The sequence below is a fragment of the Pseudoalteromonas sp. ASV78 genome, from assembly GCF_047806705.1.
GTDB classification, from domain to species: Bacteria; Pseudomonadota; Gammaproteobacteria; order Enterobacterales; family Alteromonadaceae; genus Pseudoalteromonas; species Pseudoalteromonas prydzensis_A.
The window spans coordinates 230,687-288,357 of sequence record NZ_JBLOPA010000002.1; the positions used below are offsets into that span (position 1 = coordinate 230,687).

Consider the following 57,671-nt stretch of genomic DNA (forward strand, 5'->3'; position numbering starts at 1 on the left):
GGTGTCACGCGCACCGGTTTACTGCTACCATCCAATGACGTGCGGTATAAATAACGCTGACTCGGATCATTGGGCGAGGCGGTAAAATACATCACATTTTTATCTTCATTAAGCGCTAGCATGTCGATAATGTCGTACTCGCCAGGGGTTAAATCAGTAATTGTTTTACCATCACGGGAAACGCGATAAAGATGACGCCAACCGTCACGTTCACTGTGCCAAATAAAAAACGTGCCGTCTTTTGACCAATTGGCTTTATAAAACCACTCAATAAAGGCATCGTCTTTATCTTCTAAAATTTTAGTGAGTTGCTGTTTTTGCCAGTCAAATAACCATAGTTTGTTATGATTTTGTGGGCGATTTAAATCTTGGATCATCAGCGATTCACCCGTACCCGCCCAGCTAATACGCGGAATGTAACGATCACGGTTATCGCCTTCAAGTGCTGCCCAACGGGTTTTCTTATCAGCAAGGCTTACTACACCAACGCGCACGGCTGAGTTAGTTTCACCCGCTTTTGGGTAAGGAAACTCTTTCAGAGTCGGGTACAACTCGTCGGTATTGTTGATCATGGTGAAGTATTTAACATCACGGGTGTCAAGCTGCCAATAGGCAATTGATTGGTTATCTGGGCTCCAACGAAAACCATCTGCAATGCCAAACTCTTCTTCGTAAACCCAATCAAAATTACCATTGACTAAGGTGGTGCTGCCATCGCTAGTTAATGCGCTTACCACATTACTGCCAACCGCTTGCATATAAATATTATTGTCGCGCACATAGGCTATTTTGCTGCTGTCTGGCGAGAACTTCGCAAACATCAGTTTTTTAGGCTCTGGCTGCTCACCACCGAGTTGATAAAGCCGATTGTTGTCTAAATTAAGTAACCAAAAATCACCGCGACTACGTGAGCGCCACACTTGCTCACCATTACTAAACAGCATTAGCCATTTACCATCTTTTGACCACTGATAGCTTTCCACGGTCAGTGGTTCTTTTTGCCCTTCAGGGATCAATTTTTCATAATTTACCAACACTTTTCGGCCAGTGCCATCGGCATTGTAAAACACAATGTCATTGCCTTTTACACCGTGCTCTTCGTCTGCTGTATCTTGGTCTTTATTATTGTTCTTATCGACTTCGCGTTGCTCAAGTACGGTGTAACCTGTGCCATCATCAAGCCACGTAAAATAGCTGCTTCGCTCGGCTTTAAAGTCTTTCTCTTTATAAATTTGCGCAAGACTGAGTGGATTATTAATCGTGCTGCTCCTTGTACTTTGCACTGCATTTTCGCTGCTTGAACATGCTTGTAGGCTCATACCAACAATAGCAGCTAAAGCAAACCCTGATATTTTTATTATATTCATTTTCTATTTCCTAGGAAGGCGATTAACGCATTTAACGCTGTTACTGTAACAAATTAAAACGCTTAATATCAGCACCTTTAACGCAATAAGCAATGCGTTAAACCCAAACTTCATATAGGCCTAAGTCATTTTTAGCGGGTCGTAAATGCCGCGCTCAGGGTGTCAATTAAGGCGCGTACCGTGGCTGATAAGTGTTTACGAGACGGGTAAAGCACATAAATTTTCATCGGGTTCAACGTCCACTCGGGCAATACCTGCTGTAAGCGTCCGTCACTAATAAATGGATCAGCTAAATAGTTTGGTTGCACAGCAATCCCGCCATCATGCACAGCGGCGTACAGTAGGGTGGTGGCCTCGTTAGCGGTGAGCTTGCACTTTACATCAACAGATTGAAACTGCGCCTGCTTACGTAAATGCCACACATGACGGTCAAAATTTTTATAGCCTAAACACTGATGAGTGGTTAATTGTTTTGGCTCAGTGATTGGCGGATAGTCGCTTAAATAACGCGGTGATGCCACCAATATCGAGTCGCAAACAGCAATAGGTTTACCAATTAACGACGGATCAGGATTAGCCGCTATGCGTATCGCAAGATCAATGCGCTGTGCAATAAGATCCGTGGTCGAGTCTTGTAAGTCAATATCAATGTGTACCTTAGGATGGCGCTTCATAAACTCGGTAAACACTTTAACCAACTGCGCATAACCCAGTGACATACTGGTTGCAACCCTAATTTGCCCCGACAGCTCATGTTGATTTTGAGTTTGCAAAACCAAGCTATTCGCTTGCGCTAACCACTGCTCTATTTCTGGCAAACAGGCTGCCCCTGCTGATGTGAGAGTCACTTTGCGGGTAGTACGATGCAGTAATCGGGTATTGAGCCACGCTTCTACTGATTCAATATTGCGCGTAACCATAGGCCGCGACATTTCTAGCCGCTCTGCGGTGGCAGTAAAGCTGCCGGAATAGGCAACATCAACAAATACCCTTGCAGCAGTGAGTTTATCCATAGCATTTGCTCGATTTAAGAAATAATGATGCTAATTATTGGTTGTTTTTCTGAACATATCAAACCTTTATTATGCTCTCATTCACAACCAATCAGAGAAAATAATGAAAACACTTACACTTTTGCTCAGTACACTATTAGCAACTAACATCGCAGTCGCAAAAGATAATCAACTCACCCTTGATGTATACAATGCCGACAGCAACAGCTTTCATGTAAATGCCACGCTTGTTTATGGCGAGCGCGATGCAATATTAGTTGATACTGGTTTTACTAAAGCCGATGCGTTGCGCATTGCCGCTAAAGTAATTGATTCAGGCAAACAGCTAAAAACAATTTTTATTAGCCAAGCTGATCCTGACTACTACTTTGGCGCAGAAGTGCTGCATCAGCTATTTCCTGAAGCAAACATAATTACTACGCCAGCAGTACAAAAAGTCATTGCAGCAAAAAACCAAGATAAAGTGGCATATTGGGCGCCGAAAATGGCGAGTAATGCCCCTCAAACACCGATATTGCCAACCGCCTATAACGGCAACACGTTGCAATTAGAAGGTCATACGATTGAAATTCGCGGCACTAACGGTGAGCAAAGTCACCGTCCTTACTTATGGATACCCGACAACAAGGCTATTTTAGGTAATGTTGCCATTTATGGTGACGTACACTTATGGATGGCAGATGCACAAACAGACGCAGAGCAAACCGCTTGGGCAAAGCAGCTGCAAGAGATGCAGGCGTTGCAACCCGATATAGTGATCCCAGGTCATATGAAGCCAGGCAGCAAACTTGACGCCAGTCATATCAACTTTTCTAGCACTTATTTAAAAGACTTTGCCCAAGCGAAGCAGCAAAGCAATAACAGTAAGATGTTGATAGACAACATGACTCAATCATACCCTGACGCTATATTGCCAATGGCATTATCAATTGGCGCTCAAGTACATACAGGTGAAATGACATGGTAACAATTCATTATTTTTATGATCCCATGTGTGGCTGGTGCTATGGTGCTACACCTTTAATTGCTGCACTCGCTGAGAATAAAGACGTGGCACTGCATTTTCATGCTGGCGGGATGATCGATAATACACTGATAGCAGCTAGTTTTCGTCAGCATATTTTAGCCAGCGATACGCAAATAGCGCAGCTGACAGGTATGCCATTTGCTGCAGCCTATAAGCAACGTATAAAAGCTGAAAAAAACGTTATTTTTGACTCGTACTTGCCAATACAAGCGATTGTTGCGGCAAAAGAGCAAGGCATTACAGAATACACAACACTGAGTGCAATACAGCAATGCCACTATGTAAAAGGTTTGCCGGTTAATGAATTAACAACCCTAGTAACAATAGCTGAGCAGTTGGACGTTGATGTAAAGCAATTTAAAACCGACATATTGGCAAATAAACAACCGACTCTAGCACACATAGCGCATAGTAAAACCATGATGGCGACGTTGGCAGTACAAGGTTTTCCAACACTGTTAATTGAAACAGCAAATGGCTTTGAGCGCTTAGCACATAATGACTTTTATGGTGATGTAAAACAGTGGCAAAGCTATATTAACAGTTACCTTTAATAATATAAAACAACACGCTTAACAGCAAAACTAGGCTAAGCGTGTTTGCTATTATTGCCACAAATACATACTGGCTTGCTTATTAGCAATATTCAATTCAAACACCTCGCTACTTGCTCGCATAGCAGCACCATAACAAACATGCAGCGGTAACAAGTGTTCTTCTCTGGGGTGATTAAAGCGTGCAGCAGGGGCTTGGCTCCACATTAATAGTTGCTGCTCGCGCTGTTGCTCGGTTAATGTTTGATCCGCGACTGTGTTTACCAGCCAATTTTCAAACGCCTGATTTTGCTGATTAACATCGCTTGATTGGGTCGTACCAAAAGCTCGCATATTATGAAATGTAAAGCCTGAGCCAATAATTAAGAGATTATCGTAATCTACACTTTGCAACGCTTTACCCAGTTGAAGATGTAGCAGAGGATCAAGGCTTGGATGCAAGGATATTTGTACACATGGAATATCGGCCTCAGGAAACATGATTTTTAATGGTACAAACATGCCATGATCAAAGCCACGCTGGGTATCAAGGTTTGCAGTAATACCGTTACTTTGTAAGGCCTGCTGCACCTGCTCAGCAAGCTGAGGCTCACCTGCACAAGGGTAAGTTACTTGATACGCCTGCTCAGGAAAGCCGTAGTAATCATAAATCAACTTTGGTGTTGCTGAGGCTGTAATTGTAATAGGGTCTGCTTCAAAGTGAGCGCTGATCATTAAAATAGCACTAGGCTTGCTGATTTTAGCAGCCACAGATTGCAAACAAGTCACCATCTCTTTATGGCTGGGTTCACCTAGCAGCGGTAATGGGCCGCCACCATGAGATAAAAAGAAAACATTTGGTTGTTGCATAATAACCCTTAATTGATCTACGTGGTTATTATAATGCATGCACAAATCGCAATTAACTAGCCACAAAAATGCACAGCTAAAGTGCAAATTCTAAGAAGCGCCAGGACTCATCAACCAAACAGTGATACTTGCAGGGGTAACGCCTTTAATACCTTGGCTTAATTTCTCGCAGCTGAGCATGTTTAATGTGTACTGCTTTGCATAAATACTCTGTACTTCAGCCGCTGGTACACTATAAGGCGTGCCACTGCGCTGCGATTGGTCATACACACAGGTGATCAATAATTGCGGCGCAGCATGACTCAGGGTAATCAAATGTTGGGCGTATTGATTACGAATAGCGAAGGGCTGCGCCACCAATGCGCCGCGATCATAAATTGCATCAATATGATCTAAATGATCCGCTGTTAAAGCAAATACATCCCCTACCCAAATACAGATGCCCTGAGCCTGATACGCGGTAAGTAAACCGTGCTTAGTTATTTTTGGCGTGAGCGCTAATTCAATAAATAATTGCCGAATAGCAAGCTCACTGAGTTCAACACCCACCACGTACATGCCTTTATTAAGCAAATAGTGAATGTCGACTGTTTTGCCACACAAAGGTACAAACACACGGCTATTTATAGGTAAATTTAAGTTAGTAAAATAACGATCTAAGCTTGGGTTTATATTACCGCTATGAAAGCCAATATCGTTACTTTGCCAGCGGTTTAGCCAATATTCTGCATGCATAGCGTCTCCTTAAAACTGTAATAACACAATTGCACTGAGATACAACCCCACGCCAAACACAGCATGAGATAAAATGCTTTTTACGCGTGCAGCCATTGGTGCGGGCGTTTTAGCCGCAGCAATACCAAGCCCAAGGGCAGGCTGCATAACAAAAAAGGGCATAGCAACACTCAGCAGTCCAAACAACAGGGCAGGGGCTAAGCTCGGCGCAGCTAACCAGCTACTTGGCATCAGTAATAAAAATAGCAGGGCAAAAATAACCCCAATTAAATAATGGCTAAACCACCCGATAGCACATTCGTTTTGCTGCGCAGCGGCATTATTAATAGCAAGGTGTTTAAACTGCCCATAGCGCATTAAACTTAACCAGCGACCCACCATACAATAATTTAAAGAACGTATAGCAAATATGCTTAGTAATAATCCCCACACATCAAGTAACGCCGTTGCACCAACTCCCATCACTATCACCGCCCACCAATCAATCGTTGCAAACATCATCTTCTCCTGTGCTGAAAATCTAAGCGCTATGATATAGAATTACAAAAACGTTAAATACAAAGCTTTAATCAAACTTAAATTGCAAAAGTGGAATTATGTTAGATGATATCGTGTTGTTTGTGCACATAGTGCAACAAGGTGGCTTATCTCAAGCGGGGGAATATTTATCTTTGCCTGCGGCAACCGTTACGCGGCGCTTACAGCGTCTGGAGTCACGCCTTGGCGAAAAGTTACTACACCGCTCGGCGCGCCAATGCACACTCACCCAGCAAGGGCAGGTTTACTATCAAAGCTACGCAAGCTTAGTTGAGCAATTTGAACAAACCAGCCATCAACTCAATCAACAAAAAGAGCAACTGAGCGGAAAACTCAAAGTACTTGCGCCACTTAATATTTGTCATGGTTTTTTAAAGCCAATGTGGTTGTCGTTTTGTAAACAATACCCTGATATACAACTGGAGCTGATTTTAAATAACCAGCTTGAAGACATTATTAAAAGCCAAGCCGATTTAGCACTAAGAATAGGCCCACAAGTTGACTCGTTATTACAGCAAAAAAAGCTCGGCCAGGCTGATTCTATTTTAGTAGCAACACCCCATTATTTAGCCAATGCCGCAGCACTCACAGAGCCAAGCGATCTTAAGCAGCATCGTTTAATTGGCACAACACTGAGAAATAAATGGCCATTAAGCAATATAAAAACACGCGCAAGCTATACGCATATGTGCCGCTTTAATAGTATTTATAACGACACAAGCTTTGTAAAATACCAAGTCGCTGATCACCAAGGGGTAGGCTTGTTACCGCGTTTTGAAATTATAAACGAGCTAGATACGGGTGAATTAGTAAGGGTGTTGCCGATGTGGCAAAGCCACAGTCGCGAAATTTATGCTATTTGGCCAAGTGGTCGTTTACTTAGTAAAAAAGCGCTTTGTTTACGCGACTATATGCATGCTTTTATTAAGGAGCAACTACCATACGGTTAAACATTTTTATGCCACTGATATTCCATTTGCTTTGCTGTAAACTCGGCATGTTCAGGGCTTATCAATTCTGCAACTAGCTGCAAACTCATATCAATGCCCGCAGAAATACCGCCAGAGGTAGTAAATTTACCTTGTGACAGCCAACGTTTATTGCCGATCACCGTTAAAGCTGGGAACATATCCGCGAGATCGCTTTGATCTTCCCAGTGTGTCGTCACCGTTAAGCCATCAAGTAAACCCGCTTTGGCCAGTAAAAATGCCCCCGTACACACTGAGGCGACCTTTGTAGCAGATGCTGCTGTTTCTCGTATCCAGTTAATTACATTTGGCTTTTCCAGCTCATGGCTATGCACACCCCCTACAACAATGAGTAAGTCAATCTGAGGATGATCGGCAAAACTGTAATGGGGGTTTACACTAAAGCCGCCACGCGCCATAACCGGCGTATTACTTTCAGCAATCAGGCTCACCTGCCAATCATTATTCGCTAATCGTTTCGCTGTACTAAACACTTCAAAAGGCCCTGAAAAATCCAATACCTCAGCGTCATCATAAATATAAATACCAATGTTCATTCGCTTCCCTCTCAAAAAGTAATTATTTATTTAATATACGTGAGCCAAGATAACAAAGCCAAGTGCAATAAATTAATACAGCAAGCTGTATAAGTTAGCGTATTAATAAGCGAAAGGCTTTTTTACCCCGTTGTATAATCCAGTAGTGATCAAATAAAGCAAAACACTGGCTTAAAGAGTCGCTAGTCACAATATCGCCATTAATTTTAATAGCCCCCTCGGCGAGTAATTGCTTCGCGATGCGTTTTGATTTTGCTAAACCGCAGGTGACCAACAGCGCTGACAACGCCTGCTCATTACCGACCTGATAGCGTTCTAAGCCGTCTAAAGCAAGCTGCTTAATATCGGTAACCGATAATTTTGTAGGCTCACCAGCAAACAATACGTGTGTTATGCGTTGTGCTGTTGCTAATCCTTGTTCACCATGAACAAATTGCGTAACTTGCTCAGCAAGAATTTGCTGTGCTTGCGGTTTGCCAGTTCGAGCGTGATCTTGACGTTCAATATGCGCTATCTGCTCTGTAGATAAAAACGTGTAGTAATTAAGAAAACGATAAACATCTTCATCTGGGGTATTAAGCCAAAACTGATAAAAAGCATAAGGCGACGTTTTAGCGGGATCGAGCCACACTGCACCACCTTCTGTTTTACCAAATTTAGTACCATCGGATTTAGTGATCAATGGCAACGTTAAGCCATACACTGCGCTATGATTAATGCGTCGAGTTAAATCAATGCCACTGACAATATTGCCCCATTGGTCGCTGCCGCCAATTTGTAATTTACACCCAAACTGCTTATTTAACTTAACAAAATCATAAGACTGCAATAAAGCATAGCTAAATTCAGTATAAGAGATCCCTTGCTCGGGACGCTGTAAACGCGACTTGACTGAATCACGATTGAGCATTGCATTAATCGTAAAGTGCTTACCAATATCGCGCAGAAAATCGATAACATTAATGCCTGAAATCCACTCGGTATTATTAACTATTGTCACGTTAGACCCACAATGCGTAGCCAATACACTGTGTATTTGCGTTGCAAGTTGACTCACCCAGTCTGCTACGGTTGCCGAGGTGTTTAAGTGACGCTCTGTTGCTTTAAAGCTAGGATCGCCAATCATGCCCGTCGCACCACCAATTAAGGCGATAATTTGGTGACCCGCATCATTAAAGCGTTTTAGCATCATAAGGGGGACTAAGTGGCCAATGTGCAAACTACCGGCTGTGGGATCAAAACCGCAATATACCGTTTGTGGCTGTTGAAGTAATTCGTTAAGCGCTGAAAAATTTGTGGTTTGTGCAATTAAGCCGCGTTGTTGCAGCTCTGCCATCAGTGTTTTGTTCATAGTAACCTCTACTGTGTGAATAAGTAGAGTAACGAGGCATAGTAACGAAAACGATATCCCTAAAGGGACACATATCAATATTAGTCTGCAACAATTAAGTGACTAAGAAAGAACTGAAATAACTCACTCAATGATGACACATTCAGTTTTTCATAAATTTTTTTACGATGATTTTTTACCGTGCCAATCTCTATCCCCAATTGCCATGAAATCTCTTTAGAATCGAGTCCTTGTACTAATAACGCTGTAATTTGCTGTTCGCGCTTTGTTAGTACCTGGCTGCCAATAGAAGTTAATGCGTGGGCAATTAGTTGACGAACTTCCAGTCGCTCAATAGGAGCATCGGGCAAGCTAAATGGTGCATGTGCCCACTGCTGATGACACAAACTGCTAAGCAACTCAAACCCTGCCGTTAACCCATTAATGTCGTTTGCAGTAAAATGTGGTGTTTGTGTACGGCCAATATAAACCGCCACCCAGCGGCTCTGATCCAGTTTGACAGACAAACACAACTCATCGTGCCACGCCGTGTGTGCGTAAAACTCTCGCTGGTAGCTTTTATAATCAGCTAACGAGCCAGACACCTCTTTAAGAGTATAAACGCCTCCTGCGGATGCCTGCTATATCGCTAGATAAAATGGGTCGTGCAAAAATGCATCGGTTAAGTAACGCTGGAACAGTAGTTCACGTGATTGATTAATCGAATCATAAAGATAAATAGGCCGTTTCGCCTCTTTGTAACCAACGATCACCGCTTCATCAAAAGCCACTATATGTTGTAATAAAGCGCAAAAATGATGGCTAAATATTGCAATGCTGCAACAGCCTTGGCTATCGCTGCATAGTGATTTTGCGTTATGTTTACGCTCATTTTTGATAAAAGCCTGTAAGGTATAGCTAAAAGGCAAAAGCAGGTTTAAACACTGCCAGCAGACTCCACCACTAAAATACGTGCTTCGCCAATAGGGTGGGCGACATGCTCTGTACCGACCGAGGCATAAAATATATCACCGCTTTGCAATAACGCAGAATGGGTAACATCTGCAACTTTGTAAAACATATCAACTTCACCATCGAGTACCACAAACACTTCTTCGCCATCATTGATATGCCATTTATACGGCTGATCAGTCCAGTGTAAGCGGGTAGTAATACCGTTCATCGTTGCGATGTCTTTTGCTCCCCACGCCTTTGCTGCGGTAAATTGTTTAGCACGGATAATCTCCATTTATTTTCCTTATTCATCTAACTCTAATTGTGCCCGCTCTAGGGTTTCTGCGGGTAATTCTTTTTGTACCGACACCCCTAATTCTTTAAACTCAGAGGCTTGTTTAATCAAGTTACCTTTACCTCGATATAACTGCGAAAACGCTTTATCGTAACTTTCTTTGGCTTTATCGAGTTGCTTACCAACGCCTTCCATACTGGTTAAAAAGCCGTTGAGTTTACTGTAAAAGCGCTCGGCACGGCTCGCCAGCTCTTTCGAGTATTTCGTTTGCTCTTCAAAACGCCATAACTGTTTAACAATATTTAAGCTGGTTAATAAGGTAGTGGGAGTGGCCACCAAAATATTTTTTTCGATTGCTTGCTGGTAAATATCGCTTTGGTATTTAAGTGCTTCAACAAAGGCTGATTCTATCGGTACAAACATCACAACCACTTCAGGAGAATTAAGCCCAGGTAAGCGATCGTAAGATTTACTCGCCAGCTCATTAATACGCGCTTTAACCGCCTCAACATGCTCTTTAATTGCCTGTTGTGCTTCGAGCTCGTTGTCGGCATTAACGTAGCGTGTATAAGCGTTTAGCGAGGTTTTCGCATCAATCACTAAGTGCCGACCTTGTGGCAAATACACCACCACATCGGGGCGCAAGCGACCATCTTCGGTATTAAACGACACCTCGCGCTTATAATCAGTACCGGCACGCAATCCTGCGCTGTCTAACACGTTTTCGAGCATTAACTCGCCCCAATTACCTTGGGTTTTCTTTTGTCCTTGCAGTGCGTTACTGAGCTTGTCGGCTTGTTCGGTGATGGCTTGGCTTTTCGCTTGTAAATGCAGCAGCTCGGTTTTTAACGCCGCACGTTGTTTTAAGTCTTCAACATGGATTGATTCCATTTTATCGCGAAAACCTTTTAGCTCGCCCTGTACTGGTTTTAATAACTGTTCAATACTTTCTTGGTTAAGCACTTTAAAACGTTGTGATTTTTCTTCGAGGATTTGATTAGCTAAATTTTCGAACTCTTTTTTAAGCTGTTCTTTGCTTTCTTTAATATGATTAAGCTGTTCTTTAAAATGCAGCTCTTTTTGCTCAAGCGTATTACGTTGGGTGCTAAGCTCTACATCTCGTTGATTTAACTCGTTGCGTAGTTGCGCCAGCTCAGCGTCAGCCTGTTGCCAAAATTGCTTATACTGTTGGCTATGCTTTTCTTGCTCAACAAAACGGGTTTTAAAATGCTGGGTTGCGTCGCGTTGCTCTTGGTAACTTTGCACTAGTAAGTCGTGCTCATCAAGCAGTGAAATATGCTGTTGTTGTTTCTCAGCTAGTTGCGCTTGCAACAGCGTTTGTTGTTGTTCTAGCTCATTTAATTGCCGAGTCAGGCGTGCACGTGTTTGGCTAAAAGCAATTCCTAATAATGTCCCGCCTACTAAAAATCCGATACCAACATTGAGCCAATCGATATTGGTAAGTAACTGTATAGACATAAATAAAACTCAATAACAAAAAGACAACTTATCATAGCGAATATAAAACCCCCTAGATAGCTGTTTTTATTATCACGAATACTAAAAAAATATTACATCGCATTACAAATCACTTGGACAAACTCGTTTTCTAGAAAGTTTTCTTCTACACTGAAATGCAATGATTAAGAATGATTAAAAATAACGACTCCTCAACACAAGGAATGATCACATGAACGATATAAAAACACCCGATATTGAAGTGCAATGCCAAGCTGACAACTACTTTTCAGTTAAAACACTTACCGTTTTGCCGCATACGCATGAAAGCTGGCTGACGTTTTTTAATGGTGAAGCAACACCAACAGACTCACTCAGTGTGTATTTCAACAATGCGAGTGAAAGCCACTCTACAAGTATTGAGAAAAAACAGTTCCTAGAACTTATCATAAATATTGATCCTTCCGTTGCTGCTGACTGGGAGTTTTACGGCAATGGGGTGGAGTATTGCGGTGCCGATAGCAACTGCCAATATAATATCTCAACACTCATCATGGATGACGACACTTTAGTGTTAAGAATAACCCAAGTTGCGCCAACCTATGAATTTTTAGGCGTCGATAAAGATAACCTTGATCAGGTAATTGAGGTAACAGAAGGTCAAGAAACTGAGTATTTACCTATCTCATTTAGGTATACAGCTAAGCATTTACCTTCTGGCAAAATTTATATGTCACAAGATCCTAAAATCGTGGTTCGTAGACCCGGCACCCTTTAATTTAAAACGCTACGGCAGCTAAAAGAAGGGTCATATTGTTGCATTAACGCAATAAACTCTTCTTTTTGGCACCAAGGTGAGAACCAAGGTAATTGAAACCACATTGGGTGGTAGCCTATGGTGAGCGATTTTTCTATATACATTAGTGCTGACTGATACTCACCAATCACACTATAAACAAGTGCCGCGGTAAATACGTACTCGTAATGATCGGCGGCAATGCTTATTGCTTTATTAAGGGCTTGTAGTGCCAGTTTTGCTTGGCCTAACTGGCTATAAGCTTGAGCTGCTTCCAAATGACTACCAAGGGTCTGCTGTGTTTGTGTCAGTTCAACCACTTTTAGATAGTTAATAGGGTAGGATTCACTGAGTCCAAGGGATTTTTCAATATCCGCTAAGTTGAGCCGAAAACTAACATGCTCAGGGTTCATATCAACCGCTTGTTGGGCAACAATTAAAGCTTGCTCGAACTCTCCTTGCAAAGAATAGGCAATACTTAAATTACTTAAATCGATGCTATCAGCTTTAATCTCTATAACTTGCTTATATCGTTTTATTGCAACCGTTAAATCGCCTTCAGTTAGGGCTATATCTGCCAGCAATTGATTCGCCATATAATTTTGCGGACTGACACTAATTACCTCGTTAAGCAATTGCTTGGCTTCAACTATTTTCCCTTGCCACCATAATACTTGCGCTAAATTTTGCTTGATTCTTGGGTTTGCACGTATTTTTAACGCTAACTCAAAAGCCTGTTGTGCCTCTGGTAACTGGTTTTGCTGTAAATATAATAAGCCTTGAAGCTCATAAAGCATTAATGTGTTTGCACCCACAAGCTCTGCTTTAGTTAAATAATGTTTTGCAGACTCCCAATCTTGTTCTGCAACGGCTATAAGCATGGCGCTTTTTACAAATGCAGGAGTATTTTGATAAGCCATAGGTGCATTAAACAATAACTTTCTGGCAATATCTAAATACTCTGATTGCTGTGATTGCTGATACAAACTAAGTGCGACTTCACGTAGTAATTCATAGTTAGTATATAACTGCGGGGTTTGCTCAATAGCTCCACTAATACGACCAAATAATTGCTCAGTATGATTACCGACTTGCTGCACCTTTTGATAAAGCTCAATATGTTCTATTTGTACTTCATCACTCAACTCCGACATTGCAATATATTTACTATCAAAATCAGGGAAAAGTGCAGTTAGCTGCTGACTGCTCGTATGATACATTTGACTATAATTATCAATAATAATAGGCCATTGTTTACGCGCTTTAACCGACCACTTTGGTGCCTCTAAACGTACTAACGTTAAATAGCATTGCGGTTGCATGCAATTAAGCTCTGCTGTTACGACTTCTTGTATACCGGTTGCTTGATTTAACTTAGTTAACTTCTCAATAAATGTGAGCTCGGTGCTGGCTCCTTGCTCTATGATTTCTATTTCATCCTGTGAAATAAGATTTAACCGCTTACTATTGATAATACCTTGCCTGATCGCATCATCAATTGTCGCTTTAAGCATGCCGGTATCTACAGATAAAAGCCCTGCTGATTTAACAACTGGCGGCAAAAACGCCACATAATGCTCATTGGCTTGGTGTACTTTAAATTGATATATTAAACCGCCAGCAACCAATGCAACCCCCGTTAACAGTGCAAAAAATAACGTTTTTTTAGCGCTTCTTTGTGGTTGTACAAGTTGTTCGATTGGCAGCGTTGCTTGTGCCAAAATTTCTTGTTGGGTTATCGCGATTATCACGTTTTGCAGCTTACGCGCAGTCGTGGCAGCATCAACTGGACGACGCTCCTTTTTGCGTTGTAATAACTGATTAAGTAAATCACATAACTCATCAGGTAACTTAGGCGTGATCTCGTATGCATCAATAGCTTTAGTGTTGGTGATGTTATGCGCGATTGCTTGCGCTGAACCATTGCCAAACGGATGACGGCCACTGATAAATTGAAAAGCAAGCATACCAAAAGAGAATAGATCACTGCGAAAGTCTAGTGGCTGTTTATTTAACTGCTCCGGAGACATCGCACTGGCACTGCCAAAGCTAGGTATCTCAACTTGCTCGTTGGAAGGATTATTCTGTAATGTCGCTATGCCAAAGTCAGTAATTTTTAGCTTGTGCTTATCGATTAAGATATTTGCAGGTTTTAGATCGCAATGCATCACCCCCTCTGCATGGGCGTGCACTATGCCATCACATAATTGGGCCAAAAGAGTTAATTTTTCAGATAGGGTGGTAATATGTTGATGCTGAAACTGTTGTAAGGTTTTACCTTTTAAGTATTCCATGACGATACAAATTTGCTTGTCGTACAACAACACATCATGAATTTGCACAATATTAGGGTGATTAAGCCGAGCAAGTAACTGAGCTTCAACTAAAGGATCGCTAAACGGCGCTGCAGACTCAGTTAACTTTAAAAACTTGATAGCCACATAGCGCTTTAAACGAATATCTTCTGCTAAATAAACACATCCCATCCCTCCTTGGCTAAGTAACTTTATTAATTTGTAGTTGGTTGTTACTTTATTAAATTGTAATACTATTTTTTCTTGTTCTAGCGACATCCGAGGTACTCTCTAATTCACACCCTTTATAGATCATAAAGGATGCGCCAGCAAAACGCACTTTTCGCAGTTGCCTTTCAATTATATTTTCAGCGTCATGAACATTAGTCAAAACCTCTGAAAATTGCTTTCTAGCGCGATGGATTTGAATATTTAAATAGCGCATATCAACGCCTAAATCTTTCACTAATTGTTCGGTATTGACCCAACCTTGATTTGCCGGTAGCACGCCTTTTTTAGCATCCGCAGCACGATATCTGGCCAAATTTAAGGTCAGATAATGATGACAGCGAACATGTAAATCAACGTCTTTATTATGATGATGGATTTTTAGTTCTGACGTTTCTTCATCTAAGCTTAAATTAAAAATGAAATCTAACTCATGAATATAAAGCTGCGGCACACTGCTCACCTGGGTGTCTAGTTCCAAATGGCTTGAAATAAAAACCCATTGCTCATTAGCAAAACTAATAACACTGTTATCTTGTAGCATTTCACGCGTGTTAAATTCATCATCATGTAATGATTCAAGATACCATTGGCCGCTGTTTGGCTGATAAATAATGGCCCATTCAGGCTGTTCAGCAGGTAACAAATGATAATTGTTAAGTACGATGGTTTCTGTGGTTTTATTTTGCTGGGCGTCGAGTTTGACCAGTTGATCAACTGGCGCACTTAAGTCCTTAACTACATAAGTAACTTGAGAGTTACCAGCAAAATAAATTTTATCACCAATGTGTAATTCTTCCGCGCTATCTTTTTGTAACCGCTTATGATTTAGCCAGGTACCATTGAGGCTTAAATCCCTGATGTACCATTTACCATTTAACCACTCAATAATGGTGTGGATTTTAGATACACTCAAGTCATTGACTAAAGTATCAACCGAGTATTGAAAACGGCCAAAGCTATGGTGCGCATATAAAAAGCAACATTCATTCGAATCTTTATTTAATAAATAAGCCATTTTAATACCCTGCAATAATTAGGTATGCGTCTAATCGTTGATATTACAATGATTTTATAACAATAGACACAAACAAAAGAAAATAAACACAAAAATTTAACATTTATTTTGTGAAACCACCAAATAGTAAATTATTACTACTGGTAACAGTATTTTAGCGACAATATGATGAAATAAATATTACGTGTGATTACATAAACTGAACTCTGGTTAAGAGATTTACTATCCGGAGTTCAGGTTACAGCAGGCATAAAAAAAGCCAGCTCAAGGTGAGCTGGCTCAATCATTACTAAATATAGTAACCAAATGGGAAATCAACATGATGCCTGTGCAAACTGCAATTTAACAACAAGCATAATAGTAGACGTGGGTAATTAAATTTAGTTCAAAAATAATTTCAAAATTTTGAATTTTCCGCAGCCATAAAAAAAGCCAGCTCAAAATGGGCTGGCTCAATCATTACTAAATATAGTAACCAAATAGGGAAATCAACATGATGCCTGTGCAAACTGCAATTTAACCACAAGCATAATAGTAGACGTGGGCAATTAAATTTAGTTCAAAAATAATTTCAAAAATTTTGACATTTACGCAGCCATAAAAAAAGCCAGCTCAAGGTGAGCTGGCTCAATCATTACTAAATATAGTAACCAAATGGGAAATCAACATGATGCTGTCGTAAACTGCAATTTAACCACAAGCATATTAATAGACTGAGTTAATCAAATTTAGTTCAGAAAAAAAGACACTTTTTTACAGATAATTCTAACTTTTAATTAAAGACAGCATTTGCTCTTCATCAAACTTAGTGAAACTCATTGATTTTTCAGTAAATAATGCATCAACAAGGGCTTGTTTATGTTGCTGCATTTTAAATACTTTTTGCTCGATTGAATTAGCCATAATTAATTTATACACAAAAACAGGGTTGGTTTGGCCAATTCGATAAGCACGATCTGTCGCCTGCTTTTCAACAGCTGGGTTCCACCATGGGTCAAAATGGATCACGGTATCAGCTTGGGTTAGGTTAAGCCCTGTGCCGCCAGCTTTTAAGCTGATCAAAAACACCGAGGTTTGGCCACTGGTAAATTCAGCAATCACTTTATCGCGATGCCTTGTTTGCCCAGTTAACAAGCTGTAATTGATGCCAAGTGCAGTTAATTGTTCAGCAATAATATCAAGGGCAGAGGTAAACTGACTAAAAATAATGATATTACGATCTTCATCTAACATCACCGGCAAATGCGTACTTAACCAATCAAGCTTAGCACTTCTGGCCGCGGTGCTTTCATCAATTAGGCGCGGGTGGCAACATATTTGCCGTAATTTCAGTAGTGCTTCTAAAAACACCAGTTTGCTTTTTTGCGCGCCTTGCGAGGCAAACAGATCAACCATTTTCTCTTCAAGTGAATGAGTAATGCTTTGATAAAGCTCTTTTTGCTCAGCTTCAAATTCAAACTCTTTGATCAACTCTGTTTTGGGCGGCAGCTCCTGGGCAACTTCGGCTTTAGTGCGGCGCAGAATAAAAGGTAGAATTAATGACTTAAGTTCATTGGCACGGTCAACATCAGCATCGCGTTCAATCGGGGTTTGAAAATGTTCTTTAAAATGAGTTTGCGAACCAAGTAACGAGGGCATAGCAAAATCGAGTAATGATTTTAACTCAAACAAGTTATTTTCAATTGGCGTGCCGCTTAAACAAAGGTTAAATTGTGCGTTCAAGCGTTTCACCAAACGGGTTACTTGCGCACTGTCGTTTTTAATATATTGCGCTTCATCAAGAATAATATTTTCAAAATATAACGGCGCATAATAAGCAATATCACGCTTTAATAATGGGTAGGTAGTCAAAATACAATCAGCCTGAGCTAGCTGCTGTAATTGTTCTACACGGGCAGATCCAAAAACAGTGGTCACTTTAATGCTGCTGGCAAATTTACTCATTTCATTTTGCCAATTACTAACAAGACTGGTTGGGCACACAATCAAGGTAGGGCCAGCTTGCACGCGCTGTCGCGCATTTGCTAAAAAAGCAATCACTTGCAGGGTTTTACCTAAGCCCATATCATCGGCCAAAATTCCACCAAGCTGATGGCGCTTTAAAAACTGCAACCACTGCACGCCTTGTTGTTGATATTCACGTAATTGCACATCATCATTTAAGCCATGTAACTGCGTACTCTCAACTCTGGTAGCGTTGTTTAGCTCTGCAAGGTAAGACTCCAAGTTGTCATCCACTAACGTAACTTCTAAGCTGCTGTAAGCAATTAAATGCACTAAAAAGGACAGTGGCATTAATAATTCGTCGCGAGTTTTCACAAGTTCAAAACGTTGCTTAAAATCAGCTAATGCATTAAACGCAGCTTTGCTAATAACAGCAAACTTTTTACCATTAGCATAATAGTAAAAGTGCTCGCTTTGGCGATTTAACGATTCAAATTCAGGGTTATCATTGGCTAGTACAATTGCCGCCTTAACTCCTGGGATCAGTATTTTACTAACAATTTGATGGCCTTTACCGCGCTTAACCTCCAAATTGACATTGCTGATCGCTTTTTTAACCACTAGTTTTTTGTCTGCTATTTTCCAACCACGCTGTTTAAGGCTAGGAATAACTTCATATTTAAACCAATGCTGATGAATAAATGATTGTTTATTAAAAATAAATTCATTTTGTAAAGCCCCTTTACATAGCACAAAGCCTAAATTAGTAAGCTCAGTGATCACCGTATTCTCAAGCGAAGTATTCAGCAAATGTGCGGGAGCGGCATTGGGAGAATAATGCTGCCCTTGATAATTGAATTTAAGTGTCAGTTGTAAATCATTATTACTATTACTTACTTCAGCAACAGCTGATGCATCCGCGACTCGCTTTATTCTTTTTCGCTCTGATTGTTGATAATGAGGGATCACCCCATCGCCAAAATTAGCAGCTAGTTGTTTGTATACACGGTCAAAATTGGCGGTATGAATTGCAGGGATAGCACGTATATGTGCAACTTCTTCACCGCTCAATGGCGTACGTAAACGGCCGATCCGTAATTGTTCAGTATCAAGGTAAGTGGGTGGTGTGGTTTTCAGTAATAACCAAGATTCTCTACTACTTATGCTCACATTTAATTGCGTGAGGTCATTTTTGTGCGACCAAGAAAAACGGAGGTCCTCTGCGCTATCTGCTTTAATCGCCTGACGTGAACGACCAAAGAACAAACGTTGAGAACTAAGCAACTGTTGTAATGCATTAAAACCCCATTGCCCTTTGAGCTCAAGGTTACCCAGCGCATTTTGCGAACGTATCCAACTATATAAACGAAAATCAGATTCGAGCAAATCCGCAGGAGTAACAAAGCTGTTGAGCTGCTGATCCGTTAAATTGCGGCCAAGGGTATAATTATGTTCAGTAGAAAAAGCGGCAATTTTAGGCGTTAAAATAACTCGTGAATTTTCCACATCTAATACAAACAACAAAACATTTTTTGCCGGTTGGGTTTGGGTTTGTTTAAGTGTTGTAAGCTCTTCAAACCAGTCATTCATTATATAATCTTGACCATAATCACCCGAGTGATCTATTTTTAGCTTCAACAACACAGCGGCTAAATGGCGACAATTAGCTTTCGCATCACACGAGCAGTGGCGATCAACTGCAAAACCATTTGCTAATTTTCTAATCTCTATATGCTGCGAAAATGTTGTGCCTTGATTACCGAACATCGATGCATCAATCACTGAAAAATCATCATTATATTCTAACCAATTAATTTGTCCATTTGCGACATACTCTTTTGCTTTACTGAGCACATGCGGTTTAAACAGTTGCTTAATAAACCGTTCAGATAAAGGGAATTGAGTCGCTTGTTCTTGTTTTATCTCTTCAAAAATAGCGAGTAAATCATTCTTAGATAAGTTAGTAGCAGACATATTGCTCAAGGCAGTAAAAATCAAAAATAATTTTACCAGTATATGATTTATCAGCGCTGAGCTAAAGCATTAAAATGCTTAATCGGACTGGTTGGAGCTGCTAAAAAGCCTCACTTACAAGTAACTAAAGGCGCTAGCAACAGATAGTGGAGTTGGTAAAAAATCGGTTTATAGCAAAAAACAGTGCACACTATCATTTAATGAACAGCAAGCACACAAGATATAAACAACTTAATCACAACGAAGGGCCTTTACAGATCATATTTTTACTAAGCAAAATACTATTTGCTAAAAATAGCCAGTGTAATGGGGGTTAAGTTAGTAAAATAATGATCTAAGAGGGGAGAAATACTAAAAATAGTCGAACTTGGATCACGATTTTACTAACTAAAAGTTAAAATAGATCATGATCTTACTAACTTAGAAAGGGTTCAGATCAGATTTTTATCAACTAATTAAAGGCATTTAAAAGCTTAGTTAATTGCTCTAAGCGCTTGTCTGTCATAACTTTATTGTCAATTTTAATGGAAACATCACCACTTTTTAAATTGCGTTGTACACTGATATAGTCATTTTCTAACAAAGCTTCACGGCGTTGTGCTGATTGCGGCTCAGCGGTAAGCAGCTTAGTGATCGCCATTGCACGCTTATCATCACCAGTGATTTCTTGTAAACTTTGCTCATGAGTTAAATGATCAACCAGTTGATTAAAGGCATGTTCATCACGCTCTTTCGCAGCGATCAATTTTTTAGCGACTTCACGGCCAACATGGTTAGCGGTAGGGTATAGCGAAAGCACCGTAGCAGGGAGCTTCTCATAGGCTTTAATTGCATCGGCTATGGCAGTATGAGATACCCCTTCAATCGCAGCGACTTCACGATAAGAGCCTTTTTTACCTTGCTCAACTAACTCATCTTTGGTTTGCTGATAAGCTTGACCAAGTTCCCATAAGCTCGGAGCAATATATTGATCCGATGAAATAGCTAAAATCTTAGCATCTTGTTCAGTAAAATCTGATGAACTTAACACCATGTAATCAGCCTGACCTAAAATACAGGCCATACGACGCCGTGAGCCTGCCAGTACCAGTGTTTCATCACCTTTGTCCCAACACAGGGCTGGGTGTTGGTTGCGCCCGTCCTCGCGGATTGCAGGAAGGATATCGGCGACTGATTTTTCATTCAGCAATATCTGAACACGGCGATTTTTAGCATAAACCTTAGTGCTACTTTCAATCTCTGCATGGGGGATCACTTTACAAACAAGGGTGATCTGACGCTTTGGATCACTCGGTGCAGGCATTTTGATCACATCACCAGCGCTGGCTTGTTCCAGTAACTCATCTAAACTACTGCTACCAATTGAAGTTGCAAAAGGATCTAAGCTGGTGTCATTTTTACGTTTTTTAGCCATTATTTGTTAACTACCTTACTTAGGTTCATTCAATTGAGATTGGGTTGAAAGCCAATTCGAGCGGATCAACATTTCAAGTTCATCGACCACATCTTTAATGTTTTCTTGAGCGCGCAATAAAGACTCACGACTAGCAAGACTATCAGATGTTTTTTGATCAAAGATGGTATTAAATGATGACGAACTGGCGGTAATAGCTGAACTATGATTGATAGGGTAACTCATCACTTGACGACCAAAAGCACTACGCACATCTTTAACAATGTCACGTTGCGAATGGTTGCCTTTAACGTAATTAGTCACTAAAAATTGCATAAAATCCCAGCCTTCATGGCCTAAAGAAGCCACTGTGTGGTAAATCTCACCTAAGCGTTTAAGGTATTTATTGTTCGCATCAAAGTCGACTGCTTCTGGATGCACAGGAATGAGCATTGCAGTAGATGCCATTAAAGCATTATAAAACATAAAGTTAAGTGATGGAGCTGTATCAATTAAGATAATGTCAAATTGGTCTTTAACAGGCTCAATCACTTTTTCGAGCAATTTGTGATAGTGACGAGTAACGTCGTAACTTGAGCTATCTTTTAGCAATGTTGCTGTTTCATGCTCAAAGTAAAAATCATCCATTCCTGACGGTAATATACGAATATTTGGAATATGCGTTGGTAAAAATGCATTAGTAACCAGTTGTTGCCAGGTTTCATCCGCATCTAAATCAATACAATCACGCATTAAATCGCCAACAGTAATTGGCTCAGGTTCGCTAGGTGGAAAAAAACTTGAAGAAGAGCCTTGTGGATCTAGATCGATAATACCAATGCGGTAACGCTTAATATTAGTCGTCGCTAACGCAGCTGCAATATTCACCATACTGGTGGTTTTACCACAACCGCCTTTTAATGAGTTGATCACAATAACCTGTAATTTATCGTCAACATTACGATGATCTGGCTGAATATCCATGATTTCTGCCATCGCAAAGATATTCACTAGAGTATAAGCGTAATGGCCGTTAGCACCGCGTTTAATGTTTAACTGATCAAAATCGCCATTATCATGTCTGCGTTTTAGAGTTCGATTATTACAGCCTAATAAATCTGCTGCAGCCTTTTGTGTATAAGTGCGGAGTTCTTTTTCTTCTGATTTTAAATGGGCACGATAATGCTGAATACGTCCTGCTAATGATTTTTCTGCTACTTCTGCAGTTGCTTTTAAAAGCCGATAAGTGGAGAGTGCATTATTATGAATTGACATACTTTCTTCCTCAAAGTTAGGCATTTAGTATAATGTCCATTCAAATGACTGTAAACAACTATTTAAGACGACATGACTTTTAATAACAAGACATTAAAAAAACTGATTGGAAACTTAAAATCGCTTAGTATAAATAAAGAAGTTTAAAGGTGGTTAAATATATAAGGTAGTAAAGGTTAAGGGCCCTGAATATGAATATAACCTTATGAAATATATAAATAATAGTAAAAAATGCAGATCAGGTTTATACTTGGTTAAGATCTGATCTTTAGTTACTGACAGATCGCTATTTTACTAACCGGAAATTTAATTATTTAGTTATCCACAGTTTGAGCACAGTATTATGCACAAAAAGTGTTGCTTAGATCAGTTTTTTACTAAGTAAATTAAGATGTTATCCACCTTAGATCGGGAAAAACAGTGGCTTTAATTAGTATAGATCTGATCTGTAGTAGGTATAGATCAGATCTATGCTAACTGATCTGCTAATTATCCACAGCCTAGTTAGAAAAAACATCATTATGTCGTGTATTTAATTGTAAAAAATGAAAATAGACGGACAAAATTTTAGTTGAGTTAGTAAAATTTAGACTTATAACCCCTCAGTTAGTAAAAAAGTGATCTGAAAACATCAAAGATCATGTTATGTTAGTAAAAAAGTGATCTGAAAATATATTTTAAACTCAGATCAACTTTATACTAACTTAAACATTTAACTTTTACAGTTTAATGTGTTGTTATTAGCTGTCGCAACAAATTTGGAAATAAGAACAATGAACCGAAAGGTCAACATCTCGGTAGATAACTTACCCGATACATTACGGGGACAGATCCACGGGGTGGAAAGTGCAATTGATAACGAAAGCCTCGCATTATTTACAGATAATAAAGATGTACGCGTATCATTAGAAAATGCAGCGCATGGCTTACGTGCCTATTCAAATACATTCAATCATTATGATTTATGGGGACGTTTTGTTCGCTCTGGTCATAAAAAATTACCTTTAGAAGAAGCACCGAAAAAAACCATCATAACGCGAAAAATATCAGAGAAGGTTGATGGTATTTTATATGATGGTGAAATTAAGATCACACCTGCTGTAGTCAGTAGTCGCAAAGATGGTGAAGATGTTGAATATTTAGTATGGCCATCAGATCGTGAAGAAAAAGTTGAACGTGCACTGATTCGTTTAGCGTCAAAAGGTAAGATCGTAAAAATTAATTTTAAGTCCGGTATTCAATATGCTGTGGTTTTTTCGATGAACGAATTGGCCCAAGAACTTAAAGCGGTCGGGCAATCAATGCCTTATCCACAAATCAAAGAAGCATTAGAAGCACTGCAAGGTTCAAAGTTATCATTTAAGTATTCTGCGACAGATACAAAAAATACAGATATCGATGATTCATTTTACGAATCAAATATGAACTTCTTGTCGTCTCTTCATTTTAGTGGAAAAAAAGGGCAGGGCGGAAACGTAAAATGTGTGGCATGTTTGAATGCGTTTGTGCATAACATGATCGATAATCTCGAGTACAAAGGTTATTATTTTAATAGCGCACAAGAATTAAAACGCGGTTTATCGCGTTGGATGATGCTTCGTCTTTATCATTTATGGCGCTATGCAGCACCAGGTAAAACATATCATTTTAGATTACTTTCGATCATGGAGAAATATGGTTCAATATATTCCACCGATGATATTACGGAAAATAAATTAAAAGCACTCCGTCGTGATATGACAACAACAATGAAAGATTTAATTGAGAAAGGTGCAATTTCAGAATACAGCATCACCAATGTTAAAGAGGATAAAACCGGTAACATTGTTGACTATACCTATGAAATGCATCCGTCTGATCAATTCTGTGATGAAATACTAACTTTGAATAAGCATAACAAACGTATTGAAATTCAAGGCGGTAAACGCATTGTTGAAAATGTAGTTTTAATCGATGAAGATAAAATTGAAGCTATTGTAGAAGATTGATTTTTTTATAACGTACATCTTACTCAAAGGCCGCTATCTAGCGGCCTTTTTAACATAATCACTTATCAACTTGTTCTAGGTATAACCTATCAACAAGAAAATCATATTCACGTTTTCGTGGGTGGCTTTCGGGTTTTTGATAATCTGGCAAGGTACCGAGTTTTACATCCGGATCAGGATTAATCAAAATAAAAGGTAATGCAGCACTAACATGATAACGATTTTGTGCTGTGTATCTAACATTTACTTGCGGGCTTACTCGCGTTGGTCGGCGAATTCTTAATTTGTCTTTATCACCTAAACTTGCAACTCTTAACTGCTCTTGGGCAACCAGTGATTGCCAACTGTGTTGGTCGATCATTCGTGGATTAGAGTAACCGGCCGATTTTTCGAGCATTGCCAGCGCCATTTTTTTAGTAAGAGTTTTGGTCGCATGCTTATGCATCCAAGTAAAACGAACTGAAAAAGGGGAGTTCATTTCAAAATGCACTTTTCGATATGCCGCAAGCGTTATTAAATTTGGAATAGCATTGTGCACTGCTTCAAAGCGCGCATCATTATTATCGATTGCTAAAATACATTCTTTAAATGCGGCTTTAGCTTTATTTAATTGTTGAATTCGAGCAACGAGTTGTTTTTGATCTGCATTATCAACAACCAATAGGCCAGGGTGGCGCTTTAAAACACGACTACTTAGCTCTGGTTTTTTATAAATATCTGTAAATGAATTTAATATCGCCTTATGTGCTTCATCGCCAGTAACTTTTTTTACAGTAATAGATTGGGGAATAATTTTTTCATCGCGACTTTCAATATCTGGTAATTGGTAATACTCAGCCTTTTTATAGCCACAGGATTGTAGGTCATCAATAAATAAATTTGTTAAATCATTAAGCAAGTCGAACTGACTGCGAATTTGAACTTTAGTTACCATAAGAACACATCATACTAAATTGATGTTGCTAGTCTATCATAGTGACAAATATATTCTAGATTCAATTACCGCACTTTCTCTTGGTTATTGTAAGTTAAGTTTTATTCAGTGCTAAGTTTAATATTAAAGCTTATTAAGTATGATGTGTTCTTTATTGGGTGATCGGTAAATTTTAATAACTTAAATCTCTTCGGTTTATTCCCCACCCCTTGCTGTATAGTATTGAGTACTGAGCGAATTTATAAATAAAAGCCACAATGTGACCGTTTTACTTTATCGCTTAGTTTCCCTGCAAAATATAGAAGAGCAATTTTTGATGTGGGAGCTGATAGGGCAATCACAGAAATTTATGTTGAAATAGAAAAACGTTGCGAAATCAAATTTTTTAGAAATTGGACGGATGAAAACCATACTCATTATTTAGTTCAGTCAGTACCAGCTTACAAAGTTGGTAAAGATGAATAAAAGTTTAACGGCAAGAGAGGTTTTTAAAAAGTGCCCTCATGTTAGAAAGCAGTTATGGGGTGGAGTAGTACGGTAGGAAAACATGGTGACGAATCAATGCTAAAAAAGTATGTAAAAGCCAAGGAAATAATTATGACCAACTCCATTCGGATCATCAGTTAGCTATGTTCTACCCAAATACCTCGCTTACGAAGTGAGTTCTGCGTTAGCAGAAGGGCTTACCCCAGGAATGTTTATTAATAAGTTGATGCCTGCGTTTATAAGACAAATTCGCTGTTAAGATTACGTGGTCAATGCTCGCTAACCTTGAAGATCATACACCACTTATTCTTGCTCATAACAAACATTGCTAGGGGCTGTTTATCGACAACGAGCAAGTCGAAGGTAAATCAAATCCAGTATGGCGTTAGCCGTAATGCCAATCTAATTGATAGCGGAATGTTTGTAAAATAGCGTTCCTTAGAGTTAGTAGCGAGCTTTATACTGGTCATAAACACAAATAGCAGCGGCTCATAGCATACAAATTCACAATCAGCCAGTTGATTACTAAAAATATTAAGAAACACTTGTAAAGCTCAGGTTACACTCTATATAAAAAATAGTATGATGTGTTCTTTTTAGTTATGCTAATAGCAATACCTTGCAAAGCAAACCTGACTCGCGAGTGTTGTATTATTTATGTATTTAAAATTAGTCACTTAGGAATAAATATCAAAAGTTAATAGGCTAGTAAAAACAAATTAATTATCAGCGAATTTCAATAATATTTACCTCATAACTAAATAATTGATAATTAGCGAATATAGTCCTTGAACAGGGGGGCTGCATACGTTAATTTTCACCTAACAGGTAAATGTAGGAATGAGGAAATAACATGCAGTCGTGGAACCCAAATAGCTGGAGAGAACTCCCAATACTTCAGCAACCACAGTACCCAGATCAACAAGCGCTTAAAAGCGTAGAGAGTCAATTGAAAAGTGCGCCACCTTTAGTTTTTGCTGAAGAGACGCGTAGTTTGTTTAAACAACTTGAAGATGTGTGCGAAGGTCGCGCATTTTTACTTCAAGGTGGTGATTGTGCTGAATCATTTAGTGACTTTAATGCTGCTAATATTCGCGACACCTTTAAAACCATTTTACAAATGGCGGTTGTACTTACCTATGGCGGTAAATGCCCAGTAGTTAAGATTGCGCGAATGGCTGGCCAATACGCAAAACCGCGTTCAGCTGATTTAGAAACCATTGATGGCGTATCATTGCCTTCATACCGTGGTGATATCGTAAACAACTTTGAGTTTACTGAACAAGCCCGAGTTCCAGATCCACAACGCTTAATGACTGCCTATCACCACAGCGCAGCAACGCTTAATTTGCTACGCGCGTTTGCGCAAGGTGGCCTTGCTGACTTACACCAAGTAAACCGTTGGAATATGGGCTTTGTGGCTGCAAATCCACTGAAAGAAAAATACCAGCAATTAGCAGATAAAATTCAAGACGCACTTGAGTTTATGGAAGTGTGCGGGATTAACTCAACGATTGCACCAAGCTTAAAAGAAACAGCGTTATATACTTCACACGAAGCGTTACTACTAGGTTATGAAGAAGCACTAACACGCCGTGATCACTTATCGGGTGATTGGTATGATTGCTCTGCGCACTTTGTTTGGATCGGTGAACGTACTCGTCAGCTTGATCATGCCCACATTGAGTTTTTCAAAGGCATTAAAAACCCAATAGGGGTTAAAGTTGGCCCAGGTATGGACCCAGACGAACTAATTCGTTTAATTGATGCCGTTAACCCAGATAACATCCCTGGTCGTTTAACGTTAATTACTCGTATGGGTGCAGATGTATTACCAGAAAAACTGCCAGCGCTAGTCCGTAAAGTACAGCAAGAAGGCCGTAAAGTAATTTGGAGCTCAGATCCAATGCACGGTAATACTGAAAAAGCCACATCCGGTTATAAAACGCGAAGCTTTGACAACATTCTTCGTGAGATCAGCCAATTTTTTGCTGTACATAAAGCCGAAGGCTCATACGCCGGCGGTGTACATTTAGAAATGACTGGTCAACATGTAACGGAATGTACTGGTGGTGCGTATGGTTTATCTGACGATGATTTAGCACAGCGTTACCGTACACAGTGCGATCCACGCTTAAATGCAGACCAAGTATTAGAGCTTGGCTTCTTAGTGGCAGATCTATTAAAAGACGCACGTAAGTAACAATTCACTTTAATAAAAAGCCGCAACTGCGGCTTTTTTAATGTCCGATATTATTTAAAAAAAGCAGAAGTTAGTACTTACGACGCTCTAAACCTGTATCAGAAATGATTTTTGCAGAAATTTCTTCAACAGAGTGATGCGTTGAGTTCAAATAGGGCAGCTTATGTTTTTTATACAGCATTTCAACTTCACGCACTTCAATACGACACTGCTTAAGTGACGCATATTTAGAATTTGCCATACGTCGTTGTCGAATATCAGCTAAGCGTACAGGGTCAATCGTAAGGCCAAATAGTTTTTGTTTATACGCAGTTAAACAAGTAGGTAATCTCCCTGTTTCTAAGTCATCTTCTGTCAGCGGATAATTTGCCGCTTTAATGCCGTATTGCAACGCTAAATATAAACTCGTCGGGGTTTTACCACTGCGGCTAACACCGACTAAAATAATATCAGCCTCAGCGTAATTTTTAATGTTAGCGCCATCATCATTGGTCAGCGCGTAGTTAACAGCATCAATTCTAAAATCGTAACTTTTTTCATGCATCGAGTGAGTGCGATGTATTTTTGGTACTGGGGCAACTTTAAGTTCATCCTGAATTTTATCGCTAAACGCGGTTAAAAAATCATAACTTACAGCATCTGCCGAGCGAATAATTTCACTTAAGCTATGGTTCACAAAAGTAAAAAACACCAATGGTTTTTCACCTTCCCGTTGCGATGTTGCATTGATCAACGCTTTTACTTCTTTGGCTTTTGCCTCAGTTTCAACAAATGGAATGGTTTTATGGTTAAATTCAACGGGAAATAAAGACAAAGTCGCATGGCCAAATACTTCAGAAGTAATGGCTGTACCGTCAGAAATATAAAATGCAGTTCTCATATTAACCTTTTTATTACGTTAAAGAGTAAATTGGGGTCCTTACGGTTTACGTAAGGTCTGTTGCCAGTGTAGAATGAAGGGGACCTTTTTAGAAGGTTTTCTTTCTTAACTCTCACAGTTAATACGACAATTTGTTTTTTGGAGAAAGACCCGTGCAAGAATACGTTCTCTGGTATCAAGAGCTTGGTATGCAAGATGTTCCACGAGTTGGTGGCAAGAATGCCTCGCTTGGTGAAATGATTTCTAACCTAGCTAACGCTGGTGTACAAGTGCCAGGTGGTTTTGCTACAACCGCCGACGCGTTTAATGAGTTTCTAGATCAATCAGGACTCAATGCAAAAATTCACAACATCCTCGACACACTCGATGTTGATGATGTAAACACACTAGCCAAAGTAGGTGCTGATATCCGCCAATGGATTATCGACACACCATTCCAACCTAATTTAGACCAAGCAATCCGCGATGCATACAGCCAACTCCACGGCGACGCAACCGCAGATGTATCATTCGCAGTTCGTTCATCAGCAACTGCTGAAGACATGCCAGATGCATCATTTGCAGGTCAGCAAGAAACCTTTCTAAATGTTCGTGGTATTGACTCTGTAATGGTTGCCATCAAACATGTATTCGCTTCATTATTTAACGACCGCGCAATTTCATACCGCGTACACCAAGGTTATGATCACCGTGGTGTTGCATTATCTGCGGGTATTCAGCGCATGGTTCGCTCTGACAAATCAGCATCAGGGGTGATGTTCAGTATCGATACTGAATCAGGTTTTGAAGATGTTGTATTTATTACATCAAGCTATGGTCTAGGTGAAATGGTAGTACAGGGTGCGGTTAACCCTGATGAATTTTATGTTCATAAACCAACACTTGCCAAGGGTAAGCCGTCAGTCGTACGTCGTAATATTGGCTCTAAAGCCATTCAAATGATTTACTCTGCTGATCAAGCACATGGCAAGCAAGTTGAAATTGTTGATGTAGAAACTGCACTTGCAAACAAATTTTCAATCACAGATGCTGAAGTTGAAGAACTAGCCAAGCAAGCTGTGATCATTGAAAAACACTATGGCCGTGCCATGGATATCGAATGGGCGAAAGACGGTAACGATGGCAAACTTTACATCGTACAAGCACGTCCAGAAACAGTTCGCTCAAACGAAGACACTAACGTTATGGAACGCTTCCAATTAAATGGCAGCAGTAATGTTATTGTTGAAGGTCGCGCTATTGGTCATAAAATTGGTTCGGGCACTGTGCGTGTGCTTAATTCAATCAGTGAAATGGACCAAGTACAAGTTGGCGATATTTTAGTCACTGATATGACAGATCCTGATTGGGAACCTATCATGAAACGCGCTGCAGCGATTGTGACTAATCGCGGTGGCCGTACTTGTCACGCGGCAATCATTGCCCGTGAATTAGGTATTCCGGCTGTCGTTGGTTGTGGCAACGCAACGGATTTAATTAAAGCTGGCCAAGAAGTTACCGTATCATGTGCGGAAGGTGATACCGGTTTCATTTACGAAGGTATTCTAGACTTTGAAATCCTCACATCTCGTGTTGATAAAATGCCTGAACTACCAATGAAAATTATGATGAACGTGGGTAATCCAGACCGCGCGTTTGATTTTGCCCGTTTACCGCACGCAGGTGTTGGTTTAGCCCGTGTGGAATTTATCATCAACCGTATGATTGGTGTGCATCCTAAAGCATTGTTAAATTTTGACGCGCAAACTGATGCATTAAAAGCAGAAATAACCGAGATGATTGCAGGTTACGAATCACCGGTTGAGTTCTATATTGCAAAACTGGTTGAAGGTATTGCAACACTCGGTTGTGCATTTGCTCCTGAGCGCGTTATTGTTCGTATGTCTGATTTTAAATCAAACGAATACGCTAACTTAGTTGGCGGCCAACAATATGAGCCAGAAGAAGAAAACCCTATGATTGGTTTCCGTGGTGCTGCACGTTATATCTCGGAAGATTTCCGTGATTGTTTCGCACTTGAGTGTGAAGCAATCAAACGTGTGCGTAACCAAATGGATATGACCAACATTGAGATCATGATCCCGTTCGTACGTACTCTTGAAGAAGGTAAACGCGTTATTGAACTACTTGAAGAGCATGGCCTTAAACGTGGCGATAACGGCTTAAAAGTAATCATGATGTGTGAACTGCCATCAAATGCACTACTTGCTGAAGAGTTCTTAGAATATTTTGATGGCTTCTCAATTGGTTCAAACGATTTAACCCAGCTAACACTTGGTCTAGATCGTGACTCTGGGTTAATCGCTCATTTATTTGATGAACGAAATCCTGCTATCAAAAAGCTACTTTCTATGGCAATTCAAACAGCCAAAGCAAAAGGTAAGTATGTAGGGATTTGTGGTCAAGGTCCTTCAGATCATGAAGACTTTGCAGCGTGGTTAGTAGAGCAGGGCATTGATTCTGTTTCACTAAATCCAGATACAGTAATCGAAACATGGTTATACCTTGCTAAAAAATTAGCAAAATAGCAGGTCAAATTAGTATAAAAAATGCCAGCTTAGTTGCTGGCATTTTTGTTTACGCAATTAATTCTAAACAAGTTTAACGGGCGAGTTTTTTATCTAAAAATGCACATGATTTAGTCAGGGCTTTTTGACATAGTGCCAGGTAATGACGTGCTTTAGGGTAGTAAAATGAAAAGCACATTAACCCAGCAATAAAAAATATCAACGACGGTCCAGGCACCACTGCAAAAAATAACCCCAACAACATAAACATGCTGCCCACTAATAATAATAAACATTTTTTCATTTTCAAATTCCGTGCAATTAAGCGTATAAGCATGAGTATAGGTAATCTGTTTATTATTACGACAAAAAGAGTGTTACAAACTGTGAAATCTTCAATTTCTATTGCGCTTTAGCATGATATAATCTAGCAAATGTCTTAATTTATCACCGTCATGATAGCAACAATAAGCCAACAAGATGCCGCGACCGAGTTAGTCGCAAGTTACCTAAAAACAATAACTAAACAAGGGTTTACTGGCGATACAGATGCAAGTTACGGCACCCGTTTAACGGCATCAACCGATAACAGTATTTACCAACAATTACCGCAAGGTGTTATTTTTCCAAAAACCGAAAAAGACATTCAAATTGCCTTGCAAACAGCAGCACACGATCCTTTTTTATCGTTAACTTTTGGCCCTCGCGGCGGCGGTACAGGAACAAACGGGCAGTCTTTAACACCTGGTATTGTTGTTGATTTATCGCGTTACATGCGAGAAATTCTCGAAATAAATCCCGAACAAGGTTGGGTTAGAGTACAAACGGGGGTAATTAAAGATCAACTTAATGATTTTTTGCGCTCTTATGGGTTTTTCTTTGCGCCAGATTTATCAACCAGTAACCGCGCAACCATCGGTGGCATGGTGAATACCGATGCATCAGGGCAAGGCTCTTTAGTCTATGGCAAAACCAGTGACCATGTTTTAGGCCTAACAACCTACTTAATTGACGGTACGCAAATGTCTACCAACCCAATTGAGATTGAAAAAGCCAAACTCATTGCCGAGCAAGACACCACAATCGGAAAACTGTACGCTACGGTTTTGGATATTTGCTTATCAGATCGAGAGGCGATTTTAGCCAAGTTTCCACGTTTAAATCGGTTTTTAACTGGGTATGACCTTGAGCATGTGCTAAGTGATGACTTACAAACTTTTGACATGAGTCGCCTAATAACAGGCTCAGAAGGCTCCCTTGGTATTGTTACTGAAGCAAAACTCAACATAACTCCGATAGCTGAATTTAAAACCTTGATCAACATTAAGTACGACAGTTTTGATTCTGCGCTACGCCATTCACCATTCTTAGTCGCGGCACGGGCAACCTCTGTTGAAACTGTTGACAGTAAAGTGCTTAACCTTGCACGCCAAGATATCATTTGGCATTCAGTATCGGACTTAATAACCGATGTTGCAAATAAAGATATGCAAGGGCTCAACATGGTTGAGTTTAATGCTGTATCAGTTAATGACATAAAAGACAAAGTTGAAAGCTTATGTAAATTACTCGATGATTGCGTAGCACAGCAAAAAAATGGCGTGATTGGCTATCAGCTTACCAGCGATAAAGCAGACATTTTAAAAATTTACGCTATGCGTAAAAAATCTGTTGGCTTATTAGGTAATGTAAAAGGCACTCAAAAACCCCTCGCGTTTGCTGAAGACACCGCAGTACCACCGGAAAATCTCGCCGATTTCATCGTAGAGTTTAGAGCATTACTTGATAGCCATAATTTACAATATGGTATGTTTGGCCATGTTGATGCCGGTGTATTACATGTGCGTCCAGCGCTGGATATGTGCGATCCCGAACAGGAAAAATTACTACGGGTGATCTCTGATGAAGTTGTTAAGCTGACGGCTAAATACGGTGGCCTTATGTGGGGTGAGCATGGCAAAGGCTATCGTAGCGAATACGGTCCTGAGTTTTTTGGAGAGCATTTGTTCAATCAATTACGCCGTATAAAGGCTGCATTTGATCCAAACAATCGCATCAACCCAGGTAAAATATGCACACCTATTGACAGTGAGGACTCACTAGTTAGTGTAGACGATCAAAAGCGAGCATGGTTTGATAAGCAAATTTCTGTCAATGTGAAAACAAGTTTTAACAACGCCATGACCTGTAATGGTAATGGTATCTGTTTTAACTACAACGAAAAATCACCTATGTGCCCATCATATAAAGTAACCGGTGATCGTCGTAATTCACCAAAAGGTCGCGCTAGTTTAATGCGGGAATGGCTGCGTTTACAAGAAGCAAAAAATATTGATTTATTAGCTGTAGAAAAAGAACTTAATAAAGGTGAAGTGATCACCTGGTGGGAACGTTACCAACATAGCCGCGATAAGAAAAAGGGCGTGTATGATTTTTCTCACGAAGTAAAACAATCGATGGATGAGTGTTTAGCGTGTAAAGCATGTACCACTGCGTGCCCAATAAAAGTAGATGTACCAACTTTTCGCTCACGCTTTTTAAATTATTATCACAGTTATTACGCGCGTCCGCTGAAAGATTATCTAGTCGGGAATATTGAAAACAGTGCACCGCTAATGGCAAGCTTTTCGCGCGTCATTAATCCAATTGTAAAAACTAAACTCGTCAGTGCATTCATTAAAAAATCAGTTGGTTATGTAGATACGCCATTACTTAGTACGCCTTCACTTAAAAAGCGTATTAAGAAACAACATCAGTTTAATTTTGCCCAGTTACAATCGCTAAGCGCTGAACAACAAAATGAATATGTGTTGATTGTGCAAGATCCATTTACCAGTTTTTATGAAGCTGAGTTAGTCGAAAGCTTTATACAAATTATTTCAGCGCTGGGGAAAAAGCCAATCCTATTACCATTTTTACCAAACGGTAAGCCACAACACGTCAAAGGCTTTTTGCATGAATTCAAAATTACAGCTAAAAATGCCGCGGCGTTTTTAAATTCACTATCAGAAATTAATGCACCTTTAGTTGGTTTAGATGCTTCATTAGTCATGTGTTACCGCGATGAATATAATTCTATTTTAGAAGATCAGCGTGGTGAGTTTGAAGTGTTACTTGCTCATGAATGGTTAGCAACACAATCGTTTAAACCACTGGCCGAAAAAGTAACTAGCGATAGCAGCGATGCAGCGTTTACTTTATTAAGTCATTGTACTGAAACAACCGCGTTACCAAAAGCAGCAAATGTTTGGCAAACAATATTTTCAGATTTAGGTTTAACACTTAATACTACGGCAACCGGTTGTTGTGGCATGGCGGGAACTTATGGCCATGAAGCGCAAAACCAAAATAACTCGCGGGCATTATATGAAATGAGTTGGCAGGGTGTTGTAGAAAAAAATAAACCTGAGCAATTATTAGCAACAGGATTTTCTTGTCGTAGCCAAGTTAAACGCTATGAGAAATTCAAACCTAAACACCCGATAGAGCTGCTAGCCGATAAGCTGATCTCATAACAGTTAATTTAATATAAATAAAAATGCCGTACTCTTTTAAAAAGAAGTGCGGCATTTTTTTTAGAATGTGATTTTTATTTTAAATAACTATCAGCAATAGGCTTAGTACTCATACCATGAATAAAAACACTAAATAAAATAGTGGTCATAGCAATTGTAGCTATAAGGTATTTATTTTCGATGCTGCTATCGATCACCATCAAAGTAAACACGATTGAAGCTAAACCTCGCGGACCAAACCATGCAAAAGTAAAACGTTCTTTCATTTTTAATTTAGTAAATTGTAATGACAACAGCACAGGAATAATTCTAATCAGCGTTGTACTGAGTAATGCAAATACAACAAGTGCCCATGATAATTCTGGCAGAACTAAATAGCTGCACACAAAACCAAATAAACACCAGATCAACAAACCAGTAAAGTCAGCTATGTGCTCACTATCTTCAACGAGTTTTAAGCGTAAAGTCAGATCAGTAAATCTATCAAAAATTAATCCAGCAACAAACACCGCAATAAAACCACTGCTATGTAAACTTTGTGCAATCGAAAAAATGGCCATTGCCATGCCAACCACTAAAAATGGGCTCGTGTTATTTGAAAAATAATGACGTTGCATGGCAAATTTAATCGCGGGAATGATCAATCCCATCGCAGCAATTGCAACCAGAATAGCCACACCTAATTCACGCGCAAAAACAAGGATAGTATCATAAACCGAAAATGCAGATGCCGGCTCTTTTGCTAACAACATCAAGACTAAAAATATCGGCACACATAAACCATCGTTTAAGCCACTTTCAGTATTGATCCCTTCGCGAATTTTTTCAGGCACCGCACTGCTATTTAATAATCCTTTACTAAGCGCCGCATCTGTCGGCGTTAATATTATTGCCACCAGTGCTGCTTGAATAAGTGTGAGCTGAGTAAACATTAAACTCGCAATAATAATTCCAGCAAACAAGGTAAGTGGTAAAGCAACAAAAAGTAATAGGCTAGGGTATTGAAAGCTGTGTTTTAAAACCGTCAGTTTGGTTTTTGCAGCATCAGTAAATAAAAATATGCTCAGTGTTAATTCTATTAAAGGTAATAAATGATCTAAGTCTCTGGTTAAATGAGCCGTTTTACTTGGGAGCAAAATCCCGAGCAACGCACCGATAATAACAAAAAACATAGGTCCGGTAATTTCTGCTCGCTCGAGTTGATGCATAGATAATGAGTAAATTAAAAATGCTAAACCCACAACGGCTAATACAATATATTCCATTTAAACTTTCCTTTTAAGCCCAGATTTTGCACGCTCTTTGATATTTGTCTGAATATATATTTGATCGGTAGTGGCAATTTTTGCATGCCCTAAATCTTCCGATAAATGTTTTAAAGGGCGAGTTTGTGCATCATGGGTTGCACCAGTATGTCTTAGCCAATGCGCAGTCGCGGACTCTAGTTGCTCGGCATCATCCGTAAAACCATCATCAAGTAAAGATTGTTTTGCTAAATCAAAACTTTGTTGTACTAAACGGCGAATTTGTCGAACAGTCATACCACCTTGGCCGCGAATTTTATGTACCAATGGTTCGGCCTCATCAACACGGGGCAGGGCTGACAACCCTCGATATAATCTATAACGTTTTAAATAAGTTACAAAATCTTCACTGAGTGTGACATCGCGTAATTTATTTCCTTTACCCATGATCCTTAAAAACCAAAAGCCATCATTATCTTGCCAAAAATGAGACATAACGGGCGACCATTGCGGCCGCTCTGATAGTTCTGAGATCCGTAAATAAAGGCCTTTTAAACAGGCTAAAGTAAATAAATTACGTTCTAAATCTGGAACTTGCTCACATTTATCACGGGTGACACCAAATACATATTCCCATTGAATATCGCTTAAGGTATCAGGAATTTTTATTTGTGATTGCACAACTAAATACGGGCTATTTTTTTTAACAACCGGTACAAAGTTAGCAAAGGTTTTTTCTTCTAAAATAGCAAACTTATAAAAAACATTAAGTGCTGTGAACATAGCTGCTAAAGTTTGCTGGCTGGCAATCGATTCTTTGAGCATAAAAGGGCGCCAATTTTCGTTTAATCTACGGATCCCTTGCTCATCTTTATAACGCCATTGCACCGAAGTCATGGTCCAGCGTTTATCGGGTTCGACCATAAAATCAACATAGGCTTCGATGTCTTCACGCTTTAATTCAAATACTGACTTTTCAGCAACTAACCAGGACCATAAATAAAAGCGCTCGAGTTCGTTACGAAAACGGTTATAGGTTGCTTCTGATTTTCGACCATAAACATATAAAAATTGGTACAAAAATACTAATTCTTGCTTAGATTCAGCGACAGTCAAGCCAACTTGCTGTATAAAGGAGGCAAGTTCGGGGTATTCTGATTGCAATGTATCATCTTCAAGATGGGCAATTTGATACCGTAATTGTTTTAATGTATCGACCAAAGCAACAAGCATAATATAGTTATTTCTAATAAAATAAAGTAGTTACAGTTTAACTATAAAGTCCGATACTGTCTAGTATTGGACTTAGTGGTTCTATAATTGTGAAGCTAATTAGATAATAGCAAAGCAATGTTGTTGGTTTAAGGAAAGCATATGAAAAAATTAATTGTTTTAAGTTTAGTCGCACTCACATTAGTACTGTCTGGTTGTGCTACAACAGGTAGTGCTTCTCCAACTGAAAAGCGTAATCTAGTGCAAAATATGCGAGCAGATACACTGAGTAAATTATACAAAGAAAAACCAGATGTTAAACAACAAATTGCTAATTCTGCAGGCTATGCGGTATTTGATAATGCCAATGTCAATGTTGTTTTAGCCAGCTTTGGTGGTGGTTACGGTGTGGTAAAAAATAACTTAACCGGTAAATCAACCTATATGAATATGGGTGAAGCCGGTTTAGGGTTAGGATTAGGCGTTAAAGACTTTAATGTGGTGATGGTTTTTCATAATCAAGCCGCGTTAAACCGTTTTATTGAACATGGTTGGGCCTTCGGTGGTAATGCCGATGCCGCTGCAAAATACCAAGATAAAGGTGGCGCCGTAGTTGCCGAAGCCATTGCCGATCAAGTAACCGTTTATTCTTTAACCGAAAGTGGCCTAGCACTGCAAGCCGTGTTAAAAGGTACTAAATTCTGGGTAGATTCTGAGCTAAATTAAGCCAGTAAAACCCTGCTAAAAGTGGGCTAGTTTGTATGATTACGCCCACTTTAATTTACTTTGCACTATTTAACATAACGTAATTTATGGGTTGTTACCGTAAGCCGTAAGCCGTAAGCCGTAAGCCGTAAGCCGTAAGCCGTAAGCCGTAAGCCGTAAGAAAAAATAATTCATATCCTTAAACTGTCAATTATTTTTAATTCAAACTTACCTTTTGTTAGTTTTTTATTAAACGCGTCAGCTAATTTTTCGGTTTCACTAAACACTGTTCGCCAATATTTTATACGTGTATCCGCATCGAGATTGGTGAAGTCGTTTCTGTCGGGGATTTTTCCGTAAGGTAAGCCGGCGATGAATTGTTTTGATGGGGTGATCATTACTACGTTAGCGTAGTTTTGTGACGCGACTTTACGTTTTAAATTTTTATCAAACCACCCTGCTTTTGGTTCGCTATTAAAGTGCGGGTATAAAATTAAACCTGGGTTGTTAATTTTTAAATCAAAATGGTAATCAACAATACCGCCATCGCGATACATGCCCGCTGGCGCGCCGATAATATTTTTTATACCTTGCATCACCAACGGGATTGAGCCCGAGGCTAATAGCGCATCTTTTAAATTATCTTTGTTTAAATCTAGCTGTGTAGTTTTAAATTGATAGCTGTCTTCAAGGGCTAAATCACTATTAGGCGCTTGAAAAATAAAGCGTTCGTATTGTTTATTTAAAAAGCGCCGGTTTACGCGATTGGTTAAATAACTTTTGCTCAGGCCCAATAGCTGTAATGCTTTTAGTTCACTTGCTACTAAGCCATTTGATTTTGCGACAATAAAATGTGCTTTAAAAATGGGGTTGTTGATTATTTCTGTCACGCCATTGTTGCCAAACACCTCTTCGAGTAAAGCGCGGGCTTTGCTGGTTATTTCTTGCGGTGTTGGTTTGTTACTCGAGTAACGCGTTTCACTGTAAGATTTTGCCAAACGCTCAATGGCTGCCACCGGATCATGTTGTGAAAAACACGCTGCTCTAAATGCTCCCGCCGACGAGCCGATCAAATTCAGTGGTGATGATCGGTGTTTAAAAAACTCACCAAAAATATATTTATCTAAGCCAAATAAAGTAAACCATTTAGGGCCACCGGATGCCCCTAAAAAGCTGCTAAAAAGGTCAGGGTTAAAGCCCTGCTCAGTTATTATTTTTGCTGCAGTGTTACCTGCATAAATATCAATCATGAAAATACTTCATTATTTTCAACCATTATCAAAGTGAATACTTATGCAAAAAAATTCACTTTAATCGTTATATTTAGTGCCAAATTCCCTGCTCGGTTTTACCTTGCACAAGCACATTTTTTGCATTAAATTCAGGTTCAATCCCTTGGGCTCGTTGCCTATTATAATCGTCTGTGACATTTAAAATAGTCGGGGTGAGCAATATTATGGCAATTACATTGACGACTGTCATCAAACCAAGGGCAATATCGGCTAAGTCCCACACTTCTTTTAATGTGGCAGATGCGCCCCACATCATCATAGATAAGTATAAAAGAGTGTAAATACCGCGCCCTAGTTTATTATCGAGCTTAAATAAATGTAGATTACTTTCGGCGTAGGCGTAGTTAGCCACCACCGAGGTAAAAGCAAATAAGCTAATAGCGGCTGCCACAAAGTACACCCCTCCTTGCGCTAAATGCGCGGTCATTGCCGCTTGTGTTAAGCGAATGCCTTCCATCTCACCACTGATATCAACATCAGCCAGTAAGATGATCACCGCTGTACAACTACACAACACGATGGTATCAAAAAACACCCCAAGCATTTGAATATACCCTTGGGTAACCGGGTGATTTGGAATAGGCGACGCACTGGCTGATGCATGCGGTACACTGCCTGCGCCAGCCTCATTTGAATAAAGGCCACGTTGAATACCATTTTTTATCGCTGCGCCCATCGCGCCAGCTCCCGCCTCTTGCAGGCCAAATGCAGATAAGAATATATCCTTTAACATAGCGGGTACTTGGGTGACGTTAATCAAGGTAATAATCACTGCTGCCAGTACAAATACAATGCCCATCACCGGCACTACGCGCTCAGCAAAGCGGGCGATAGCTTTAAAGCCGCCCAGTATAATAGAGCCCGCAAGTAGCGTTATCACTATGCCAGAATAAAAGGTTGGAATTTCAAAAGCGAAATTAAGCGCATCGGTAATGGTGTTGGTTTGCATGGCGCTAAAAGTAAAGCCATAGCCTAAGAACAAACACAGCGCAAACGCGATAGCGAGGCTGCGACTGCCTATTCCTTGCTGAATATAATAAGCGGGGCCGCCTCTAAATTCGCCTTGGCTATCGCGTACTTTATACACTTGGCCAAGTACGCTTTCAGCAAACCCTGTGGCCATGCCTAATATGGCAATCACCCACATCCAAAATATCGCACCGCTGCCACCTAATGATATTGCCACAGCAACGCCAGCTAAATTCCCCGTGCCAACCCGAGCACTTAATCCGGTACACAATGCTTGAAACGAACTAATGTCGTTTTTATCGCATTTACTACTACCTTTGAGCAGGCTGAACATGTGTTTAAATTTAAAAATTTGAATCAGTTTTAAACGTACAGAAAACCAAATACCAGTGAATAGTAAAATGTAGATCAGTATTTGCCCTTCGCCCCAAAGCAGATTATTTATCCTGCCTACGATCAAATCAAACATGTTTGCCCTTGTTATTATTACGATCCGCCGAATTGAATATAAATGCGAAACTTTAGAATATTTAGTTGGCAATACTTTATCTTGCTGATATAAATTAGCAAGTATTGAGTGTGTTAAAATAGCAAAAAGTTATTTACAACACCCTACAATAGCGTTCATGCTTGTTTGTCAGTAGCAATTATTAAATTTGATAGATGAATAACTTATCGATCCGATACTACACGCGAAAAATCCACAGCCACCAGCACCACTATCACCAACTTGTTTTACCGCTTTGTGGCTATATAGAAATTAGCATGAATAATTTTGCAGCACCTGTTGGGGTTGGCCAATGTGTGGTGATCCCTAAAAATACCCTACATGCGTTTAAATCAGATGAAAATGCGCGCTTTATCGTGGCCGATTTATTAAAGCTGCCCGATAACTTAACGACGATAAAGACGCCCTGTTTCAGTATTGACGATAAATTAATGAGTTATCTAAGTTTTACTCAAAAGCAGCTGCAAGCTGTAACTAACGAAGATGAAACCGCGTTATGTTTTAATTTATTTTTGCTCTTACTCAAACAACAAACTAGCAATGCGACTATTGATCCACGGATAAATAACGTTTTGTTATTAATAAAAAAAGATTTATCGATAGACTATACACTGAGTGATATGGCAGCGATGGCATGTTTAAGTGTTACCCAATTCAAAGCGGTTTTTAAACAAAGCATGCACACCAGCCCAGTAAAATATCACACGCAATTACGAATGGAACATGCGCGTTCCTTACTTTGTTACTCTGATTTAGCTATCGCAATAATTGCTGAGCAAGTTGGTTATAACGACCCTTCGGCTTTTAGTCGCGCCTTCACTTGCTATTTCAAACAATCGCCACGGAACTTGAAAAAGCAGCTTTAACGTCAACAATATCGCCTTTTAAGCACAGTGTTAAATAGTAAAATTGATAAACTACTTTTATCAATTTTTAGTCAAAAGTTTGCCATGTCTACAAGTTTCGGCGTATTAGCTATTTTTTTATGGGGTGCATTAGCACTGTTAGGTAATTTAACTAAATCATTACCGGCTTTTCAGTTACTATTTATGTGCTTTTTTGTGTCGTTCTTATTGCTGTTTATTAAACGGCTTGTTAGCAAGCAGCCTTTGTTAACACAACCAACACTTGGTAAGGCGCAAACAATTATTGGCATAACTGGCTTATTTGGTTTTCATTTTTGTTATTTTATGGCACTTAAATATGCGCCATTGATCGAAGTTAGCCTGATTGTCTATTTATGGCCGTTGTTACTAGGCGTTTTTGTCGCGCAGTCGGAACACAAAATAAATGCGATTTTAGGCGGTCTGGTTGGTTTTATAGGGATTGTGTTTTTAATCAGTGATGGCAGTGGTTTTGCTGTCAATAGCCAGTACTTTTTAGGCTACCTATTTGCTGCGAGCTGTGCACTATTATGGTCGAGTTATTCATGGTTAATGACTCGCTTTGATAATCACGTTGATGATATTGGTTGGCTTTCTCTGTATGTCGCCATTTTAGCCTTATTGGCACATATATTTTTTGAACAAACAGTCACAGGTTTTTCATTATCGCAGGCTGTGGGTATTCTTTTGTTGGGGTTAGGACCTGTGGGCGGCGCATTTTACTTATGGGACATCGCTTTAAAACGAGGTAATAAAACCTTACTTGCCTCATTAAGTTTTTTAACACCGTTACTTTCTACCCTGTTACTGGTTCTGGCTCAACAAATACATTTTTCTTGGTCAATTCTAATTGCACTGGCCTTTGTGTTCACTGGCGCCGCGATCAGTAATTATAAATACAGGCCTAAGGCCGTGAATGCGCGCCATTTATGACTCGCTTTTTAATTACAAACAACGCGTGATGCTTACTACAACTGACATGCAACTCATTGCAATAAATTCATCTACAGCAATTAGTTAGCCACAGCAACTGTGTGCGTATTGGTTGTTGGGTATTGCTCAGTAAAATAGCTATTACCCGCTAATAAGCCTAATTTATAATCCCGACGTAAATCACTGGTTGAACTACCGAGTAATTTACTCGAAAGTTTTTGCTTTGCAAAAATTTGTATTATTTCTACATCTTTCGGAGGGTTGGCAATAAATGCTAACTCATCTTCATAGGCTTGTTCGTGTTGTAATAAATAGTCTAATGTTTTTGGGCAATACCCAGAGGCACAAACAAACGCTTTTAATTTGTTGACCCATGCCGATTGCGCTTGAAAATCTTGATCAACAGTACGTATTACCACAATTTTACGGGCACCACGATGATAGGCTTCGCGCACCGGAAGTGGCGCAGCAAGGCCACCATCTAAGTAAAAGTCTGACTCAGCGTGTAGATCAGTTTTATCTATTTCATTGGCAGCTAATGCGTTTAACCAGGGCGTGAGCTTTACACCTTGTCTATACAAAAATGGCAGCGCACTTGACGCTTTTAATAGCTCTCGCCATTGTTGGCCTTCCCCGGTTGGAGATAAAAAATAAGCTTTGCGGTCACGGGCATTGGTTGCGGTGATCAGCAGCTCTCGTTCACCTAAACTGGCTTTTGCGGTTGTAAAATCAAGTGCTCTGTTAACTTCGGTGGTTTTATCAAAATACCAGTCTAAGTCGACTATATGTTTTCCCACTAAACCACGGCCTAATTGAAAAAACCGTTTATGACGGGAAAGCCCTCTGATCAAGCGTTTGGCATAGCCTTTTTGACGCGCTAAATAGCTAGTTAAGTTTTGTGAACCTGCAGAAGTACCAATAAATAAATCAAATGGATCATATTCATGTTCAAGCCATGCATCGAGTACACCCGCGGTGAAAATCCCTCGTTGCCCACCCCCTTCTGCGATCAATGCTGTTTTATTGAAAGTATTGGTGATTTTAGGGTCTTGAGATTGCAAACTATGCCTTCCTTTGTTATTGCTTTACTGGTTTATAGCTTCATTTTAAGGTGTTTAACTTAAACGTTAAAATTGATTATATAAATCTGATTGATTAATAAAACAGAACACTAAATGGTGTCTGCGGTCGCGTTAAATGCGCTATTTAAAAGTATAGTAACTGGCTAGAGCGTTTGCTCTAGCCAGTAAAGGTAGGATAGCAATGATAAAATGAGCCGTTGCTTAATGTTTGTTAGGTTGTGTTAACTTTTCAGAATTTAAATTTTTAACTGTTAAGATTTTATTGCCATTAAAATTTCCAGAGCGCGATGTCTATCTTCACTTTCATACAAATCATTGGTAAAAATAAATTCATCAACACTCAGCTCTTTGGCTAGCATGGCTAATTTATGGGCAACGGTGATTGGGCTACCCACCACCGACAGTCCTAGAAAGTTCTCAACCTGTGCTTGCTCTTGTGCGCTCCACAACCCATCCATTGTTGATACTGGTGGCTTTAACCATAATGGATCGCCACGTAATAAGGCTAAAATACGTTGTTTTGATGTGGTTGCTAAAAACTGCGCTTGTTCATCCGTATCGGCTGCTACCACGGGAAGCCCAAGCATTACATGAGGTTTAGCCAGTACCTCTGAAGGTTTAAATTCGCGTCGATATAATGCAATTGCATCATAAACAAAGCGTGGCGCAAAGTGCCCTGCAAAGGCATACGGTAGGCCTTTTTTAGCCGCCAGCTGTGCGCTGTATAAACTGGAGCCTAATAACCAGATGGGCACATTGGTGTTTTCACCTGGGATCGCCCGTACCGGATGGCTGCCATCATATGGGCCAAGTAAAGTTTGTAGTTCTGTGACTTCTTCTGCAAAGTTTTCTGCACGGCGTTCATCCCGCCTAAGTGCTCGACTGGTTATATGATCACTACCCGGTGCACGACCAAGCCCTAGATCAATGCGCCCAGGGTATAAACTTTCTAACGTGCCAAATTGTTCTGCAACAATCAGTGGCGGATGATTGGGTAACATGACTCCGCCAGCACCAACGCGAATCGTATTTGTATGCCCGGCTATATGGCCAATTAATACCGAGGTTGCGGCGCAAACAATACCCAACATATTGTGATGCTCTGCCATCCAAAATCGGTTAAAACCGAGTTCATCCGCTTTTTGTGCGTAAGCGACACTATTTGCCAGAGTACTTGAGACAGTGGCCTCTTGTTTCATTGGGCTTAGCTCAAGTAAAGAAAACGGTATTGCAGATAACCCAGACATGCGTACTCCTCATTGCCTTTAATTAAGTGATAAACATGGTCAAAATAATTTAACCATGTTTACAGTAATGGGTCTGCTAGGTGGGTAATTCAATCATTGATTTTATTTTAAGTGTTTTGGATCAGGTATGCGTAATTGTGCAACGAGTGGGTGATTTATTTTTTTCATTGCTGTTAATACTAATTGCGCAACTTCTCGAGCACCGAGTTCATTGAAATGAGTATTGTCTTCTACGCCCATAGGGTAATTTGGGTGCAGGTTAGCTGCTATATGCATAAAGCGTAAGCGTGAATTGATGCCACCAAGCTTTTGAAAATACTGTTGGGTTATTCGTTCCATGTCAATAAAATCAACCCCAGTTTGCTGCGCTACGTCTCTGACTATATCAGCATAAATAGGATGGGTGTCCTTGATCTGGCCTTTTTCATCAAAGTTACGTCGCGTTACCGGAGTCATCAGTAATGGTTGTGCCTGCTTTGCTCTTACTTCGGCAATAAAATTAACTAGATTTTGCTTATATTGTGCTGGTGTGGTGTAGCGGTCCACTTTCTGTTTAGACTGATCGTTATGACCAAATTGAATGATCACAAAATCATCTTTATTAAGTTCATTTATAATGCCCGCCCACAAGCCTTCACTGATAAAGGTGCGTGTACTACGGCCATTTTTAGCACGATTTTTAACGTCGATACTGTCATTAAAAAAGATACTAAATGGCATTCCCCAACCTGTTTCAGGGTAATCCTTCACGTCTTTAATTGACATGGTTGAATCCCCCGCCATAAAAAGCTGAACTTTAGTGGTTGCTGACATACTTGAAAAACTCATCATCATAAGTATTGCTGCTATTAATTTTCCCATTCTACTCGCTCTTTGTTGTTTTTAAAAAATCAGTTTAGCCCGTTATAAAATTATTTTTTGCAGTTAAGTGAAAAATAATTTTACCTAAATGTAGTTGTCATTATAAACATACCACCAACTGCCACCGGTGGCAAATAACAAGTTAAATCATAGTGCTGAATAAAATTCAGCCAATAGTAAATGTGCTTTTACTGCAAAATAAATGTAAATAAAACATCAAACATATGATTTTTTACGTTTGACAATACGCTTTTTTAGAGATAGCTTGACTTCTATGCCACCGGTAGCAATTGCACTGCTGTTATTATTGCCACTGGCTAGAATAATAAATTTATTGATTAATATCATTGATTTATATTTTTTTTGGCTAAACCAAGCAACACAAAAACATAGTGCAGAATAAAAATAAAAGCTCAAATCAACAGCATAAAAAGGAACACACAATGAAGACTGCAAATAAATTCGTTATTAAGCCACTTAACTGCATTGTTAGTGCCTTACTACTGGGCACAACATCATATGCAATCGCAGCCGATGAACAGCCACAAACAGAGACTAAAGCCCAAAATGACATTGAGTTAATTCAAGTAACTGGATTTAGATCATCATTAAATAAATCGTTAGCAACTAAACGTTTTGAAGTAAATACCACTGAATCTATCGCGGCTGAAGATATTGGTAAGTTTCCCGATCTGAATATCGCCGAATCATTACAACGTATTCCTGGCGTGGCTATTTCCCGTGAAGGTGGCGAAGGACGACAAATTACCTTACGTGGCTTAGGTCCGGCGTTTACTCGTACCACCCTAAATGGCATGGAAGTACCCGCAAGTACCGATGGTACTGACTCAGGTGGTGGTGTAAATGGGGGCCGTGCATTTGATTTTAATATATTTGCATCGGAGTTATTTAATCGTGTTGATATTCAAAAAACCCCAACGGCCGCAACCGAAGAAGGTGGCATAGCAGGTACCGTTGACATGTATTCCGCACGGCCTTTTGATTCAACCGGTTTTCATGTTGCCGCGTCTGCGCAAGCCGGTTATAACGACCTCACTGAAGAAGTAGACCCACGGATGGTATTTATGATCAGCAACACATTTGCTGATGATACAATTGGTGCTTTATTCTCTGTCGCAAAATCTGAACGCACCGTGCGCCAAGAAGGTTTTGGTACGGTACGCTGGACAACACCAGTACTCGATGGTGGTGGCATTTACGCAGACACCTCCAATACAGAAGTGATTGGTACACCCAATACTGGGGAGTGTGAGTTCGAAGGTCAAACAGTCGATGCAGTAAATTGTTTATATACCCCTCGCCTGCCGCGCCCTGATTTTTTTGGTAATGAACAAGACCGCTTAGGGTTTACCGGCTCATTACAATATGCACCGAATGACGATCTGGTTCTTACGCTAGATACATTGCATTCGACACTCGATAATGACCGTACTATGTACAACTTTTTCGAGATGTTTAGAAACACATTCAGCGAAATTACCCCTGAATCAATTACCGTGGCTGAAAATGGTAAACAAATCCAAGCTGCGACATTTAATGGCGTTAAATCGCGAGTAGAAAGTCGTCAGCAGATCTCAAAAACAAAATTTAAACAATACGTATTCTCAGCCAAATATCATTTATCGGATTACCTCCGATTAGACGCTATGGTGGGTACCGCCGAATCTGACGCCCGCTCTGAGCAGTATCGTTATAACATGACTAATAACACACCTCATAGAGTATCGATGGATTTTGGCACAACCAATAATACTGCCGTGATGAATTACGATTACGATACTTTAGATGCCAACTCATTTGATTTAGGAGATGGCCGCTTACGTGCAACCGATGTACTGCGCGAAAATGATACCGCTAAAATTGATTTATCATACGAAATGGACATGATGAATATCAAGGGCGGTATTGCCTATAACGACAGAGCCGTTAATTACGATGAGTCACAAATAAATGGCTTTCCCGATCAAGATTCAGCAACTGGTTTTTCACAATTACTACCGTACGATGACTTTGGTGCGGGCTATGATGGTACGTTATCTCCTTTCATAGTCGCTGATTTTGATGCCATAAACTCGCAATTATTAGTTAAAGAATGGGTACCGCGCAGTGCGCAAAGCTGGAAAGTTGAAGAGCAAACCATGGCAGCGTATATCGAGACTAATTTTGAATATGAAATTTCCGACATGCTGCTGCGCACTAATGCCGGTGTGCGTTATGTTAAAACTGAAACAACATCAACCGGTTTTATTCAAACAGATCCAGTAACAATCGAAAATAGCTACGATAATGTTCTGCCAGTGCTAAATTTAGCCCTTGATGCAACTGAAGATGTGATTGTAAGACTCGGTTTATCAAAAACAATGACACGCCCGAGTTTGAGTTCACTCAACCCAGGTAACCCATCATTTTCGTATTTAAACGGCACTGTTAGTGCGGGTAACCCATTCTTAGACCCATTTACCTCTACCAATACCGACTTTGGTGTTGAATGGTATTTTGCAGAAGAATCGCTACTTGCGGCTACGGCGTTTTACAAAGACATTGGCTCGTTTATAAAAAGTGATAGTGAAGTAAAATTAGTCGACCCTGCTTATTTACCCTTCATTGATAATGATCCGCAATATGATCCATCAAGTGCTCTCGATCCTAGAACGACCCCTTACACCCATTTTGTCCCTGTAAATGGTCAGGGCACTGTGATCAAAGGGCTGGAACTTATTTATCAACAGCCTTTTTCGTTCTTACCTGGGCTGTTAAAAAATATGGGACTCGTGTCTAACTATACCTATGTCTCGGCTGGAGAAATCACCGGACTCTCTGAAAATTCATACAACTTTACCTTGTATTATGAAGTAGAAGATTATGGTATGCGTGCGTCAGTCAATAAGCGTGATAACTATATTACTGATTACACAGGTAATAATGGTAACGCAGAGGAAGCAACAACAGGACCTACACACTTTGATCTATCGGCGTTTTATAACATCAATGAGAATGTCACTGTGACATTTGAAGCGATAAATCTCACCGATGAGTATGAACGCCTGTATACAACGGGTGATGGCACGTTAGATTTACCCCGTGAATATAACCATACCGGACGGCAGTTCTTCTTAGGTATCCGTTATAACCTATAAACCTCAGTTTCAACGCTAAATTCCCCTAAAGTTAACAGCTTAATTAATTTTTTAATTAAGCTGTTTTTTATACGTAAAATACAGACTACTCAGTGTAAAAATAGATAATTATAAATCACTCACATACTGACAATAATACCCTTCTCCTGTTTTTATGCGACTAAAGTAGCGCATCGGTTATTTATAATTAAAACCCAAGTGCCACCGGTGGCAAATAACCAATTAAATCATAGTACTTATAAATAATGTTGCACTTCAATGGCATTTGCACGCCATTGAAAATGTAAATTAAAGATGAACAATGTTATGTTTTTCGTTTGACATGCCATCAATAACACTATACTTTCCATTTTGTGCCACCGGTAGCAAAACAATTCATCAATACTTTGCTACTTGCTTTCTCGTTGTTTTTCCCATTATGGATTATGAGGTTAGGTACAATAAGAATCAAAACAAGTACATGACAAACACTCTCTTTTAAGTCATGTTAACTTAATAACAATAAGTAGAACGTGGAACCACTATGACAACCAGCACACACAATTTTAAACTTAATAAGTTAATGACCAATTTAATACTCAGTGGCGCATTGACCAGTGGCTTAGCATATGCAGCGCCTCAAGATGAAGCTGTTGCTGATGATCAACTTGAAGTGATCGAAGTAAAAGGTTTTCGCGGTAGTATCAATGCCGCTTTAATGTCAAAACGTGAAGCCGTGGGTACGCGTGAGACTATCATTGCAGAAGATATTGGTAAATTTCCAGACTTAAATGTGGCTGACTCACTTTCACGTGTACCCGGTATTTCTATTGAAGAAGATGCCGGTGAAGGACGTCAAATCACCATTCGCGGCCTCGGTTCTCGTTACGTTAAAACCACAATAAATGGTATGGAGTCGGCATCTGCTGGCGCTGCAACAGATGCCGCGGGCGGCTCAAATACATCTCGCGCGTTTGATTATAATGTATTCGCCTCTGAACTGTTTACCCAAATAGATATTAATAAAACTGTTTCTGCTGAACTTGAAGATGGTGGTATTTCGGGCAATGTTAATTTACAAACAGCCCGTCCATTCCAATACGACGGTTTTAAAGGTGCTTACAATATCAATGCGCGATACAGTGATGTGGATGAAGATGTCTCGCCGCGCGCTTCGTTTATGCTTAGCAATAACTGGGATAATAAGTTTGGTGTACTTGCATCGGTTGCCTACTCAGATGGCACAGTGCAAAGTGAAGGGTCATCAACCGGACGTTGGACAGTAAACAACCCTGGGTTTGTTGATGGCGGCCTACCAGTAAGTCAAGGTGGTTCAAATTACCTTACTGTTGCACCAAAAACGTTACTGGTACCAAATGGTAATTACACTAACGAAAACTTAGATGGGTTATATTTACCGCGAATTCCACGTTATTCTTTGTATTCGAAGCAGCAAGAGCGCCTTGGTGCAACATTAGCCCTGCAATACGCGCCTACTGATGATCTTTCTTTCAACTTAGATGTGCTGCATGCAAGCCTAGATAATAATATGGAAGAATATCACTACGAAGTATTACTACGTGATCAAAAAGACATTGTGCCTGAGAATATTGCTGTTGATGGGAATAACACTATCGTTGCGGGTGCTTTGTCAAATGCAATTATTCGTTCAGAAGCCCGTAGAGATGCATCTGAATCAACATTTGATCAGATTAGTTTTACTGGTAATTGGTTTATTAGCGACCGTTTTAAAATGAACTTCCTAATTGGCCAAGGTAAATCGGATTTAGATGTGCCAAATATGACCACCTTTGCACTCGATAGTAACGCATCAACTGTGGCTTATAGTTTTGATAATAATATCGACCCGCTGTCTTTACTTAATAACCCTGGCGGACAAGCAATTGGCAGTGGTGAGTTGAACAGCACTATGCCCGCTTTTGCATTTGCAGCTGGTCAAGCTCCAGGGGCTAACTACAGTAAAGAGCAAGTCGCTTCGCTTATGACGGATGCAAGTAATTACACAGCAGGTTTAGTGCGTAATCGTTCGCAAACGATTGAAAGTGAGAACAAAACAATTCGCATAGATTTCGCCTATGAAATAAATGATGAATACACGGTTAAGTTTGGTTTAGGGCAACGTAGTTTTGAAACAGAGCAACATTATAATTTAAACAACTGGCGTGATATCGATACAGAAACAAACAAAACATCCGGCGAAATCGCCGAAGAACGTGTAATGTATTTAGATCCAACCTCAATTGATGGCAACTTGTTTAATACCACTTTAGACGATCAAGGCGTAAGCTTTGGTAATAATGCCTCAATTCCAGCGACTTCTACGCTTAACAGTAGTACCTGGCTGGCACCTGATTATAATGCCATGTATAGCGCTTTCTCTGGCGAAGACTTTTTTCAAGCCAAAGAAGATTTCAGACGTACTTATTATATTAAAGAAGAAGTTACCACCGCATTCGTTCAACTAGACTTCAGAAACTACATATTTGATAGTGAGTTACGAGGTAATATTGGTGTTCGTTACGTAGATAATAGCAACACTAGCCGTATCGTAAATTTAGATCATATTTACAAAGATGGTTTCACAGCGGGACGAGGTGATGGTGCTAACTATGCTACTGGCTACGGCTGGCGTGAGTCAACAAGTAAAGGTGATGAATGGCTACCTTCATTAAACCTTGCTTACGATATCACTGAAGACTTAGTCGGCCGTTTTAGTTATTCACACGCAATTACTCGCCCTAAACTCTCTGATCTGCGTTCTTCAATCAGTGTTAATACACCGAGTATTGATGATCCAGCCGCGACTATTAAGATGGGAGCCGGCCCTTCACTTCAACCTTATAAAGCCAAACAATATGATGTTGGTTTAGAATGGTACTTTGCTGAAGAATCACTGATTGCGACATCACTATTCTTTAAAAACATTTCAGGTTTAACTAAAGAGACAACAGAAGAAGTATTCTCGGAAGCTGAATTAGCAGCTCTTGGTATTGACCTCGGTGAGACAGATCCAAGTACTGTAACGTGGCAAGTAACACAGCTGGTTAATACCGATGCTGAAGGCATGTGGGGTGCGGAATTTATTTATCAACAGCCATTTAGCTTCTTACCAGAGCCATTTAATGGCCTTGGTTTACAAACTAACTACACCTATATTGACTATACACGCGATATAGAAGATCCATTCTATGGCACTGCGCTTAACTTAGTTGAAGAAGAAACATCTAAGAATACCTATAATATTACCTTGTATTATCAGGTCGAAGACTGGTCTGCTCGCTTTTCTTATAACTACCGTGGTGGCTATAACAAACAGTACTTAAACGAGTATAAAGATGAGTCAACCTTTGTGCGTGGTTATGATGCAAAAGCAAAGCTTAATTTCTCTGCTCGTTATAAGTTAACTGAGAAAATGAGCCTGTCGTTTGAAGCTGTTAACTTAACAGATGAAAAACAAGCTATGTGGAATGATATTTACACGCCACGCCCTTACGAAAACCTGTCATCAGGTCGCCAGTTCTTAGTTGGCCTTAGAGGTACATTCTAACTTAATAAAAACACAACCTCATTTTATGGGGTTGTGCCCTCTCTATAATTGTCTCCCCTGCATCATTGATGGTTTTCAGTTGAGACTGATAGGTTTGATTTTAACAAAACTTTCAGTTTTACCCTACTCATAAATATAAGAACAAGAAACTGAAAATCTTGCTCACTAAATTTGCTCGACAACCATTTGAGTTAACACAGTGTGCTTATAACAATAAGGTATTAGAAACATGAAAATACTTCTCAAACAATTATCAATACTTTTAGTATGCTTTTATTTAAGTGCATGCGGAGGTTCATCAGATGACTCCATTAATATTGACCCAATAGTGACTGACCCTGTAATTACTGACCCTGTTGACCCAGAGCCCCCAGTAGAACCTGAACCGCCTGTAGATCCAGAGCCTCCGGTTGATCCAATTGCTGATATCACCATTCATATGATTGGTGACTCTACTATGACTGAGTACGACCAATCGCGTAAACCACAAGCAGGCTGGGGTGAACAGGTTCCGATGTTCGTGAGTGACAAAGCAACCGTTAGAAATTGGGCCCGTGGTGGCAGAAGTTCTCGTAGTTTTTATTACGAAGATGGTCTTTGGAACTTAGTTAAAGAAACAATAAAAACGGGTGATTACCTAATTATTCAATTTGGTCATAATGATCAAAAATTAGGAGATGCTTATGAAGAATTTGGCACTTATGCATACTGTAGCGATGGCACTAGCAATGGTGAGGATTGCCTTGATACCGAACACTCTTATTATCAATTTCTTAAAAAATATGTAAAAGAAGCACGAGAGCGAGGTGCAGTGCCCATTTTAATGACCCCTATTGTGCGTAAATATTTTAGCGGCGCAAGTATTAGAAATTCAGGGCTACATGATCTTGAATCGGTTAACACAGGAGAGCTTTTTGCTCGTGGTAATTATCCTGCGGCTATGAAGGAAGTCGCGGTATTATTAGACGTTCCTATGGTTGATTTAACCGCGCAAACAAAGGCAATTGTTGAAAAATACGGTGATCAAGCCGCGACTGAATCACTCTATATTTCAGCAGACAGCACCCACCCTCAAGTACTTTTCGCTACTTTAATAGCTAAAGCTGCTATGAAAAGTTTGCAACAGCAAGAGGTCTTAACTGATTATATTATTGAAGCGACTTCTTTTATTTCTAGCCCTGAAACACTGCAATGGAACGATCGTTATGTTGGTGTCGCTAACGTGAAAACATTAACGTTATCAGCATTTGATTTAAGCCCTAACACGGGTAATTTAGTGGCAACCGCACCTGATGGATTTTTATTAAGTAATGCTCCGGATTCAACTAACTGGACAACGATATTAACCGTTCCTTATGAAAATGGTGCATTCACTGAAAAAATGTATGTTCAGTTCACTCCTTATTCTGAAAAATCTTTCAATGATAGTATTAGCTTTTTTGCTGGTGGGATTGATTTAGGCACGGTGAATGTTTCAGGTAACGGCGTTGCTGTTGGCAATGGTCTACCCGCATATAGCCGTTGGTTTACTGAAGGAGGCGCATTAGCAGCATTAACAGATGGTCCAATCACCGCACAAGACGCGAACGTTGTGAATTTAGATACAGGGTCAGTTAAAACATTTGCTGTGAACGAACAAGACACAGGAGTAGCAAGATTTAGGGTTTATGGTCCTGATTTAGTCTCTAAAAATGATGATAAGTATCTAGAGTTTGCCGTTACTGCCGCGACCCAAACATTTTCTATCGATACTATTTCAGCATGGATGACTACCAGCGGGGGTTCTACGGTACAAGCCGATATACAATATTCATTTAATAGCGACTTTAGTAACCCTGTATCATTAAATGAGGATCCTATTTCGTTTTCAAAAGACACTATGTTACTCACTGAATATAACGTTACTATACAAGTACTTGCTGAAAACAAGCTGTATATACGTATTTACCCATACAATGCGGCTGGTGCAGATACGACCGGTAAATACCTAGCAGTATACGATGTAAAAGTATCCGGACTTTCTGGTGATTAAGTTAATAAAAAATGACCACTTCAACGGTATTTAATAGAAAGTAATTCAATAATAAGCTCATTAACTTCACGATGAAGTTAATGAGGTTGAAATAATCAAACCCTATACTCTATTATTTAATTCGATTACCTGCTTTTCACCAGCCGCGTTTATACTTCCCGCACAAGACGAGCACCGCGTTTGCTACGTTCTGCTAAATAAATTTTTATTAAATAATAAACTCCGGACTATTTTAAAGTTCATAATAAAACACTATTGCCACCGGTAGCAACAACTGCTAATGTTAGTCTATTATAATAATTCCAATATACAGCAGCAGGATACAAGATGAATAATCAACGACGCTATTTTCTCAAAGCCTTAGCTTCTAGCACTTTGGTAACAGCAACTTTAATGGGCTGTCAGTCAGCACCTTTACTCAATGTTTTTGACGCGCCCATTAGCGCCGACGATTGGCAAATGGCAGAGCAAATAAAAGCCGAAATAGTCGTCCCGACTTTCCCTGCGAAACAATTTAATATTAAAGACTTTGGTGCTAAAGAAAATGGTCAATTCGATTGTACACAGGCAATTAAAAGCGCCATTGAAGCCTGCCACGCACAAGGAGGTGGTCAGGTATACATTCCAGATGGCACCTATTTAACCGGTGCTATTCATTTACTTTCAAATGTTAATTTGCACCTAAGTAATAATGCAACACTGAGTTTCAGCACTGATCCTAATCATTACCTACCAGAAGTATTTACCCGTTGGGAAGGCTTAGAAATGATGGGCTATTCGCCACTAATTTATGCTTATGAGCAAGAAAACATTGCCATCACAGGTAAAGGTACCCTGCAAGGCAATGCTGATAACCAAACATGGTGGCCTTGGAAAGGTCCACATAAGGAAGGTCATTGGCAACTTGAAAAAGACGCCCAAGGTAAAGTATTGCATCAGCGTGAAGCACGTAATAAGTTGATGGTTGATGCCGAAGCCGGTGTGCCTGTCAGCGAGCGTATCTATAGCACTGGTGCCTATTTACGCCCTCCTTTTATTCAACCGTACAAGTGTAACAACATCTTAATTGAAGGAGTGACAATTAAAAACTCACCATTTTGGCTAGTTAACCCAGTTTTATGCCAAAGCGTCACGGTTGATAACGTTAATTTTTCAAGCCACGGGCCAAATTCTGATGGTTGCGATCCAGAAAGTTGCGACCACGTACACATTAAAAACTGCGTGTTTGATACTGGTGATGATTGTATTGCGATTAAATCAGGACGAAATGCAGATGGTCGCCGTGTCGGTGTGGCGTCACAAAATATTGTCATTGAAAACTGCCATATGAAAGAAGGCCACGGTGGCGTGGTTATTGGTAGTGAAATTTCAGGTGGCGTAAACAATGTGTTTGTGCAAAATTGCACCATGGACAGCCCCCATTTAGAGCGAGCTATTCGCATTAAAACCAACTCAGTGCGTGGTGGTTTAATTGAGCATATTCGTATCCGTAATATAGAGGTCGGCACAGTCAAAAACGCTGTTGTGATCAATTTCTACTATGAAGAAGGTGATGCGGGACAGTTCGACCCTATTGTGCGTGATATCCAGATTGAGAATTTACATTGTCAAAATGTGTTAAGCAAAGCGTTTTATCTTAATGGTTTTGAACGTGCGCCAATCAATGATATTCATTTTACAGACTGTCATTTTGACCAAGCAGGCAGTAAGTCAATCGTTGCTCATGTAAATAATATGAGTTTGGATAATGTCACATTAAACAAACAGCCACTGACGATGGCTCAATTACAACAATCATAATAGGACCCGCTGAATGAACGCGTTTTCAACATTATTAGGCAAGCAACAAATTTTGCCTATTATACAAGCAAATAGTAGTGAAGAAGGTGTCGCCATTGCGACGGCGATGCACAAGGCTGGCATTCATTTAGTTGAAGTTGTGTTGCGTACTTCTGCGTCACTTGACGCGCTAATTGCGATTAAAAAAGCATTGCCTGATTTATCTGTTGGCGCCGGTACTATTACCGATCAAGCTTTACTTGCAAAAAGTATAGCGGCAGGCAGTGATTTTATTGTCACGCCGGCCGTATCATCACGATTATTAGATGCGCTCACGCAATCCCCCGTCCCCGTTGTGCCAGGTGTATCAAACACCGCAGATATTTTACTCGCTAAAGAATATGGCTTTACTGAGCAAAAGCTATTCCCTGCTTCTTTATGTGGTGGCGAGCAGTTTTTAAAAGCAGTAAGCAGCGTATTTGCAGATATTCGCTTTTGCCCAACAGGCGGCATTAATGAGCAAAATTTCAAAGACTATTTAGCGCTTAATAATGTGATGGCGGTGGGTGGCACTTGGGTTGCACAACCACAATGGGTGCAAAATAAAGACTATGAAAAAATAACCCAAGCCTGTCTTCAGGTTCTTAATAGCAACTAATACATATATTGACTGCCACGCGATGTCAGTGTAATTCACCTTTAAATGCCACCGGTGGCTAACAGTAAAAAGAACAGTTAAGGAATCTTCCATGTCTAGCAATATTGAACCTTTAGAATTGCACCCAGATCGTTTGTTTTCAAGCGATCCTACTGTCGTTGCAATCGCTAGAAAGTTATACGAATCAATTAAAGACTTACCGATTATTAGTCCGCACGGTCACACTGATCCTCGTTGGTTTAATGAAAATGAAAACTTCGGCAATGCCACCGAGCTATTTATAAAACCCGATCACTATGTGTTTAGAATGCTCTACAGTCAAGGTATCCCAATGACTGATTTAGGCGTGCCAGAGCATGGCCTGCAAGGCGATATGGCTCGCTCTAAAGCAGCTGAGCCTGAAAAAGTATGGCAAATTTTTGCTGATAACTATCATCTCTATGCTGGCACGCCAAGCGGCTATTGGCTTGATGCGGTATTT

43 protein-coding genes and 1 pseudogene (2 of these 44 running past the window's edge) are annotated in these 57,671 nt (G+C 39.9%); 18 read left to right on the forward strand and 26 right to left on the reverse strand.

Annotation, left to right across the window (positions count from 1 at the left end; genetic code table 11):
• Together ACMVDV_RS19200 and ACMVDV_RS19205 are read right to left on the reverse strand one after the other, a co-directional pair.
• Positions 1 to 1,367, reverse strand: partial view of a S9 family peptidase gene (locus ACMVDV_RS19200; protein WP_416159266.1) — the 5' portion only. The gene continues 964 nt to the left of window position 1, outside the view; only the first 1,367 of its 2,331 coding nucleotides appear in the window; its start codon is at positions 1,365 to 1,367; its stop codon lies beyond the left edge, outside the window.
• Positions 1,368 to 1,498: 131 nt separating this feature from the next.
• Positions 1,499 to 2,380 carry a LysR family transcriptional regulator gene (locus tag ACMVDV_RS19205; RefSeq protein WP_416159267.1) on the reverse strand — a complete coding sequence of 294 codons (882 nt, stop codon included), beginning with the start codon at positions 2,378 to 2,380 and terminating at the stop codon, positions 1,499 to 1,501.
• A 103-nt stretch (positions 2,381 to 2,483) separates the two neighbouring features.
• On the opposite strand from ACMVDV_RS19205, the gene ACMVDV_RS19210 reads away from it, so the two are divergent.
• Together ACMVDV_RS19210 and ACMVDV_RS19215 are read left to right on the forward strand one after the other, a co-directional pair.
• A complete protein-coding gene (locus tag ACMVDV_RS19210) occupies positions 2,484 to 3,347 on the forward strand; it encodes an MBL fold metallo-hydrolase (RefSeq protein ID WP_416159268.1) in 864 nt (287 codons plus the stop codon).
• The gene (locus ACMVDV_RS19215) at positions 3,341 to 3,961 is read left to right on the forward strand and encodes a DsbA family protein (protein ID WP_416159269.1); all 621 of its coding nucleotides are present in this window, start codon (positions 3,341 to 3,343) and stop codon (positions 3,959 to 3,961) included. The genes ACMVDV_RS19210 and ACMVDV_RS19215 overlap by 7 nt, the downstream gene beginning before the upstream one ends.
• A gap of 51 nt (positions 3,962 to 4,012) precedes the next feature.
• On the opposite strand, the gene ACMVDV_RS19220 is transcribed toward ACMVDV_RS19215, so the two are convergent.
• The 3 genes from ACMVDV_RS19220 to ACMVDV_RS19230 form a co-directional block, all read right to left on the reverse strand.
• Positions 4,013 to 4,810, reverse strand: coding sequence for a DODA-type extradiol aromatic ring-opening family dioxygenase (locus tag ACMVDV_RS19220; protein ID WP_416159270.1), 798 nt, complete (start codon positions 4,808 to 4,810; stop codon positions 4,013 to 4,015).
• A 90-nt stretch (positions 4,811 to 4,900) separates the two neighbouring features.
• Positions 4,901 to 5,545, reverse strand: coding sequence for a thiopurine S-methyltransferase (gene tmpT, locus ACMVDV_RS19225; RefSeq protein ID WP_416159271.1), 645 nt, complete (start codon positions 5,543 to 5,545; stop codon positions 4,901 to 4,903).
• A 9-nt stretch (positions 5,546 to 5,554) separates the two neighbouring features.
• Entirely contained in the window at positions 5,555 to 6,046 is a 492-nt protein-coding gene (locus ACMVDV_RS19230) for a DUF2938 domain-containing protein (RefSeq protein WP_416159272.1), read from the reverse strand.
• A gap of 95 nt (positions 6,047 to 6,141) precedes the next feature.
• Between ACMVDV_RS19230 and ACMVDV_RS19235 the strand changes: the two genes are divergently transcribed.
• Positions 6,142 to 7,032 (forward strand): LysR family transcriptional regulator, encoded by an 891-nt coding sequence (locus ACMVDV_RS19235; RefSeq protein WP_416159273.1) that lies wholly within the window; start codon positions 6,142 to 6,144, stop codon positions 7,030 to 7,032.
• Here ACMVDV_RS19235 and ACMVDV_RS19240 read toward each other — a convergent pair.
• The 6 genes from ACMVDV_RS19240 to rmuC all read right to left on the reverse strand — a co-directional run bounded on the left by ACMVDV_RS19240 (position 7,029) and on the right by rmuC (position 11,665).
• On the reverse strand, positions 7,029 to 7,607 hold the full coding sequence (locus ACMVDV_RS19240; protein ID WP_416159274.1) for a DJ-1/PfpI family protein: 579 nt from the start codon (positions 7,605 to 7,607) through the stop codon (positions 7,029 to 7,031). The two genes, ACMVDV_RS19235 and ACMVDV_RS19240, sit on opposite strands and share 4 nt — an antisense overlap.
• 94 nt (positions 7,608 to 7,701) lie before the next feature.
• Positions 7,702 to 8,958, reverse strand: coding sequence for a tyrosine--tRNA ligase (tyrS, locus tag ACMVDV_RS19245; RefSeq protein WP_416159275.1), 1,257 nt, complete (start codon positions 8,956 to 8,958; stop codon positions 7,702 to 7,704).
• A gap of 80 nt (positions 8,959 to 9,038) precedes the next feature.
• Positions 9,039 to 9,464: a response regulator transcription factor gene (locus ACMVDV_RS19250; RefSeq protein WP_416159276.1), complete on the reverse strand. Its 426-nt coding sequence runs from the start codon at positions 9,462 to 9,464 to the stop codon at positions 9,039 to 9,041.
• A gap of 114 nt (positions 9,465 to 9,578) precedes the next feature.
• Complete coding sequence (locus tag ACMVDV_RS19255; protein WP_416159277.1) at positions 9,579 to 9,866, reverse strand: hypothetical protein; 288 nt, start codon at positions 9,864 to 9,866, stop codon at positions 9,579 to 9,581.
• Between the two features lie 8 nt (positions 9,867 to 9,874).
• The gene (locus tag ACMVDV_RS19260; RefSeq protein ID WP_304181110.1) at positions 9,875 to 10,186 is read right to left on the reverse strand and encodes a cupin; all 312 of its coding nucleotides are present in this window, start codon (positions 10,184 to 10,186) and stop codon (positions 9,875 to 9,877) included.
• Positions 10,187 to 10,195: 9 nt separating this feature from the next.
• Complete coding sequence (rmuC, locus tag ACMVDV_RS19265; protein WP_304181111.1) at positions 10,196 to 11,665, reverse strand: DNA recombination protein RmuC; 1,470 nt, start codon at positions 11,663 to 11,665, stop codon at positions 10,196 to 10,198.
• Positions 11,666 to 11,876: 211 nt separating this feature from the next.
• Here rmuC and ACMVDV_RS19270 point away from each other — a divergent pair, with 211 nt between their 5' ends.
• On the forward strand, positions 11,877 to 12,422 hold the full coding sequence (locus ACMVDV_RS19270) for a hypothetical protein (protein ID WP_416159278.1): 546 nt from the start codon (positions 11,877 to 11,879) through the stop codon (positions 12,420 to 12,422).
• On the opposite strand, the gene ACMVDV_RS19275 is transcribed toward ACMVDV_RS19270, so the two are convergent.
• The 5 genes from ACMVDV_RS19275 to ACMVDV_RS19295 form a co-directional block, all read right to left on the reverse strand.
• On the reverse strand, positions 12,419 to 15,013 hold the full coding sequence (locus ACMVDV_RS19275) for a protein kinase domain-containing protein (RefSeq protein ID WP_416159279.1): 2,595 nt from the start codon (positions 15,011 to 15,013) through the stop codon (positions 12,419 to 12,421). The genes ACMVDV_RS19270 and ACMVDV_RS19275 overlap by 4 nt on opposite strands.
• Entirely contained in the window at positions 14,976 to 15,980 is a 1,005-nt protein-coding gene (locus ACMVDV_RS19280; RefSeq protein WP_416159280.1) for an FHA domain-containing protein, read from the reverse strand. Before ACMVDV_RS19280 ends, ACMVDV_RS19275 begins: the two co-directional genes overlap by 38 nt.
• Positions 15,981 to 16,745: 765 nt before the next feature.
• The gene (locus tag ACMVDV_RS19285) at positions 16,746 to 19,898 is read right to left on the reverse strand and encodes an SNF2-related protein (protein ID WP_416159281.1); all 3,153 of its coding nucleotides are present in this window, start codon (positions 19,896 to 19,898) and stop codon (positions 16,746 to 16,748) included.
• A 451-nt stretch (positions 19,899 to 20,349) separates the two neighbouring features.
• Positions 20,350 to 21,312 (reverse strand): transcriptional regulator, encoded by a 963-nt coding sequence (locus ACMVDV_RS19290; protein WP_304181122.1) that lies wholly within the window; start codon positions 21,310 to 21,312, stop codon positions 20,350 to 20,352.
• A gap of 15 nt (positions 21,313 to 21,327) precedes the next feature.
• Positions 21,328 to 22,566: an AAA family ATPase gene (locus ACMVDV_RS19295; RefSeq protein WP_304181124.1), complete on the reverse strand. Its 1,239-nt coding sequence runs from the start codon at positions 22,564 to 22,566 to the stop codon at positions 21,328 to 21,330.
• Positions 22,567 to 23,339: 773 nt separating this feature from the next.
• On the opposite strand from ACMVDV_RS19295, the gene ACMVDV_RS19300 reads away from it, so the two are divergent.
• Positions 23,340 to 24,554: a replication protein A gene (locus ACMVDV_RS19300; protein WP_416159282.1), complete on the forward strand. Its 1,215-nt coding sequence runs from the start codon at positions 23,340 to 23,342 to the stop codon at positions 24,552 to 24,554.
• A gap of 58 nt (positions 24,555 to 24,612) precedes the next feature.
• Here the strand turns inward: ACMVDV_RS19300 and ACMVDV_RS19305 are convergent, their stop codons facing one another.
• Complete coding sequence (locus ACMVDV_RS19305) at positions 24,613 to 25,488, reverse strand: DNA replication terminus site-binding protein (RefSeq protein WP_416159283.1); 876 nt, start codon at positions 25,486 to 25,488, stop codon at positions 24,613 to 24,615.
• Between the two features lie 229 nt (positions 25,489 to 25,717).
• Between ACMVDV_RS19305 and tnpA the strand changes: the two are divergent.
• A pseudogene (gene tnpA, locus ACMVDV_RS19310) lies at positions 25,718 to 26,150 on the forward strand (IS200/IS605 family transposase).
• Between the two features lie 677 nt (positions 26,151 to 26,827).
• Entirely contained in the window at positions 26,828 to 28,177 is a 1,350-nt protein-coding gene (locus tag ACMVDV_RS19315) for a class II 3-deoxy-7-phosphoheptulonate synthase (RefSeq protein WP_304181131.1), read from the forward strand.
• 70 nt (positions 28,178 to 28,247) lie between these two features.
• Here ACMVDV_RS19315 and ACMVDV_RS19320 read toward each other — a convergent pair whose 3' ends face one another.
• Positions 28,248 to 29,057, reverse strand: a complete 810-nt coding sequence (locus tag ACMVDV_RS19320; protein ID WP_416159284.1) for a pyruvate, water dikinase regulatory protein — start codon at positions 29,055 to 29,057, stop codon at positions 28,248 to 28,250.
• Between the two features lie 152 nt (positions 29,058 to 29,209).
• On the opposite strand from ACMVDV_RS19320, the gene ppsA reads away from it, so the two are divergent.
• The gene (gene ppsA, locus ACMVDV_RS19325) at positions 29,210 to 31,585 is read left to right on the forward strand and encodes a phosphoenolpyruvate synthase (protein ID WP_416159285.1); all 2,376 of its coding nucleotides are present in this window, start codon (positions 29,210 to 29,212) and stop codon (positions 31,583 to 31,585) included.
• A gap of 73 nt (positions 31,586 to 31,658) precedes the next feature.
• On the opposite strand, the gene ACMVDV_RS19330 is transcribed toward ppsA, so the two are convergent.
• Entirely contained in the window at positions 31,659 to 31,868 is a 210-nt protein-coding gene (locus ACMVDV_RS19330; protein WP_304181136.1) for a PGPGW domain-containing protein, read from the reverse strand.
• A 151-nt stretch (positions 31,869 to 32,019) separates the two neighbouring features.
• Between ACMVDV_RS19330 and ACMVDV_RS19335 the strand changes: the two genes are divergently transcribed.
• Entirely contained in the window at positions 32,020 to 35,079 is a 3,060-nt protein-coding gene (locus ACMVDV_RS19335) for an FAD-binding and (Fe-S)-binding domain-containing protein (protein ID WP_416159286.1), read from the forward strand.
• 74 nt (positions 35,080 to 35,153) lie between these two features.
• Here ACMVDV_RS19335 and ACMVDV_RS19340 read toward each other — a convergent pair whose 3' ends face one another.
• On the reverse strand, positions 35,154 to 36,344 hold the full coding sequence (locus ACMVDV_RS19340) for a cation:proton antiporter (RefSeq protein WP_416159287.1): 1,191 nt from the start codon (positions 36,342 to 36,344) through the stop codon (positions 35,154 to 35,156).
• Complete coding sequence (locus tag ACMVDV_RS19345) at positions 36,345 to 37,556, reverse strand: tyrosine-type recombinase/integrase (RefSeq protein WP_416159288.1); 1,212 nt, start codon at positions 37,554 to 37,556, stop codon at positions 36,345 to 36,347.
• A 141-nt stretch (positions 37,557 to 37,697) separates the two neighbouring features.
• On the opposite strand from ACMVDV_RS19345, the gene ACMVDV_RS19350 reads away from it, so the two are divergent.
• Positions 37,698 to 38,261: a YSC84-related protein gene (locus ACMVDV_RS19350; RefSeq protein WP_064664858.1), complete on the forward strand. Its 564-nt coding sequence runs from the start codon at positions 37,698 to 37,700 to the stop codon at positions 38,259 to 38,261.
• 170 nt (positions 38,262 to 38,431) lie between these two features.
• Here the strand turns inward: ACMVDV_RS19350 and ACMVDV_RS19355 are convergent, their stop codons facing one another.
• Positions 38,432 to 39,490 carry a patatin-like phospholipase family protein gene (locus ACMVDV_RS19355; RefSeq protein ID WP_416159289.1) on the reverse strand — a complete coding sequence of 353 codons (1,059 nt, stop codon included), beginning with the start codon at positions 39,488 to 39,490 and terminating at the stop codon, positions 38,432 to 38,434.
• Between the two features lie 73 nt (positions 39,491 to 39,563).
• The gene (locus tag ACMVDV_RS19360) at positions 39,564 to 40,970 is read right to left on the reverse strand and encodes an alanine/glycine:cation symporter family protein (RefSeq protein ID WP_416159290.1); all 1,407 of its coding nucleotides are present in this window, start codon (positions 40,968 to 40,970) and stop codon (positions 39,564 to 39,566) included.
• Positions 40,971 to 41,266: 296 nt separating this feature from the next.
• Between ACMVDV_RS19360 and ACMVDV_RS19365 the strand changes: the two genes are divergently transcribed.
• Positions 41,267 to 41,875, forward strand: a complete 609-nt coding sequence (locus ACMVDV_RS19365; RefSeq protein ID WP_416159291.1) for a helix-turn-helix domain-containing protein — start codon at positions 41,267 to 41,269, stop codon at positions 41,873 to 41,875.
• A gap of 84 nt (positions 41,876 to 41,959) precedes the next feature.
• Complete coding sequence (locus ACMVDV_RS19370) at positions 41,960 to 42,826, forward strand: DMT family transporter (protein WP_416159292.1); 867 nt, start codon at positions 41,960 to 41,962, stop codon at positions 42,824 to 42,826.
• An 80-nt stretch (positions 42,827 to 42,906) separates the two neighbouring features.
• Here ACMVDV_RS19370 and ACMVDV_RS19375 read toward each other — a convergent pair whose 3' ends face one another.
• From ACMVDV_RS19375 to ACMVDV_RS19385, 3 genes are all read right to left on the reverse strand, one after another.
• Complete coding sequence (locus ACMVDV_RS19375) at positions 42,907 to 43,887, reverse strand: patatin-like phospholipase family protein (protein WP_416159293.1); 981 nt, start codon at positions 43,885 to 43,887, stop codon at positions 42,907 to 42,909.
• A 272-nt stretch (positions 43,888 to 44,159) separates the two neighbouring features.
• Positions 44,160 to 45,155, reverse strand: coding sequence for an LLM class flavin-dependent oxidoreductase (locus ACMVDV_RS19380; RefSeq protein ID WP_416159294.1), 996 nt, complete (start codon positions 45,153 to 45,155; stop codon positions 44,160 to 44,162).
• 102 nt (positions 45,156 to 45,257) lie between these two features.
• Positions 45,258 to 46,016 (reverse strand): rhamnogalacturonan acetylesterase, encoded by a 759-nt coding sequence (locus ACMVDV_RS19385; protein ID WP_304180394.1) that lies wholly within the window; start codon positions 46,014 to 46,016, stop codon positions 45,258 to 45,260.
• Positions 46,017 to 46,459: 443 nt separating this feature from the next.
• Here ACMVDV_RS19385 and ACMVDV_RS19390 point away from each other — a divergent pair, with 443 nt between their 5' ends.
• The 6 genes from ACMVDV_RS19390 to uxaC form a co-directional block, all read left to right on the forward strand.
• On the forward strand, positions 46,460 to 49,174 hold the full coding sequence (locus ACMVDV_RS19390; protein WP_416159295.1) for a TonB-dependent receptor: 2,715 nt from the start codon (positions 46,460 to 46,462) through the stop codon (positions 49,172 to 49,174).
• A 523-nt stretch (positions 49,175 to 49,697) separates the two neighbouring features.
• Positions 49,698 to 52,721 (forward strand): TonB-dependent receptor, encoded by a 3,024-nt coding sequence (locus tag ACMVDV_RS19395; protein ID WP_416159296.1) that lies wholly within the window; start codon positions 49,698 to 49,700, stop codon positions 52,719 to 52,721.
• Positions 52,722 to 52,950: 229 nt separating this feature from the next.
• The gene (locus ACMVDV_RS19400; RefSeq protein ID WP_416159297.1) at positions 52,951 to 54,753 is read left to right on the forward strand and encodes a rhamnogalacturonan acetylesterase; all 1,803 of its coding nucleotides are present in this window, start codon (positions 52,951 to 52,953) and stop codon (positions 54,751 to 54,753) included.
• 327 nt (positions 54,754 to 55,080) lie between these two features.
• Positions 55,081 to 56,553 (forward strand): glycoside hydrolase family 28 protein, encoded by a 1,473-nt coding sequence (locus ACMVDV_RS19405; protein ID WP_304183900.1) that lies wholly within the window; start codon positions 55,081 to 55,083, stop codon positions 56,551 to 56,553.
• A 13-nt stretch (positions 56,554 to 56,566) separates the two neighbouring features.
• On the forward strand, positions 56,567 to 57,190 hold the full coding sequence (gene eda, locus ACMVDV_RS19410) for a bifunctional 4-hydroxy-2-oxoglutarate aldolase/2-dehydro-3-deoxy-phosphogluconate aldolase (protein WP_416159298.1): 624 nt from the start codon (positions 56,567 to 56,569) through the stop codon (positions 57,188 to 57,190).
• A 91-nt stretch (positions 57,191 to 57,281) separates the two neighbouring features.
• On the forward strand, positions 57,282 to 57,671 hold the 5' end (the start) of the coding sequence (gene uxaC / locus ACMVDV_RS19415) for a glucuronate isomerase (protein WP_416159299.1). It continues 1,059 nt past the right edge of the window; only the first 390 of its 1,449 coding nucleotides appear in the window; it begins with the start codon at positions 57,282 to 57,284; its stop codon lies beyond the right edge, outside the window.

Coding starts and splice junctions, on each gene's coding strand:
- ACMVDV_RS19205 (WP_416159267.1), bottom strand. CDS start 2,380: ATGGATAAACTCACTGCTGCAAGGGTATTTGTTGATGTTGCCTATTCC.
- ACMVDV_RS19210 (WP_416159268.1), top strand. CDS start 2,484: ATGAAAACACTTACACTTTTGCTCAGTACACTATTAGCAACTAACATC.
- ACMVDV_RS19215 (WP_416159269.1), top strand. CDS start 3,341: ATGGTAACAATTCATTATTTTTATGATCCCATGTGTGGCTGGTGCTAT.
- ACMVDV_RS19220 (WP_416159270.1), bottom strand. CDS start 4,810: ATGCAACAACCAAATGTTTTCTTTTTATCTCATGGTGGCGGCCCATTA.
- tmpT (WP_416159271.1), bottom strand. CDS start 5,545: ATGCATGCAGAATATTGGCTAAACCGCTGGCAAAGTAACGATATTGGC.
- ACMVDV_RS19230 (WP_416159272.1), bottom strand. CDS start 6,046: ATGATGTTTGCAACGATTGATTGGTGGGCGGTGATAGTGATGGGAGTT.
- ACMVDV_RS19235 (WP_416159273.1), top strand. CDS start 6,142: ATGTTAGATGATATCGTGTTGTTTGTGCACATAGTGCAACAAGGTGGC.
- ACMVDV_RS19240 (WP_416159274.1), bottom strand. CDS start 7,607: ATGAACATTGGTATTTATATTTATGATGACGCTGAGGTATTGGATTTT.
- tyrS (WP_416159275.1), bottom strand. CDS start 8,958: ATGAACAAAACACTGATGGCAGAGCTGCAACAACGCGGCTTAATTGCA.
- ACMVDV_RS19260 (WP_304181110.1), bottom strand. CDS start 10,186: ATGGAGATTATCCGTGCTAAACAATTTACCGCAGCAAAGGCGTGGGGA.
- rmuC (WP_304181111.1), bottom strand. CDS start 11,665: ATGTCTATACAGTTACTTACCAATATCGATTGGCTCAATGTTGGTATC.
- ACMVDV_RS19270 (WP_416159278.1), top strand. CDS start 11,877: ATGAACGATATAAAAACACCCGATATTGAAGTGCAATGCCAAGCTGAC.
- ACMVDV_RS19275 (WP_416159279.1), bottom strand. CDS start 15,013: ATGTCGCTAGAACAAGAAAAAATAGTATTACAATTTAATAAAGTAACA.
- ACMVDV_RS19280 (WP_416159280.1), bottom strand. CDS start 15,980: ATGGCTTATTTATTAAATAAAGATTCGAATGAATGTTGCTTTTTATAT.
- ACMVDV_RS19285 (WP_416159281.1), bottom strand. CDS start 19,898: ATGTCTGCTACTAACTTATCTAAGAATGATTTACTCGCTATTTTTGAA.
- ACMVDV_RS19290 (WP_304181122.1), bottom strand. CDS start 21,312: ATGGCTAAAAAACGTAAAAATGACACCAGCTTAGATCCTTTTGCAACT.
- ACMVDV_RS19295 (WP_304181124.1), bottom strand. CDS start 22,566: ATGTCAATTCATAATAATGCACTCTCCACTTATCGGCTTTTAAAAGCA.
- ACMVDV_RS19300 (WP_416159282.1), top strand. CDS start 23,340: ATGAACCGAAAGGTCAACATCTCGGTAGATAACTTACCCGATACATTA.
- ACMVDV_RS19305 (WP_416159283.1), bottom strand. CDS start 25,488: ATGGTAACTAAAGTTCAAATTCGCAGTCAGTTCGACTTGCTTAATGAT.
- ACMVDV_RS19315 (WP_304181131.1), top strand. CDS start 26,828: ATGCAGTCGTGGAACCCAAATAGCTGGAGAGAACTCCCAATACTTCAG.
- ACMVDV_RS19320 (WP_416159284.1), bottom strand. CDS start 29,057: ATGAGAACTGCATTTTATATTTCTGACGGTACAGCCATTACTTCTGAA.
- ACMVDV_RS19330 (WP_304181136.1), bottom strand. CDS start 31,868: ATGAAAAAATGTTTATTATTATTAGTGGGCAGCATGTTTATGTTGTTG.
- ACMVDV_RS19335 (WP_416159286.1), top strand. CDS start 32,020: ATGATAGCAACAATAAGCCAACAAGATGCCGCGACCGAGTTAGTCGCA.
- ACMVDV_RS19340 (WP_416159287.1), bottom strand. CDS start 36,344: ATGGAATATATTGTATTAGCCGTTGTGGGTTTAGCATTTTTAATTTAC.
- ACMVDV_RS19345 (WP_416159288.1), bottom strand. CDS start 37,556: ATGCTTGTTGCTTTGGTCGATACATTAAAACAATTACGGTATCAAATT.
- ACMVDV_RS19350 (WP_064664858.1), top strand. CDS start 37,698: ATGAAAAAATTAATTGTTTTAAGTTTAGTCGCACTCACATTAGTACTG.
- ACMVDV_RS19355 (WP_416159289.1), bottom strand. CDS start 39,490: ATGATTGATATTTATGCAGGTAACACTGCAGCAAAAATAATAACTGAG.
- ACMVDV_RS19360 (WP_416159290.1), bottom strand. CDS start 40,970: ATGTTTGATTTGATCGTAGGCAGGATAAATAATCTGCTTTGGGGCGAA.
- ACMVDV_RS19365 (WP_416159291.1), top strand. CDS start 41,267: ATGAATAATTTTGCAGCACCTGTTGGGGTTGGCCAATGTGTGGTGATC.
- ACMVDV_RS19370 (WP_416159292.1), top strand. CDS start 41,960: ATGTCTACAAGTTTCGGCGTATTAGCTATTTTTTTATGGGGTGCATTA.
- ACMVDV_RS19380 (WP_416159294.1), bottom strand. CDS start 45,155: ATGTCTGGGTTATCTGCAATACCGTTTTCTTTACTTGAGCTAAGCCCA.
- ACMVDV_RS19385 (WP_304180394.1), bottom strand. CDS start 46,016: ATGGGAAAATTAATAGCAGCAATACTTATGATGATGAGTTTTTCAAGT.
- ACMVDV_RS19390 (WP_416159295.1), top strand. CDS start 46,460: ATGAAGACTGCAAATAAATTCGTTATTAAGCCACTTAACTGCATTGTT.
- ACMVDV_RS19395 (WP_416159296.1), top strand. CDS start 49,698: ATGACAACCAGCACACACAATTTTAAACTTAATAAGTTAATGACCAAT.
- ACMVDV_RS19400 (WP_416159297.1), top strand. CDS start 52,951: ATGAAAATACTTCTCAAACAATTATCAATACTTTTAGTATGCTTTTAT.
- ACMVDV_RS19405 (WP_304183900.1), top strand. CDS start 55,081: ATGAATAATCAACGACGCTATTTTCTCAAAGCCTTAGCTTCTAGCACT.
- eda (WP_416159298.1), top strand. CDS start 56,567: ATGAACGCGTTTTCAACATTATTAGGCAAGCAACAAATTTTGCCTATT.